The organism is Niveibacterium microcysteis (genome assembly GCF_017161445.1).
GTDB lineage: Bacteria > Pseudomonadota > Gammaproteobacteria > Burkholderiales > Rhodocyclaceae > Niveibacterium > Niveibacterium microcysteis.
In genome coordinates this window covers 4,746,052-4,802,282 of the sequence record NZ_CP071060.1, presented here as the reverse complement: position 1 = coordinate 4,802,282, position 56,231 = coordinate 4,746,052, and the positions used below count along the sequence as shown (strand labels likewise).

At 67.0% G+C, this 56,231-nt stretch carries 52 protein-coding genes (2 of these 52 only partly in view); 16 read left to right on the top strand and 36 right to left on the bottom strand.

Translation table 11 applies throughout. The annotated features are described in order from the left end of the window. The 7 genes from JY500_RS21790 to JY500_RS21760 form a co-directional block, all read right to left on the bottom strand. A protein-coding gene (locus tag JY500_RS21790; RefSeq protein WP_206254605.1) for a Spy/CpxP family protein refolding chaperone crosses the window boundary here: on the bottom strand, positions 1-187 show its beginning. The gene continues 335 nt to the left of window position 1, outside the view; 187 of the gene's 522 nt are visible here — the first part of the coding sequence; the start codon lies at positions 185-187; its stop codon lies off the left edge, out of view. A gap of 144 nt (positions 188-331) precedes the next feature. Then, positions 332-1,891: a phospholipase D family protein gene (locus JY500_RS21785; protein WP_206254604.1), complete on the bottom strand. Its 1,560-nt coding sequence runs from the start codon at positions 1,889-1,891 to the stop codon at positions 332-334. Further along, entirely contained in the window at positions 1,879-2,592 is a 714-nt protein-coding gene (locus JY500_RS21780; RefSeq protein ID WP_206254603.1) for a DUF3047 domain-containing protein, read from the bottom strand. The genes JY500_RS21785 and JY500_RS21780 overlap by 13 nt, the downstream gene beginning before the upstream one ends. Before the next feature lie 65 nt (positions 2,593-2,657). Continuing rightward, positions 2,658-3,803, bottom strand: a complete 1,146-nt coding sequence (locus JY500_RS21775; RefSeq protein ID WP_206254602.1) for a glycoside hydrolase family 5 protein — start codon at positions 3,801-3,803, stop codon at positions 2,658-2,660. An 86-nt stretch (positions 3,804-3,889) separates the two neighbouring features. Next, positions 3,890-5,158 carry an Nramp family divalent metal transporter gene (locus JY500_RS21770; RefSeq protein WP_206254601.1) on the bottom strand — a complete coding sequence of 423 codons (1,269 nt, stop codon included), beginning with the start codon at positions 5,156-5,158 and terminating at the stop codon, positions 3,890-3,892. Positions 5,159-5,324: 166 nt separating this feature from the next. After that, a complete protein-coding gene (locus JY500_RS21765; protein ID WP_206254600.1) occupies positions 5,325-5,615 on the bottom strand; it encodes a hypothetical protein in 291 nt (96 codons plus the stop codon). A 133-nt stretch (positions 5,616-5,748) separates the two neighbouring features. Beyond that, entirely contained in the window at positions 5,749-6,108 is a 360-nt protein-coding gene (locus JY500_RS21760; RefSeq protein WP_172202186.1) for a 50S ribosome-binding protein YggL, read from the bottom strand. A gap of 386 nt (positions 6,109-6,494) precedes the next feature. Here JY500_RS21760 and JY500_RS21755 point away from each other — a divergent pair, with 386 nt between their 5' ends. Beyond that, positions 6,495-6,929, top strand: a complete 435-nt coding sequence (locus JY500_RS21755) for a hypothetical protein (protein ID WP_206254599.1) — start codon at positions 6,495-6,497, stop codon at positions 6,927-6,929. 33 nt (positions 6,930-6,962) lie between these two features. Here the strand turns inward: JY500_RS21755 and JY500_RS21750 are convergent, their stop codons facing one another. Beyond that, complete coding sequence (locus tag JY500_RS21750) at positions 6,963-8,876, bottom strand: ATP-binding cassette domain-containing protein (RefSeq protein WP_206254598.1); 1,914 nt, start codon at positions 8,874-8,876, stop codon at positions 6,963-6,965. Between the two features lie 92 nt (positions 8,877-8,968). On the opposite strand from JY500_RS21750, the gene JY500_RS21745 reads away from it, so the two are divergent. Then, entirely contained in the window at positions 8,969-9,658 is a 690-nt protein-coding gene (locus JY500_RS21745; protein ID WP_206254597.1) for a hypothetical protein, read from the top strand. On the opposite strand, the gene JY500_RS21740 is transcribed toward JY500_RS21745, so the two are convergent. Both JY500_RS21740 and JY500_RS21735 read right to left on the bottom strand, forming a co-directional pair. Then, positions 9,655-10,983 (bottom strand): ATP-binding protein, encoded by a 1,329-nt coding sequence (locus tag JY500_RS21740; protein WP_206254596.1) that lies wholly within the window; start codon positions 10,981-10,983, stop codon positions 9,655-9,657. The two genes, JY500_RS21745 and JY500_RS21740, sit on opposite strands and share 4 nt — an antisense overlap. Further along, the gene (locus tag JY500_RS21735) at positions 10,983-11,711 is read right to left on the bottom strand and encodes a response regulator (protein ID WP_172202200.1); all 729 of its coding nucleotides are present in this window, start codon (positions 11,709-11,711) and stop codon (positions 10,983-10,985) included. The genes JY500_RS21740 and JY500_RS21735 overlap by 1 nt, the downstream gene beginning before the upstream one ends. 221 nt (positions 11,712-11,932) lie before the next feature. Between JY500_RS21735 and JY500_RS21730 the strand changes: the two genes are divergently transcribed. After that, positions 11,933-12,172 carry a hypothetical protein gene (locus tag JY500_RS21730; protein ID WP_206254595.1) on the top strand — a complete coding sequence of 80 codons (240 nt, stop codon included), beginning with the start codon at positions 11,933-11,935 and terminating at the stop codon, positions 12,170-12,172. 72 nt (positions 12,173-12,244) lie between these two features. Here JY500_RS21730 and can read toward each other — a convergent pair whose 3' ends face one another. Beyond that, positions 12,245-12,886, bottom strand: coding sequence for a carbonate dehydratase (gene can / locus JY500_RS21725; RefSeq protein ID WP_172202204.1), 642 nt, complete (start codon positions 12,884-12,886; stop codon positions 12,245-12,247). A gap of 89 nt (positions 12,887-12,975) precedes the next feature. Here can and JY500_RS21720 point away from each other — a divergent pair, with 89 nt between their 5' ends. Together JY500_RS21720 and JY500_RS21715 are read left to right on the top strand one after the other, a co-directional pair. Further along, positions 12,976-13,302: a DUF1840 domain-containing protein gene (locus tag JY500_RS21720; RefSeq protein WP_206254594.1), complete on the top strand. Its 327-nt coding sequence runs from the start codon at positions 12,976-12,978 to the stop codon at positions 13,300-13,302. Then, positions 13,299-14,027 (top strand): substrate-binding periplasmic protein, encoded by a 729-nt coding sequence (locus tag JY500_RS21715; RefSeq protein ID WP_172202208.1) that lies wholly within the window; start codon positions 13,299-13,301, stop codon positions 14,025-14,027. The genes JY500_RS21720 and JY500_RS21715 overlap by 4 nt, the downstream gene beginning before the upstream one ends. A 6-nt stretch (positions 14,028-14,033) precedes the next feature. Here the strand turns inward: JY500_RS21715 and JY500_RS21710 are convergent, their stop codons facing one another. After that, the gene (locus tag JY500_RS21710) at positions 14,034-15,032 is read right to left on the bottom strand and encodes a 2-hydroxyacid dehydrogenase (RefSeq protein WP_172202210.1); all 999 of its coding nucleotides are present in this window, start codon (positions 15,030-15,032) and stop codon (positions 14,034-14,036) included. 30 nt (positions 15,033-15,062) lie between these two features. Then, positions 15,063-15,431, bottom strand: coding sequence for a cupin domain-containing protein (locus JY500_RS21705; RefSeq protein ID WP_206254593.1), 369 nt, complete (start codon positions 15,429-15,431; stop codon positions 15,063-15,065). 100 nt (positions 15,432-15,531) lie between these two features. On the opposite strand from JY500_RS21705, the gene JY500_RS21700 reads away from it, so the two are divergent. Next, positions 15,532-15,723, top strand: coding sequence for an oxidoreductase-like domain-containing protein (locus JY500_RS21700; RefSeq protein WP_206254592.1), 192 nt, complete (start codon positions 15,532-15,534; stop codon positions 15,721-15,723). Positions 15,724-15,729: 6 nt separating this feature from the next. Here JY500_RS21700 and JY500_RS21695 read toward each other — a convergent pair whose 3' ends face one another. Beyond that, positions 15,730-16,335: an HD-GYP domain-containing protein gene (locus JY500_RS21695; protein WP_172202216.1), complete on the bottom strand. Its 606-nt coding sequence runs from the start codon at positions 16,333-16,335 to the stop codon at positions 15,730-15,732. 156 nt (positions 16,336-16,491) lie between these two features. Between JY500_RS21695 and JY500_RS21690 the strand changes: the two genes are divergently transcribed. Next, positions 16,492-17,718 carry an HD-GYP domain-containing protein gene (locus tag JY500_RS21690; protein WP_206254591.1) on the top strand — a complete coding sequence of 409 codons (1,227 nt, stop codon included), beginning with the start codon at positions 16,492-16,494 and terminating at the stop codon, positions 17,716-17,718. Here JY500_RS21690 and JY500_RS21685 read toward each other — a convergent pair. From JY500_RS21685 to JY500_RS21650, 8 genes are all read right to left on the bottom strand, one after another. Continuing rightward, positions 17,715-18,398: a hypothetical protein gene (locus tag JY500_RS21685; RefSeq protein ID WP_206254590.1), complete on the bottom strand. Its 684-nt coding sequence runs from the start codon at positions 18,396-18,398 to the stop codon at positions 17,715-17,717. The two genes, JY500_RS21690 and JY500_RS21685, sit on opposite strands and share 4 nt — an antisense overlap. Next, entirely contained in the window at positions 18,395-19,156 is a 762-nt protein-coding gene (locus tag JY500_RS21680) for a hypothetical protein (RefSeq protein WP_206254589.1), read from the bottom strand. The genes JY500_RS21685 and JY500_RS21680 overlap by 4 nt, the downstream gene beginning before the upstream one ends. A gap of 16 nt (positions 19,157-19,172) precedes the next feature. After that, entirely contained in the window at positions 19,173-19,781 is a 609-nt protein-coding gene (locus JY500_RS21675; RefSeq protein ID WP_206254588.1) for a glutathione S-transferase, read from the bottom strand. Positions 19,782-19,836: 55 nt separating this feature from the next. Further along, entirely contained in the window at positions 19,837-20,784 is a 948-nt protein-coding gene (locus tag JY500_RS21670; RefSeq protein WP_206254587.1) for an FUSC family protein, read from the bottom strand. 105 nt (positions 20,785-20,889) lie between these two features. Continuing rightward, positions 20,890-21,534, bottom strand: coding sequence for an alpha/beta hydrolase (locus JY500_RS21665; protein WP_206254586.1), 645 nt, complete (start codon positions 21,532-21,534; stop codon positions 20,890-20,892). Positions 21,535-21,619: 85 nt separating this feature from the next. Next, positions 21,620-21,931 carry a (2Fe-2S) ferredoxin domain-containing protein gene (locus JY500_RS21660; protein ID WP_172202225.1) on the bottom strand — a complete coding sequence of 104 codons (312 nt, stop codon included), beginning with the start codon at positions 21,929-21,931 and terminating at the stop codon, positions 21,620-21,622. Positions 21,932-22,224: 293 nt separating this feature from the next. Next, entirely contained in the window at positions 22,225-23,382 is a 1,158-nt protein-coding gene (locus JY500_RS21655) for a GNAT family N-acetyltransferase (RefSeq protein WP_206254585.1), read from the bottom strand. A gap of 223 nt (positions 23,383-23,605) precedes the next feature. Continuing rightward, positions 23,606-24,049, bottom strand: a complete 444-nt coding sequence (locus JY500_RS21650) for a hypothetical protein (RefSeq protein WP_206254584.1) — start codon at positions 24,047-24,049, stop codon at positions 23,606-23,608. A 317-nt stretch (positions 24,050-24,366) separates the two neighbouring features. Here JY500_RS21650 and uvrA point away from each other — a divergent pair, with 317 nt between their 5' ends. Further along, on the top strand, positions 24,367-30,063 hold the full coding sequence (gene uvrA / locus JY500_RS21645; RefSeq protein WP_206254583.1) for an excinuclease ABC subunit UvrA: 5,697 nt from the start codon (positions 24,367-24,369) through the stop codon (positions 30,061-30,063). A gap of 146 nt (positions 30,064-30,209) precedes the next feature. On the opposite strand, the gene JY500_RS21640 is transcribed toward uvrA, so the two are convergent. Beyond that, positions 30,210-30,746, bottom strand: a complete 537-nt coding sequence (locus JY500_RS21640) for a GGDEF domain-containing protein (protein ID WP_206254582.1) — start codon at positions 30,744-30,746, stop codon at positions 30,210-30,212. A gap of 418 nt (positions 30,747-31,164) precedes the next feature. On the opposite strand from JY500_RS21640, the gene JY500_RS21635 reads away from it, so the two are divergent. Continuing rightward, positions 31,165-31,611, top strand: a complete 447-nt coding sequence (locus tag JY500_RS21635) for an SRPBCC family protein (RefSeq protein ID WP_206254581.1) — start codon at positions 31,165-31,167, stop codon at positions 31,609-31,611. A 148-nt stretch (positions 31,612-31,759) separates the two neighbouring features. Further along, positions 31,760-32,068, top strand: a complete 309-nt coding sequence (locus tag JY500_RS21630; protein ID WP_206254580.1) for a hypothetical protein — start codon at positions 31,760-31,762, stop codon at positions 32,066-32,068. Between the two features lie 9 nt (positions 32,069-32,077). Here JY500_RS21630 and JY500_RS21625 read toward each other — a convergent pair whose 3' ends face one another. Next, positions 32,078-34,321 (bottom strand): putative bifunctional diguanylate cyclase/phosphodiesterase, encoded by a 2,244-nt coding sequence (locus JY500_RS21625; RefSeq protein WP_206254579.1) that lies wholly within the window; start codon positions 34,319-34,321, stop codon positions 32,078-32,080. A gap of 448 nt (positions 34,322-34,769) precedes the next feature. Between JY500_RS21625 and JY500_RS21620 the strand changes: the two genes are divergently transcribed. After that, the gene (locus JY500_RS21620; RefSeq protein ID WP_206254578.1) at positions 34,770-35,567 is read left to right on the top strand and encodes an EAL domain-containing protein; all 798 of its coding nucleotides are present in this window, start codon (positions 34,770-34,772) and stop codon (positions 35,565-35,567) included. Positions 35,568-35,606: 39 nt separating this feature from the next. Here JY500_RS21620 and JY500_RS21615 read toward each other — a convergent pair whose 3' ends face one another. Then, positions 35,607-36,374, bottom strand: a complete 768-nt coding sequence (locus JY500_RS21615; protein WP_206254577.1) for an alpha/beta hydrolase — start codon at positions 36,372-36,374, stop codon at positions 35,607-35,609. A 226-nt stretch (positions 36,375-36,600) separates the two neighbouring features. Between JY500_RS21615 and JY500_RS21610 the strand changes: the two genes are divergently transcribed. Both JY500_RS21610 and JY500_RS21605 read left to right on the top strand, forming a co-directional pair. Then, positions 36,601-37,449: a DUF1349 domain-containing protein gene (locus JY500_RS21610; protein ID WP_206254576.1), complete on the top strand. Its 849-nt coding sequence runs from the start codon at positions 36,601-36,603 to the stop codon at positions 37,447-37,449. Positions 37,450-37,527: 78 nt separating this feature from the next. Next, positions 37,528-39,666, top strand: coding sequence for a putative bifunctional diguanylate cyclase/phosphodiesterase (locus tag JY500_RS21605; protein WP_206254575.1), 2,139 nt, complete (start codon positions 37,528-37,530; stop codon positions 39,664-39,666). Between the two features lie 19 nt (positions 39,667-39,685). Here the strand turns inward: JY500_RS21605 and JY500_RS21600 are convergent, their stop codons facing one another. From JY500_RS21600 to JY500_RS21560, 9 genes are all read right to left on the bottom strand, one after another. Next, positions 39,686-40,627 carry a GGDEF domain-containing protein gene (locus JY500_RS21600; RefSeq protein ID WP_206254574.1) on the bottom strand — a complete coding sequence of 314 codons (942 nt, stop codon included), beginning with the start codon at positions 40,625-40,627 and terminating at the stop codon, positions 39,686-39,688. A gap of 253 nt (positions 40,628-40,880) precedes the next feature. Continuing rightward, complete coding sequence (locus tag JY500_RS21595) at positions 40,881-43,097, bottom strand: TonB C-terminal domain-containing protein (RefSeq protein WP_206254573.1); 2,217 nt, start codon at positions 43,095-43,097, stop codon at positions 40,881-40,883. Positions 43,098-43,288: 191 nt separating this feature from the next. Next, entirely contained in the window at positions 43,289-44,290 is a 1,002-nt protein-coding gene (locus JY500_RS21590) for an extracellular catalytic domain type 1 short-chain-length polyhydroxyalkanoate depolymerase (protein WP_206254572.1), read from the bottom strand. Positions 44,291-44,410: 120 nt separating this feature from the next. Next, on the bottom strand, positions 44,411-45,466 hold the full coding sequence (locus JY500_RS21585) for an alpha/beta hydrolase (RefSeq protein ID WP_206254571.1): 1,056 nt from the start codon (positions 45,464-45,466) through the stop codon (positions 44,411-44,413). Between the two features lie 327 nt (positions 45,467-45,793). Continuing rightward, the gene (locus tag JY500_RS21580; RefSeq protein ID WP_206254570.1) at positions 45,794-47,992 is read right to left on the bottom strand and encodes a S8 family serine peptidase; all 2,199 of its coding nucleotides are present in this window, start codon (positions 47,990-47,992) and stop codon (positions 45,794-45,796) included. A gap of 168 nt (positions 47,993-48,160) precedes the next feature. Then, a complete protein-coding gene (locus JY500_RS21575) occupies positions 48,161-50,827 on the bottom strand; it encodes a TIM-barrel domain-containing protein (protein ID WP_206254569.1) in 2,667 nt (888 codons plus the stop codon). Positions 50,828-50,935: 108 nt separating this feature from the next. Beyond that, positions 50,936-51,235, bottom strand: a complete 300-nt coding sequence (locus JY500_RS21570; RefSeq protein ID WP_206254568.1) for a YciI family protein — start codon at positions 51,233-51,235, stop codon at positions 50,936-50,938. A gap of 4 nt (positions 51,236-51,239) precedes the next feature. Further along, a complete protein-coding gene (locus JY500_RS21565; RefSeq protein WP_206254567.1) occupies positions 51,240-51,548 on the bottom strand; it encodes a putative quinol monooxygenase in 309 nt (102 codons plus the stop codon). Positions 51,549-51,589: 41 nt separating this feature from the next. Beyond that, positions 51,590-52,426, bottom strand: coding sequence for an AraC family transcriptional regulator (locus JY500_RS21560; RefSeq protein ID WP_206254566.1), 837 nt, complete (start codon positions 52,424-52,426; stop codon positions 51,590-51,592). Positions 52,427-52,675: 249 nt separating this feature from the next. Here JY500_RS21560 and JY500_RS21555 point away from each other — a divergent pair, with 249 nt between their 5' ends. Next, a complete protein-coding gene (locus JY500_RS21555) occupies positions 52,676-53,818 on the top strand; it encodes an ABC transporter substrate-binding protein (RefSeq protein ID WP_206254565.1) in 1,143 nt (380 codons plus the stop codon). A gap of 92 nt (positions 53,819-53,910) precedes the next feature. Beyond that, on the top strand, positions 53,911-54,258 hold the full coding sequence (locus JY500_RS21550; RefSeq protein ID WP_172202247.1) for a hypothetical protein: 348 nt from the start codon (positions 53,911-53,913) through the stop codon (positions 54,256-54,258). Positions 54,259-54,299: 41 nt separating this feature from the next. Here JY500_RS21550 and pssA read toward each other — a convergent pair whose 3' ends face one another. Both pssA and ppgK read right to left on the bottom strand, forming a co-directional pair. Continuing rightward, the gene (gene pssA / locus JY500_RS21545; protein ID WP_172202248.1) at positions 54,300-54,917 is read right to left on the bottom strand and encodes a CDP-diacylglycerol--serine O-phosphatidyltransferase; all 618 of its coding nucleotides are present in this window, start codon (positions 54,915-54,917) and stop codon (positions 54,300-54,302) included. A gap of 18 nt (positions 54,918-54,935) precedes the next feature. Continuing rightward, positions 54,936-55,682, bottom strand: a complete 747-nt coding sequence (ppgK, locus tag JY500_RS21540; RefSeq protein ID WP_246479721.1) for a polyphosphate--glucose phosphotransferase — start codon at positions 55,680-55,682, stop codon at positions 54,936-54,938. 168 nt (positions 55,683-55,850) lie between these two features. On the opposite strand from ppgK, the gene JY500_RS21535 reads away from it, so the two are divergent. Beyond that, positions 55,851-56,231, top strand: partial view of an SLC13 family permease gene (locus tag JY500_RS21535; protein WP_206254563.1) — the start only. The gene runs 759 nt beyond the window's last position; only the first 381 of its 1,140 coding nucleotides appear in the window; its start codon is at positions 55,851-55,853; the stop codon falls past the right edge of the window.

The following is a 56,231-nucleotide window of genomic DNA, read 5'->3' as shown; positions in this document are numbered from 1 at the left end:
GCCGGTTCATCTCGTCCGGGCTGTGCTGTGTCGAGGACGCATGGCCGTGCATGCCGTCGGCGAGGCCGTGCCCGGCCGCGATCGCGCCGACACCCAGGGCGACGGCAATGCCGCCAAGGAAGGCAGCGATGGTTTTACGCGCCGGCAGGATACGGCGTGCGGTGCGGAAGAATTCGGTGGCAGGCATGGTGAGACCTTTCATCAGAGTGTGGGAGAGCCCGATGAAGAGTCTGCGAGCGCTGCGTTGGCGCGATTTGTAGGCTGGGTAAAGTTATGTGAAGCAGGTTATGTGAAGCGACGCCGGGCCCGGCTGTGCGCCGGCGCGCTTCGATCAGAGCTGCGATTCGATCGGCAGCAGGCCAAGGAACCACACGCCGATACGGCGCATCAGGCCAACATCCGGCTCTTCGGTGCGCGTCAGTGCGCCGTCCGGCGTTTGTTCGATCCAGACCAGTTGCTTCTGGCCGTTCGCATCGGGTGCCAGCGCGAGCCGCCACGCGACGGCATCGAGATTGTTTTCCAGCCCCTCGGCCATGCGGCGCGTCATGTCCGCGCTGTCGCAGAGCAGGCCGATCTCGGTGTTGAGTTCGATCGATCGCGCGTCGAGGTTCAAGGATCCGATGAACACGGCGTGCCGGTCGAACAGGAAGGTCTTGGCGTGCAGCGATGCGCGCGACGCGCCGAAAAGCTTCTTCTTCTTGTCCTTCGCTGCTTCGATGGCGGTGGGCTTGAGTTCGTAGAGACGCACGTCAGCCTCAAGCAGCGCCTCGCGATAGCGCTTGTAGCCCGAGTGCACGGCGCCGACGTCGCTGGCTGCGAGCGAGTTGGTTAGGATGGTGACCTTCACGCCGCGATCGGTGAGCTTGCGAAACCAGGCAACGCCAGCGTCACCAGGGATGAAGTAGGGCGACACCACGAACAGGTCGGTGCGCACCTCGTCGCCGATGTTGCCGAACTGGGTCAGCAGGGTGCCTTGTGCCTGCCCGGGTGCATGCTGGATCTTGTCCGGGTCGTCGTGCAGCAACCGCGCTTTGCCCCAGAACCACTGGCCGTCGCGCTCGTCCGTCACGCGTGCAACCTCTGCCGCAAGACCCTGGACATACGGGCTTTCGTTTTCTGCCGCTACGAAGGCATCGAGTGCCGCGCGGGTACTTGCAAGCGCCGCTGCGTCGCCAGCGCGCCCGGCGAGCGCTGCGATCGGCAACGAGGCCGCGGCGTTCCAGAAACTGTCGAAGCTGGCCGAGACCTCCGGCACCACCGGGCCGAGCGTCAGCACGTCGAGGTCACCAAAGGCGACATCGCTGCCGGCATCGAAGTACTCGTCCCCGATATTGCGGCCACCGAGAATGGCGGCCTGGTTGTCGGCGATGAAGGCCTTGTTGTGCATGCGCCGGTTCGTGCGCGAAAAGTCCGACGCCATGCCCAACATGCGGAAACTGCGGTTGGCGACCGGGTTGAAGAGCCGGATCTCGATGTTGGGATGGGTGTCGAGCGCCAGCAGCACGTCGTCGTCGGCGCCGGTGCCTACATCGTCGAGCAACACCCGCACCCTCACGCCACGGTCCGCGGCGTCGATCAGCGCATGGGCGAGATGGCGGCCGGTGAGGTCGTCACGCCAGATGTAGTACTGCAGGTCGAGCGTGCGCTCCGCCGCCTTGGCAAGCGCGAGCCGTGCGAGCAGCGCGTCGACGCCGTCTGGCAAGGGGCGGAAGGCATTGCTGCCGGCGTGGGCGCCGGTCAGCGTTGCCGACGCTCGGCCCAGCCGCGTCGTGGCGGTGTCGGTCGCTGCATGGGATTCGTTGCGCGCGATGTCGGTCGGCAGGCTGGCGCAGCCACCCAGCGCCAGCGCGATGGCGAGCAGGGCGGCGCGCAGTCCGGTCAGCGGCCGCATTCGAAGGCGAGGTCCGCGTAGTCGCCGGCCGCCTTGGCGCCGGTGTTGTCGGTGTCGCTCATCACGGCCACGCCGAGCACCGGCCCCGGTTCGCTGCCCCAGGCGCGGTGGTAGTCGGCCGCCACATCGCGCGACAGGGTTTGCCATTGGCCCAGCGTGCCCGGTGCGATCGCGATCATCTTGACCTGGCTGCTGTGTGCCGAGGGCACCACCGTGTCATTCGCGATCTTGTCGCTCCAGGTGTACATCAGCACCGCGTAGGGCACGCTCTTGCCAAGCAGGGTTTTGGCACGCTTGAAGCGCTTCTGCTCCTCCTCGGGCAGTGTGCTGACGTCGCCGTCGAACGCCACGATCACACGCAGCGGGGCGTCTTCCTTCTTCTTGTCACGGTTGTCGGCGCCGGGTACCGCGGCGTCCGTCTGCCAGCGCCATCGAAGCACCGGTGGCGCGGCGACCGGGCGCGCGAAGGCGTTGACGAAGTACGAGGCCGAACCATCGGCATCGGCATGCAGCACCTTGGTGCCGCCGTCGTCCGCCACGCTGTACTTGGTGTCGCGTTTGGTCTTCGACAGCGGCCGGTGTGCCCAGCCGGGCTGGTCGAAGCCCAGCTTGCGCGGGGCGCAGGGTGCGTCGGCGAGCGCGGCGCCCGCGAAGCATCCAAGGATCAGGACAAGCAGCGACTTGCGAAGGGCAGCGGGCATGCGGAACTCCGATCGTTGGCGGAACGCCGGCATCTTGCACCGGATCGCTCGCCCATGCATCCCGCTCAGCGGGCCAGCTTGTCCCGCAACAAATCGATCAGAGCCTGGTTGGCCTTATCCGGATTGATCGGCGTGCCATAGCCGTAGTACAGCGCAAAGTGGTCCTCGTGGTAGCTGTGCCAGGTCCAGGGCAGGTTCGCGGCCTCGGCAAGGTCGATCATGTCCGCCGCCCAGCCCAGGCCGTTGCGATTGGCTTCAAAGGCAGCACGGATCAGCCCGAACTCGCCGAGATAGAGCGGCACACCCTTGCGCGCGCCCCAGTCGAGGTAGCGCTTGAAGCCGCTGGTGATCTCCGCGTGTCGTTGCGGCCCCCACTGCCCGCCCTCCACACGGGCCATGCCGGCCCAGGGCGCATGGGTGTGGGTGAAGGCGAAGGGTTCGTAGAAGTGGAAGGTGTAGACGACGTTGGGGTCGCTGATGGTGACGAAGTTCATCTCGGCATCGTTGTCCCACTTGCCGGCGACGGCATTCACGCGCTCGACGATCACGCTGTGGCGGCGATCGACTTCGCGGATCGCGTTGGCGGTGCGCTGCGCGAGTTGCTGCCATTGCTGCTTGCCGCGCGGCACGACGGGTTCGTTGAGCAAGTCATAGCCGGCGATGACCGGTTCGTCGGCATAGCGCGCGGCGATCGCCCGCCACAGCGCAACGAAGCGGTCCTGGTTGGCCGGCTGCGACCACAGCGCGCCGCCTTCGCCGAGCGACTGGAAGCCGCCCTGCGGCACGTGGAGATTCAGGATCAGGTAGATGCCGTGCGCGCGCGCCCAGGCCACGTTGCGATCCAGCCAGTCCCAGCCGCTTTGCTTGTATCGGAACGGCGCGGTGTCGTCTTCCAGCGTGCCGTAGTAAAGGTAGAAGCGCACCAGGTTCATGCCCATGTCGCGCAGCCGCGCGTAGTCGGCCTCGCCGTGGTGGGTCGTCGGAAGCGGGTTCTTCGAGTACACCTCGTTGCCGAAGGCCACGCCGCGCAGCCGCACCGGGCCGCCTGCTTCATCTACCCATTGCGTGCCGGCCGCGTGCAGGAAGCGGTGCGGCCCCGTCGTTTCGGGTAGGGCATGTTTGCGCGAGGGCGCAGCAGGCGGCGGGTAGTCCGGTGTGCTGGCGCACGCTGACAAGGCAAGCAGCAGAAGGGCAGCGAAGAGGCGGGGCATCGGTGGGGTCTCGGCTCACGAGGCGCCCATCTTCCCGCCCCGCCACGGCGATGCATAGCGGCCCGCTGCGGCTTTGCTGACCCAGCTCAGAAGCAGGCGGCAACGAGGTTGAGGTCGAGCAGCACGATCAGCGTGGTCGCCGCGATCAGGGCTGCCTTCGCGAAGCCGCTGAGCGCCAAGCGCCCCATCAGCGTGCCGCGGCACGCCAGCCAGGTGAGCGGCACCAGCGCGAAGGGCAGGGCAAGCCCGAGTACGACCTGGCTCAGCACCAGGAGGCCGTCGGGGTCGCCCACGCCGCGCCGGGCCATGAAGGCGAGTGCGATGCTCACGGCTGCCAGGCGCGTCATGATGCCGCGAAGGCGCTCAGAGCCGGCGTCGCCGCGGAAGCCCCGCGTCAGCGCGCTGCCCGCCATCACACCGGTGATCGCCGAACTCTGCCCCGCCGCGTAGAGCGCCACGCCGAAGGCGATCGCAGCGAGCGGGCCGAGCTGGTCGCGCATCGCGCTGTAGGCCCCATCGAGGCTGCTGACGTTGGCACCGCCGGCGAACGACGCGGCCGCCACGATCATGATGGCGCCGTTGATCGCCATGGCCAGCGTCAGCGAAACCAGCGTGTCGTTGCGTGTCACGCGCAGTGCGTCGATTCGCGCTGCGTCGTCGAGGCCCTGCGCACGGCGCGCGATCTCGCTGCCGTGGAGGTAGAGGTTGTGCGGCATCAGCGTCGCCCCGACGATGCCGAGCGCGATCATCAGACCCTTGGGGTCGGCCAATGCAGTACCGGTCTGCGCCACACCCTGCGCCGCCGCGCCCCAGTCCGGCCCGATCTCCACCAGCAGCAGCAGGAAGGCCAGCGCGACGACGGCCACCAGCGCGCTGACGAGCTGCTCATGTGCGCCACTGCGCAGGCGTGACACCGCCAGCACGCTGATCGTGCCGATCGCGGTGAGCACCACCCCCAGCGGCAAGGGCAAGCCCAGCAACAGCTTGAGTGCGATGCCGCCACCCACCAGTTCCGCCAGCGCGGTTGCGAGAATCGCGGCTTCTCCGGCAAGCCAGGCCACTTTGGCGAGTGGCGTGGGCAAATGCCGGCGTGTGAGGCTTGCAAGGTCTTCACCGGTGGCCAGCGCAAGCCGCGCCACGAGCACCTGAAAGCCCATCGCGAGCACGCTGGCGAATACCACGACGGCGAGTAGCCGATAGCCGAAGCCCGCACCGCCGGCGATGTCGGTCGCCCAATTGCCCGGATCCATGTAGCCAACCGCGACCATCAGCCCGGGGCCGACCATGCGGCGCAGCGTCGCGGGCGGCAAGTTCGCTTGGCGGCTGCCCGATATGGCAAGAATCAGCTGGGTCATGCAATGGCTCCGGACGCTTTGGTCTAGGCGACAGTGTCGCGTGCCGCCCGAGGCCCGGTCGAATTGCATCTTGCTGTTGTGGCGATTGATCAGTGCTATCGATACAAATAGAAACGAGCCGGACTCGCTATTGAGTCCGGCTCGTCCTGGCAGCTTGTTCAGGTGACTACTTCTTCGGCGTGTCGGTGCTGGCCGGCGTTGCAGGTGCCTTGGTGGCCTTCACCTTGTGCGTCTTGGCCTTCTTCGTCGGCGCGGTCGTCTTGGCCGGGGTGGTCGCGGCGGTCGCTTCACTTTGCTTGGCGGGCGCGGCTGCTTCGGTCTTCGTCGTCTTCGCCGGTTCGGCGGTCTTCACCACCGGTGTTGCAGTCGGCGCGGTCTTCGCGGCGGGCGCCGCATCGGCAGCAAACACGCCGGCAGCGAAGGTCAGGGCGGACACTGCAAGGATCAGCTTCTTCATGGTCATTCTCCGGTTGTTGGCTTGGTTCGGCGACTCGTCATCGAGTGCACGACTGCATTCTGCAAACCGCCGGCTTAAGACCTGATTAGGCTGAGTTAAGCCCGGCTTAAGAGCCGGGCGTTCTCGGTACGACTCAGCGCCAGGCGTCGAACATCGGGCCGACTTCGATGGTGGCCACTTCAGCGCGCGCGCTGAACCAACCCTCCACCGCTGCGCGGTTGGCTTCGCTCGGCGAGCCGCGGTCGCGAGAGGCGACGCTGCCAAAGATTGCGCCATCTTCCTCAAGGCGCGCCATACCGCCGACGATCGGGCCGGTGTCGCCGACAAAGCGGCCGAAGGCCTCGGAGAAATGGGCGAACTCGCTGGCGGACAGCGGCGCATGCGTCGCCAGCCGGAACGCGAAGACGAATTCCTGGAATTCGCCGACGCGGATTTTCTTGCGTTGGCGGCGGTTCATTCCACGGATGCGGGTTCGGGTATTGGCGTGGGGCATGGCAGATCCTTCGCGTTGACGCGGCAAAGCCCGGGCACACCGGTGGGTGTGCCGGGCGGGTGGTGCGGGATGGCGCATCGGCGGGCCGGGTAGGCCGCGCCAGAGGGCAATCGGTGTCCGAGCGGGAACCGAACTGAGGAGGGCCGGTGACCGGCGGGGCGCGGGGCCCGACGATCAGCGAACGGCCTCTGAGCGATCGTTGCTGCGGGCGCCATTATCGCCCGGATTCGTGCCCGTAACGGGAGCCATCGCAACTTGCCGGCATCCGCCCGACTGAACCGCCCTGCATGGACCGGTCGCCGCCGATGACGTGGGCATCGGGTAGACTCTGCCTCAGGCGGCGCGCAGGCGTATGCGTGGCCCGCCCGATGAACGGAATCGCACACATGCATGCAGCCAGATTGACCTTGCTCGCGCTGACCGCAGCGCTCACCAGCCCGATCGCACAATCCGCCACACCCAATACGGTGTGGCAGAACGGTGGCATCACGATGTCGCTCTACGGCCCGGATTCGGCCAACGAAGCGCAACAGAACTGCATCAACAACCGGCTTCAGCCCTTGGTTCGCCAGATGCGCGATGAACGCCTCAAACCGGTTGGCGAGGCGTTGAACTTCAACCACCCGACCGTGCTCGCGTTGATGGACGGTGCCAGTGTGAAGGTGGTGCCGGTGGTCGGCGGCCGCACCGAATACTGGTTTCCGATCAAGCCCGACGCGAAGTCGGTGATCGTGCGTCGTAACGGCATCAACTACGAGGGCGTGGCGAGCGCCGAACGCACGCCGCTGCCGGATCTGCAGGGCTGCCTGGCCGGCCGCTGACGAAGCATCCGGCGACCGCCGCGAGCGTGCCGCCTACACCTCGCCGATCTCTTCCAGCTCGGTGTGGATTTCCAGCCAGCGTAGTTCGCCGTCGTCGATCAGCGTTGTCAGTTCGCCCTGGCGTTTGAGCAGGGTCTGGATCTTCGCGTTGTCGGTGCTGCCGTTGTAGAGCGCGGGGTCTGAGAGGCGCGCGTCGAGCAGCTTCTTCTCGCCGTTCCAGCCTTCCATCTTGCGTTCGAGTTGCTCGAGCTCCTTCACCAACGGGCGGCGGCGGGCGATCTTGGCTTGCCGCTCCGCCTTCTCGTCGGCGCGTGCCTGCAGGCGTTCAGCCTTGTCCTGCGCGGCGACCTGGCAGGCGTTGGCCGCGGCGGTGCGGGCGCGGCGCGCCTCAAGCCAGGTGAGGTAGTCGTCGAGATCACCGTCGAAGGGCTCGACCTTGCCATCGGCGACCAGCAGGAAGGCGTCGCACACCGTGCGCAGCAGCGCGCGGTCGTGCGACACCAGCACCATGCTGCCCTCGTATTCGGCCAGCGCCTTGGTCAGCGCGTGGCGCATTTCAAGGTCGAGGTGGTTGGTCGGTTCGTCCAGCAGCATCAGGTTGGGCTGGCCTCGCACCAGCAGCGCCAGTGCGAGTCGCGCCTTCTCGCCACCCGAGAAAGGCCCGATCGGCGTGTCGGCCATCGTGCCGCGGAAGTCGAAACCGCCAAGGTAATTGCGCAAGTCCTGCTCGCGCGTCTGCGGCTCTCGGCGAATGAAGTGGGCGAGCGGCGATTCGTCCTCGCGCAGCTGTTCGAGCTGGTGCTGCGCGAAGTAGCCGACCGCGAGGCCGCGCGCTTCGGTGCGGGTGCCGCCGAGCGGCGAGGTGTCGCCGGCGAGCAGCCGGATCAGGGTGGATTTGCCGGCGCCGTTCGGCCCCAGCAGGCCAATGCGCATGCCGGGCCGCAGCGTGAGTTTCACATGTTCCAGCACGCGCTTGTCGCCGTAACCGGCGGCGATGTCCTCAAGTACCAGCATCGGGTCCGGCGCCCGCTCGGGTGCCGGGATCGTGAAATCGAAGGGTGTGTCGACATGCGCGGCGGCAATGCGCTCCATCCGATCGAGCGCCTTGATCCGGCTTTGCGCCTGGCGGGCCTTGGTGGCCTTTGCACGGAAGCGGTTGATGTAGCTTTCCAGATGCGCCACTTCGCGTTGCTGGCGCTCGAACATCGATTGCTGCTGCGCCAGCTGCGCCGCCTTCTGGCCCTCGAAGTCGCTGTAGTTGCCGGTGTAGAGCGTCAGTCGCTGGTCGGCCAGACACAGCACATGGTCCACCGTGCCGTCGAGGAAGTCGCGGTCGTGCGAGATCAGCACCAGCGTGCCGCGATAACCGGCCAGCCATTTTTCCAGCCACACCACGGCATCCAGGTCGAGGTGGTTGGTCGGCTCGTCGAGCAGCAGCAGGTCGGAGCGGCACATCAGCGCCTGCGCCAGATTCAGCCGCATGCGCCAGCCACCTGAAAAGCTCGCCACCGGGCGTTCGATCTCGTTCGGCAGGAAGCCGAGGCCATCGAGCAGTGCGGCGGCGCGGGCGCGCGCGCCGTAGGCGTCGATTTCGAGCAGCCGCGCATGGATCTCGCCGATGCGGTGGCCGTCGTGCTTTTCCTCCGCGACCTTGAGCTCGGCTTCAAGCCGGCGCAGCTCGGCGTCGCCGTCGAGGGCGTACTCGATCGCCGGCTGGTCCAGCGCCGGCGTTTCCTGCGCCACATGCGCGATGGTCCAGGTTGCCGGCATCTCGAGGTCGCCCGACTCGGCATGCAGCAGCCCGCGCAGGGCCGCAAACAGCGTCGATTTGCCGCTACCGTTGGCGCCGACCAGGCCGATTCGCCAGCCGGGGTGGATCTGCAGGCTGGCGCCGTCGATTAGGCGCTTGGCACCGCGGGCGATGACGAGGTTGCGGAAGAGGATCATGGGAAGGCCGGGCAGCGAAAACCCACAATTGTAACGGCGCGCTGCGCTGCAAAATCGGCTATCGTTCTGCCTCCCCGATTCCGTCTCTTCGCATGTCGCGTTCCGTCACGCCCCTTCTGCTCGCCCTATGCCTGTTTGCCACGCCGGCCTTGGCCGAAGACGAGGGCTCGGCACGCGACAAGGCCGATCGCCAGCAGGCCGAAAAATTGCGCGCCGAGGCCGCGGCCGAGTTCGCGACCATCGAGCGTGATCGCCTTAGCGGCGAGGCCGAGTGCGCAAAGAAGATCCTCGTCAATCGCTGCCGAGATCAGCTGCATGAAGCCTTGGTCGAACGCCGCAAGGCTGTCCGGGAAAAGGAAATCGCCGCGAGCCGGCTCGAGCGTGCGGTTAAGGCGCGAGAAGTTGCCGCACGCGAAGCGGAGCGCGAAGCCGGGCGGCCAGCGCGGGCTGAGGAACAGCGGCGTCAAGCGCGTGAATCCGAGACTTCGCGCACCGTACAGCAGCAAGACAGCGCACGTCGGCAGGCCGAACACAATCGCCGCCTTTTGGAAGCGCCCGAACGCGCCAAGGCGGAACAGGCCAACCGCGCGAAACGCGACGCTGAACTGGCAAACAGGCGAAAGCAGGACGCGGAAGAGGCGTCAGCACGCGCAGCACAGGCGAAGCGCGACAAAGAACACTACGAGGCAAAACGCCGCGAGTACGAAGCCAAGCGCGCAGCTAAAGAGTCGGGCCAAGCCAGACCGGAGAAAGCCGGCCCGCAGTCCGCCCCGACGCCTTAGCCCGCGATCTTCACTTCCGCTTCGAGTCCGCCATCCGGATGGTTGCGCAGCTTCAGGCGCCCGCCCTGGGCGTTGACGAGGTTGGCGGCGATCGCGAGTCCGAGACCGGTGCCGCCGGTTTCGCGTGAGCGCGAGCCTTCGAGCCGGAAGTAAGGTTTCAGCACGTTTTCCAGCTGGTCGGGCGGAATGCCGGGGCCGTGATCGCGCACCCGCACCGCGATCTCGCCGCCCTGGCGGCTGACGCTGACCTCGGCGTCGCCGCCGTACTTCACGGCGTTGTCCATCAGGTTCAGGAACACCCGCCGCAGGGCGTTGGCCCGTGCGGGGATGATGATGCCGGCCTCGCCCTTGAATGCCACCGCTTGCCCGGTGTCGCGGGCGTCTTCGCACAAGCTGTCGAGCAGGGCCGAAAGGTCAATCCGTTGTGCCTGTTCCTGTGCATCCACACTGCGAGCGAAGTCGAGGCCTTCGTCGATCAGCGACTGCATGGCGCCCAGATCCTCGCTGAACTTGTTGCGCAGCGCGTCCTCGTCGATCAACTCCAGCCGCAAGCGCATGCGCGTGAGCGGTGTCTTCAGGTCGTGTGCGATCGCGGCCAGCATCTGCGTGCGCTCATCGATCTGGCGGCGGATCTGCGCCTGCATCGTGTTGAAGGCATGTGCGGCGTCGCGCACTTCGGTGGGGCCGTTCTCGTCCAGCGGCTTGCGCCGCAGGTCGCGCCCGAGCCCGGTGGCGTGCTCGGCCAGGGCACGCAGCGGCCGGGTGGCGATGCGTACCGACAGCCACGCAAGCACCACCAGCATCGCGATGCCGATCACCCAGGGTACCCAGTCCGCGTCGCCGATCTTGATCCAGCGCGTCGTGTATTCGACCCGCACCGGTTGCCCGTCCGCGAGCGCCAGTTCGGCCGCGAAACGTTTGGCGAGATCCTTGCAGTCCGGCATCACGTCGGGCGTGCAGGGCGGCGGCGGCAGCGCCTCGAGGCTGACCTTGCCCGGCGCGCGGCGAATCCCGCGCGCGAGTTTGTCGCTCAACGCCGGCTCGACCTCGGCGCCGTTGCCGATCTGTGCCGGAAAGCTGACTGCCAGGCGCTCGAAGGAAATGCCGGCGGCCGCCTGTGGGCGCGCTTCGCGCGGTATTGCGTCGAGCACCCGCACGACATCGCTGATGCGTTCGATCGCCGAGGTGCGGCCGAGCTGCTCCAGTTCGTTGATGTAGAGCTTCTCGATCACCCAGCGCGACAGGAAGGTCGCCGCCACGATGCCACCCGCCATCAGGAAGAAGATGCGGACCGCAAGTGACTTCGGAATCAGGCGAAGCTGCATCAGGCGGCCTCGGTTTCGACCGGCACTGCGAAAACATAGCCCTCGCTGCGCACCGTCTTGATCAGTCGCGGGCTGCGGGCATCTTCGCCAAGCCGCGTACGCAGCCGACTGACCTGAAGGTCGATCGAACGGTCGAAGGGGTCGGCGTCGCGCCCCTTGGTCAGATCCATCAGTTGGTCGCGATTGAGTACGCGGCCGGGGTGAGTCAGGAAGGCGTTGAGCAGGCGGAACTCGGCGCCGGAGAGCGGCACCAGCACACCATCGGGGGACGTCAGCTGGCGCGTCTCGACCGCCAGGTGCCAGCCCTCGAAGCGGAAGTTGCGCGCGCCCGGGGTGCTCAGGTTGGTCGGCAGGGCTTGCGCGCGGCGCAGCACACTGCGGATGCGCGCGAGCAGTTCGCGTGGCTCGAAGGGCTTGGGCAGATAGTCGTCCGCGCCCATTTCGAGGCCCAGGATGCGGTCCACCGGCTCGCCACGCGCGGTCAGCATGATCACGGGCGTGCGATCGCCGGTGCCTCGCAGCGTGCGGCAGAGTGAGAGGCCGTCCTCGCCGGGCATCATCAGGTCCAGCACGACAAGGTCGATGCGCGAGGCTTCCATCACTTCGCGCATCTGGCGGCCTTCGCCAGCGAGGCTCACACGGCAACCGTTGCGGCCCAGATAGGCGGCGAGCAGGGCACGGATCTCGCGATCGTCGTCGACGATCAGGATGTGGGGAATCTGTTCCATGCTGCGTTTATACCGCCAAGCGCGGTGCTCCGACAGCCGCGCGGTAACACCAGTTGTCGCTCGGCGAGCGCGACACAGAACGATACACGGCGCGCGCTCACCGACATGGTGCCGACATGTGGCCGGGTTCAGATGCCGACCTGCGCGGTACCGCTCTACCCCGAGTCCTCCCGCCGCGCGGCCGAAGCCCGTCCGGCGGTACGGGCAGAAACGAGGAAGCCATGAAATCCACAGTCTTGCTGCTGGCCGCCCTGCTGGCGGCTGGCGCCGCGCATGCCGCGGAGCAACGCCCGCGCCCGGGCAAAGCGCCGATCACCTTGCCCCTTCAAGCCGATGCGCCGGTGCCGCGCATCGTGGTGGTCGGGCATCGCAGCCCCGCTGCGCAAGCGCGCCTGAGTGCGGAGAAACCTGTCGCGGTGGCGCAGGCGAAGGCGCGTCGCGATGCGAACTGCCGGGGGTGACGCGGCGCGCCCACCCCTTCTGAAGCGTGCCCTTGGCCGAGCCGCCGCCCACGAGGCGGGCTCGGCTTCTTTTTATGCGCTGCCGACCGCCGCGAGGTAGGCGTCGCGCAGGTCGCGTTCGCGTCCGATGCTCATGTCCAGATCGCGCACCAGACCATCCTGCAGGCCATAGCACCAGCCGTGCACCGTGACCGGCTGGCCGCGTTGCCACGCATCCTTCATGACCGTCGTCTGCGCAATGTTGACGACTTGCTCGACGACGTTCAGCTCGCACAGCCGGTCGACCTTGGCTTTGTCGTCGTCGATCGTGGCGAGTTGGTCGCGATGTTTGTCGCGCACGTCCTGCACATGGCGCAGCCAGTTATCCACCAGCCCAAGGCGCAGATCGTTCAGTGAAGCCTTGATGCCGCCGCAGCCATAGTGACCGACGACCAAAATGTGCTTCACACGCAGCACGTCGACGGCATACTGCAGCACTGACAGGCAGTTCAGATCGGTGTGCACCACCAGATTGGCGACGTTACGGTGAACAAACACTTCACCCGGCGCGAGGTCTACGATCTGGTTGGCGGGCACGCGGCTGTCGGAACAGCCGATCCACAGGTATTCGGGGTTTTGCTGGGCGACCAGACGCGAGAAGTATTCAGCGTCCTCCGCGACCATCTCGCGGGCCCATTCCTGATTTCGTTCAAGCAGTTGGTCAAGTCGTTTCATGTTGGCGGCCAGAGCGGGGGGATGCGCGATTTTACCCGGCTGCGGCCGCCCTGCCTGCACCGCAACAAACAGCGCAACAGGAGGGCAGCATGTCCATCGTTACATTCAAGTCCCGCGCGGCGGGCGACGTCATCATGTTCGGCAAGGTTGCGCGCGTTCTGCTGGAAGTCATTGGCAAGGATCCGGACGACGCCCGAGGCATCGTCACCGTTGCACAGTTGCCGGGCGCGATTGCTGCACTGCGTGATGCGGTGGCCGCGGACAAGGCGCGTACGCCGGCACCCATGGACGAGGCCGACGACGAGGAAGCGCCGCGCGGCATGGATGGCCCGGTTGCGCTGTGGCAGCGCGCGGCGCCGCTGATCGAGCTGATGCAATACTCGCTGGCCGAGGAACAGCCCGTTATCTGGGAATGATGCGCAGGCTACTGCTTGCACTGCTGCTGCTCTTCGGCGCCTTGCGCGCCGTGGCGGCCGATGACGTGCCAACCCTCACCGTGGTTGGCGACGCGGCGCCGCCCTTTCGCATCTTTGCCGGCGCGGAGCCCCGCGGCATCTATTTCGACCTGATCAAGCGCCTTGCGCAGCGCGTCGGTTGCCGTTTGCGTTTTGTCGAAGTGCCGCCGGCGCGGGCACTCGCGATGATGCGGCAAGGTGAGGCCGATCTGATGATCGGCCTGCTGCTGACGCCCGAGCGCGCCACTTTTCTGCACTACCTGCAGCCGAACCTGCCTCCGGTGGACAAGCGCTTCCTCGTGCGCCCTGACGGCCCGCGGATCGAGCGCTACGAGGATCTGGCCAAGCTGCAGATTGGTGTCGAGATGGGCAAGTCCTACTCGCCCACCTTCGACCACGATGCAAAACTCAGCAAGGATGTCTCCGACAACTACGCCGCGGCCCTGCGCAAGTTGCGGGCCGGCCGTATCGATACCGTCGTGATCCCCGAGGCCGAGGCGGACTGGATGATGCGCGAAATGCAGTTGCATTTCGACAAGGCGCCCTATCGCATTGTCGGCCAGCCCACCTACCTCACGCTGTCGCGCGCATCACCGCACCAACGCCTGCTGGCACCGCTTGAGCAGGCACTGAGCGAACTGGCCGCCGCCGGCGAGTTCGCTGCCCTGATGCAGCGTTACCGCTGATATCGCTCAGCTGCTGCGCACCTCGTTCGCGAGCGCCTCGCCGCGTGCGAAGGCACTGGCGTTGCCGAGCGCGGTGCTGGCAATCGCGGCGAGCGCTTCCCGCGTCAGGAAACCCTGATGCGATGTGATCAGCACATTGGGGAAGGTCATCAGGCGGGCCAGCGTGTCGTCCTGCAGCGGTTGGTCGGACAGGTCGTGGAAGAACACGCCTTCTTCCTGCTCATACACATCGAGGCCGACGCCGCCGATCTGCCCGGTCTTCAGGCCGTCGATCAGGGCCTGGGTGTCGATCAGGCCGCCGCGGCTGGTGTTGGCGATCACCACACCGCGCTTCATCTGGGCGATCGCGGCTGCGTCGATGATGTGATGGCTTTGCTCGCTCAGCGGCAGATGCAGCGAGATCACGTCCGCTTCCGCCAGCAGCCGGGCCAGCGACACATACTCGAAGCCGATGTCGGCCGCCACCGCGGGGTTCTCGTACGGGTCATAGGCCAGCAGCTTGCAGCCGAAGCCCTTGGCGATACGCAATGCGCACTGGCCGATGCGGCCCGCGCCCAGCGCCGCGTAGGTCTTGCCGTGCAGGTTGAAGCCTTCGAGGCCGTCGAGCGAGAAATTCTGTTCGCGCACCCGGTTGTAGGCGCGGTGCGTCTTGCGGATCAGCGTCAGCAGCAGTGCGAAGTTGTGTTCTGCCACCGCTTCGGGCGAATACGCCGGCACGCGCGTGACCTTGATGCCCAGGCGTTCAGCCGCGGCGATGTCGATGCCGTTGTAGCCGGCGGCGCGCAGCGTGACCAGCTTGACGCCGAAGCCCGCGAGCTTGGTCAGCACGCGCTCGCCAAGGCGGCAATTGACGAAGGGGCATACGGCATCGAAGCCCTGCGCGAGGTCGGCAGTCTTGCTGTGCAGGCGCTCCTCGAAGAACTCCAGCTCATGTTCGCCGGCCGCATTGGCTTCGTTGAGCGCGCGCTCGTCGTAAGGGTGGGTATCGAAAACGGCAATTCGCATCGGGGCCTCCGGGGGGGTGAGGAATCTGACTTATTTGCGGGCGTCGCGGTCGACCACGACGAAGTGTTTGCGTACTGCTTCGAGTACCTCGAAGCTGCCTTCGAAGCCGGCCGGGATCACGCCTGCATCGCCTGGTCCGAATTCGCGTGCGGCACCGGCGGTATCCGCGATCCGGATCCGCCCCTCCAGCACATGGAAATACTCCTCCTTGCCGGCCGGGAACGCGATCCGCCATGCGCCGGGTTCGCACGCCCAGATGCCGGCGCTGGTCTGGCCGTCGGCGCTTTCGTGCAGCGTCCAGGTCAGGCGGGCCGGGTTGCCGCGGATCAGGCGGTCCGGCCGTGGCCGGTCGGGCGTCGGGGTGGGGAGTGGGTCGGCGAAGTGGGTCAGGGTAGGCATGGCGGAGAGGGCAGGGCGGCGTTGTACTCAGGTTCGGGCAAGGGCGGATGGCAGTGCAGGGCTGTTACATTGCTCGGCATCGATTTCCAGATTCTGTTCCATGCGCACGCACGACGACGACCCCTTCGACCCGATGCCCGAGCCGCCTGAACCGCCGCACGACGGCGAGTGCTGCGAAAGCGGCTGCGGCGATCAGTGTGTGTGGAACCGCTACAACGAGTCGCGTGCCGAGTTCGAACGGGCGATCACCGCCTGGCGCGCGCGGCATCCTGCCGACGCGCACTTTCGGTAAAACGCCCTACATCGCCCGCAGCGGGCTGTGTTCGATCAGTGCTGCGAAGCGGTCGAACAGCCACGGGTCAAGCTTGCGGCCGCGCTCGGCCTCCAGGGTTTCCATCGTGTGGTGATGCGGGCGCGCATCGCGATACACGCGTCGTGTCGCAATCGCATCGTAGCTGTCGGCCATCGCGATGATGCGCGACACCACCGGGATCGACTCGCCTGCGATGCGGTCCGGGTAGCCCTCGCCGTTGAACTGTTCGTGGTGATGGCGGATTGCGAGCCCCACCGCATCCGCGTGATCGAGCCCGAGCGTCGAGAGAATCCGCTGACCGCGCTCCGGATGCGTGCGCATCACCGCCCAGCCCGCGGCATCGAGTGGACCCGGGTTGTGCAGCACCTCATCGGGCACCCCCAGCTTGCCGATGTCGTGCAGGCAGGCCGCCACATGCAGCACGCGCAGTTCAGTGCGGCTCAGCTTGCAGGCGGTGCCGAGCATGTCAGCGAGCGCCACGACGCGTTCGCAATGCGCACGGGTGCCTTCGTCACGTTCGCCCAGCGCAGTGGCCAGGGTGCGCGCAACACGCAGGGTAATCGGTACATGAGAACGGCGGTCAGGGGGCATGGGTGGCGCGGGGGAGTGAGGCCAGCAGCGAGATTACACCGGCTTTGCGCCCGCGCGAATGCTAGCCCGACACAGCACCGCGGGAGGATAATGCCGGCGTGCTGAAAAGCACGCGCCGGACCACGATAGCCTTCATTGCAGCGAGTGGGAGGGGACATGGAAGTCATGCTTGCCGATATGGTGTTTGCGCTGTCCGACGCGGTGGATCTGGTCGGCGTGGACGACGATCTGCACGGCAAGCGGGTCGCCGTGATGGCCGCCGAATGCGGGCGCGAACTGGGTTACGACGACGACCGCTGTGCGCGCTTGCTGCACGCCGGCATGCTGCACGACTGCGGCGTCTCTTCCACCCGCGTGCATCAGCACCTGGTGGGCGAGTTCGACTGGGTCGGCTCGCAGGCGCACTGCGTGCTGGGCGCCCGCTTGCTGGCCGATGTGCCGGCGCTTGCGCGGCTCGCGCCCGTGGTGCGCTGGCACCACACGCACTGGTCGGCGATGCCGGCTGAGCTCGACCCGGAGCTGGCGCACGATGCCAACCTGATCTTCCTGGTCGACCGTGTCGATGCGCTGACCGCGCCCTTCTATGGCGCGCCGGATTACCTGATGCGCAAGGAAGAAGGGCGCCGCACGATCGCCGCCAACGCCGGCGGTCTGTTCTGCCCCGATCTGGTCGACGCCTTCATGGCCGCATCGCGGCGCGAAGCCTTCTGGCTATACCTGGAACGCCGCTATCTGTGGCGCTACCTGCACGATGTGGCCAAACGCGGCCTCGCCACCGACATCGACCTCGCCGGCCTGCGACAGTTCGCGCTGATGTTTGCGCAGATCATCGACGCGAAGAGCCCCTTCACGACCGAGCATTCCCTCGGGGTCGCGCGCCTCGCGCTTTATCTGGCGCGCCGACTGGGGCTCGACGACGCGACCTGCGCGCGGATCGAGATCGCCGCGCTGCTGCACGATGTGGGCAAGCTTCGCGTGCCGGATTCGGTACTCGAGAAACCGGCGCCGCTAGAGCCGGGCGAGCGCGCGGCGATGCTGCGGCACTCCTTCGAGACCTACCAGATCCTGCACTGGATCGGTGGCATGGAAGAAATCGCGCTGTGGGCCGCAAGCCACCACGAGAAGCTCGATGGTTCGGGATATCCCTTCCACCTGGCGGCAGGCGAATTGCCGCTTCCGGCGCGCATCATCGCGGTGGCCGACGTGTGTCAGGCCTTGGTGCAGAACCGCCCCTACCGCGCGCCGATGGCTGATGCGGCGGTGCTGGCCGAACTGCATCGCCTGATCGTGGCAGGATTGCTCGACCGAGCGGTGGTCGAATGCGTTGAAGCGGACCTCGCGCCGTGTATGGCGGTGGCGCGTGGTGAGGGTTTGCCGGCCTAGTCGTTGCGCGCGTGGGCGGCGGCCATCGCCTGGCCGAGCGTATGCGCGCCCGGGTGCAAGGTCTGCACCGCAAAACCGAGCAGGGCAAGCATGAGGGCGGTTACCGCGAAGGGGGTTCGGGTTCGCCGCCAGGCGGTCTCGAGCCAGTGATTCGCGTCGCCGTGGCGCATCCGATGGTAGAGGCTGGCACTCAGCGCACTGTCGACCAGCAGCTCGGCGAACAGCGTGGGCGCGCCGGTCACGATCCACAACGCCGCGAGCAGCAGCGTCACGACAAATACGATCGCGATCAAAGGCAGCGCGAATTCGTCGGCCGCGGCGAGGCCATCGAATAGATCGCCGGTGCCGGCGTCCGATGCGGCGTTGCCAGCACGGGCGGGTGCGCCGCCGCTCTCCGGCAGCAAGTCGAGCGCATCGCCGGCATCGGCGACGTCTTCACTTTCGCGTGCCTTCAGCCACACCCACAGCAGCGCCAGAAAGGCGCCCCACGCGACCAGCACTGCGAGCGGATAGCGCAGCGCCATCTTGCCGAAGCCCGCGTGCAGCAGACCCCAGTTGCCGAGAAACCCCGCAGCCCCCGCGAGCGCGACCAGCAGACTCATCTGCAGGCGTGGCCAGCCCTGTGTTTCGAGCCGCTGCCGCATGGCGCGGACACGTTCGTTGCGCGATGGCCACTTCATGACCGGCGGCGACCCAACCCGGCGCGCAGGCCGTGTGTGGCAAGTGCGGCGGCGGTGGCAAGGCCAAAAGCCGGAACGGCCGCCATTGTCGGCAGCAGGGCGGCGAGCACGCCGCAGAAGGCGACCACCGAGATCATGCCGCGCACCATGCCTTGCAGCAGCCGCGCGGCAAAGCCTGCGCCGTCGTGGCGCTGCGTGGCGATCGCCATCACGCTCATCATCACGGGAAACAGCGACAGCAAGCCGCTGATGCGCGCATCCAGCACTGCGGCGGATAGGGTTACAGCCAAGGTCAGCAACGCGCCGGCGAGCATGCGCCCAGCCAGCGGCGGTGCGTGGCCAAATGCGAGCGTGGCATCCTGACCCGAGGGGAAACAGGAGGGCAGTGCCAGCACCCCCGCCAGTGCGAGCAGCGTTGCGAGCGGCAACTCGGGCTGCCACGCCAGCACCAGCGTGCCGAGCAAGGCCCACGCTACCAGCGCGACCAGCTCGGCCTGCGCCCAGCGTGTCCGTTGCGCAGCCCATGCGTAGGCAAACGCAAAGCCGATCGATGCAGGCACCGCTGCGAGCGCCCCCAGCGCGGCGTGAGCGGCGTAATCAGCGCCTTGTTCCCAGGCGACCAGCGCCAGAATCGGCCCAACGATGATCGGCAGGCCGGCGAGGAAGCCGGCCATGCCCGCGCCCCAGCGACGGCCCGCTGCCGTGACCGCCGCGATCAGCAGCGGTACCAGCCCCAGCTTGAGCAGCAGCACGGTCATGCGGGGGCTTGGGCGATCAGGCCGGCGGGTGGGTCTGGGCGAACGAGGGCCGCTGCATCAGCCGTTCCACCCAGGCGGCGAGCGCCGGGTACTGGGCAGGCAGACCGGCGTGTGGGAAGCGCAGCAACAGCCAGCCCCACATGCAGCCGATCGCAATGTCCGCAAGGCTCATCGCATCGCCGACCGCCCAGGTACGCCCGGCGACGAGCGATTGCAGTGCGTTGAGCCCGCTTTCCACCTTGCCCCACTGGCGCGCGCGCCAGGCCTCGCTTTGCTGTTCGGCGGCGCGGCGGCTTTCCATCAGCACCAGAATGCCGGCGTCGGTCACGCCGTCGGCGAGTGCTTCCACCTGCCGCACTTCGAGCGCCGCGAGGCGGTCTGCCGGCAGGAAGAAGGGGGCTGCGGAGAGGGTTTCGATGTACTCGGCGATGACCGGCGAATCGAACCAGGTTCGGCCGTCGTCCGCCACCAGCGCGGGCACCTTGCCGAGCGGATTGAAGCGGCCGATCGGGCTCGCCGGATCGTGCGGGTTCTCCGGCACGAGAACGAAGGGCAGGCCTTTTTCGGCCAGTTGCACGCGGATCTTGCGCGCGAACGGGCTGGTCAATGACGCGATCAGTTGCATGACGGCTCCTTGTACGGCGAGGGGCGCAGCATACGCCGCGCGGCGGATCGGCGCGTCAGCGGCGCGGTCTTCTTTGGCGGGCTTCGATATGCGGCAAGGCGCGCAGGTAGATCTGCGCACCGATGCCGCATACGAGGCAGCCGATCACGGAATCGGCCAGCCGCGCGAGCGCGAAGGCATGCGCCGACGGAATCTCGTAAGGCTGGCCCATGTCCAGCACCACCATCACCAGGCCGGTGATCGTGATCGTCGCGACCCAGTAGTTGCGCGCCTGTGCGACCGGCGTGAGTGCCGCCATCAGCGTGACGATCGCGGCCAGCATCCAGTCGGTGTGCACATACTGAACCACGGCCCAGCCGAACAAGGCACCGAAGAGTGAGCCGGCCAGCCGCTGTATCAGGCGCTGCACGCTATGGCGCGGGTCGTAGACGGTGACGATGACGATCGTCAGCGGCACCCAGTACGGCCGTGCCAGGCCCAGCGTGTGGCCCAGCACATAGCCGATCACCACGAGGCTGGCGAAGTAGAACGAGAACGCACCGTTGTTGTGGCGCCGGCGCAGCAGGTTGCGGGCGGCATCCGCCAGCATTGGCGCGCTTTGCGGTTCGGGCGAGCGCCACAGCACGCGGTCGATCAGCACCGACAGTACGCCGGCGAGCCCGCCGAGGATCACGTAGGTGCCGCACAGCGGAGGCAGATCCCCGCCGCCATCACCGAACAGGAAGGCGAGCAGCCAGTACTTGCCGATGAACTCCACCGAGGTGCCGGCGCCCTGCAACCAGCCGGCCAGTGCGGCGAAGCCGAGCAGCAGGATCAGCGGCGCGCCCGGCACGAAGTGGCCCACCACGCCGGCAATGCCGGCCAGCAGCATGCCGACCGTCATGTAAAGGATCGCGGTGATGCGCTCGTAGGTGGAGCCGCCATAGTCCACGAAGATCGTGTAGAAACCGGCGATGGCGCCATACACGGCGGGGAGCAGCTCGTGGCGGATCAGCGCGATCACCAGTGGCAGGCCGACTGCGATGATTGCGCGCAGTACCTTGCGGCGATTGACCGGCTGGGCGTCGAGCGATAGTGCTGGGTGAAACAGGGGGGCGTCTCCGCGGGGCTACTCGCGCCAGGCGCGCACGATGATGTCGCGCAGGATGTGCAGGCGGGTGTGGAAGAAATGGTCCGCGCCCGGCACCACCACCACCGGCACCTGAAGGGGCTCTGCCCACGCCAGCACATTCTCGAGCGGCACCGTCTCGTCGCGGTTGCCGTGGATCACGATCGTGTCCGGCGTCACCGCCTCGGTGTCGTAGGTGCGCGCGCCTTCGATGAAGCCCGATGCGGTACCGACCAGCACCAGCCGCTTGGCCGGCCTGCCGGCGGCAGCCAAGCGCTTGGCCACCCGCGTCTGCACGAAGGCGCCGAACGAGAAACCGGCCAGCACCAACGGGCCGTCGCCGTACTGCGCCTGCGCCCAGTCGATCACCGCCAGCAGGTCTTCCGATTCGCCGTCGCCGTGGTCGTGCGTGCCAGCGGTGCCACCGACGCCACGGAAATTCGGCCGCAGCGCGCAGTAACCCAAGCCGCACAGCGTGCGTGCCAGCGTGTGTGCCACCTTGTTGGTGTTGGTACCGCCGAACAGCGGATGCGGGTGCGCGATGATCGCCAGCCCGTGGGCACCTTCCGGCGTGTCGCGCAGGATCTCGATCGGCCCCACGGGGCCATCGATGAAGAACTTCTCGGTCGGCAGGACTTTTCTCATGCGTCGTTCTCCGGCGTGCGCCGGGCAGCCCCAAGCGCGCCGCGGCCCTCGTCGGGGGCCGGGAACCGTGTGATCGTGGAGGCCGTCATTTGAGCTTCAGGCGCTCCACGACCTTGCCGCCGACGATGTGCGAATCGATGATCTCGTCGATGTCGGTCTTGTCGACGTAGGTGTACCAGGTCCCTTCCGGGTACACCACCAGTACCGGCCCTTCGTCACAGCGATCGAGGCAGCCCGCCTTGTTCATGCGGACCTTGCCCTCGCCGTTGAGCTTCAGTGCCTTGATGCGGTCCTTCGCATAGGCCTGCATCTCCGCCGCCCCATGGTCGGCACAGCAGCTCTCGCCCGCCGGGCGCTGGTTGCAACAAAAGAACACGTGATGCTTGAAATAACTCATTACCGGACTCCGTGGTGGAGCCGGAACTATAGCGCCGGGAAGCATTTTTGCGGGCCGGGTGCGTGAGCGAGGTCCGGCTGTGTGCCACTAGCTCTCGTGGATTGTGCCAACGGTCTGCATGGCACGGCGAACCACTGCGGCAAGCGGCGATGACGACATTGCCGTGGCGCGATACTCGCAGATGGATGCTTGCTTTTGATGCCGCCCGCTTGATCGCATACGTCTCTCAAGGACGAATGCGGAACTCGCCGCTTGCCGCAATGCAATTGCGACAAGCCGAGACTAGCGCGGCGTCAGCCAGCGTTGTCGGCCGTCGTGGGCGTCTTGCGGCGCGCCTTCTTGATCGCGGTCTCGGCGTACGTGAGCAGGGCGCGAGCGTGCTTCTCCAGCGTGACAATGCCGCGGTGTAGCGCTATGCCGATCTGGTTCGCCAGCGTGCGACGAAACAACATCACACGAGCCCGTTGCACGATGCGGTTCGACGAGCTGTAAGTGCGGCCGGGTTCGCCGAAACCGAAATCCACCACCTTGAAACGCCCGTCCGCGATGATCCACTCGTTGAACAGATGCAGCGTCGATGTTCCCGGCGAGTAGGGTGCCAGGCTGTGGGCGTACAGCACGCGGTTGATCCGATAGACCGAGCCTGACGGAATGCCCAGCACCACTGCGATGGGCGACCCACCGGCCTGCACGATAAAGTTGAGGAGCAGGCCCTGCCGCGCTAGTGAGGCGTATTCGGCTCGCGACAGTATTGCCCCGGCGCCACCCCCGATTTGCGCTACGGCGTCGAATAGCGTGTCCAGGGTTGCGATGGTGGTGAGCGGAACAACCTCTGGCGGACCACCAAGGTTCTCGCCGATCTGGCGCAACTGACGCGACAGGTTGTAGCGCTTCTTGCGCGGATACTGGGCGAGATAGGCTTCAACAGTCTCAGGAAGCGGGGTCTGATGACAGTTGCGGATTCCGTTCGGCAGGTAGGGGAAGAACCGAGACCGCACTGCTTCCGACTCAAAGACCGCCTGCCAGGTCGGGCTACCGACTTCGAGCGACTGCAACTCAAGCGCGTCAAAATTCCCCGGCGCGTCATCCAGCGCGGCAATCAACCTGGCGATGGACTCAGGCCCACTATGTGTCGCCTGAGTCAGGGGCTCGCTGCCGAGCAGGCCCCACACAGACAGTCGCTTGCGTAGCAGGCGCCCGGCCAACCCGTGTGGATCAATCTGCAAAGCCTTCTTGCGCAGCGCCGCAACGCCCTGCACCTCACCGTCGGCGTCGCGGGTTGATGCGATCACCAGATGATCCGGCGACTCGGTGTCCGACAGTGCATCAAAAAAGGCTGGCGTGGCATAGACCCACTCGTGCCCGTCGCGTTTGTCGGCGAACGCTTGCCATGTCGTCCGGGCGGCCGAGGACAAGGCTGCGAAGCGCTCAAACGTGACGGAAGGGGCCACGGAGGATCCGTGGGCTTGGGAATCGGGCACAGTGTCCAGTCTTTGTGACGCGAACAAAGCCGGAAACCCTGCGCACAGAGAATCCGGCAAACACAAAGGCCCGAGCCTAAGGCCGTCGGGGCTACCGGCCAGCCAACTTTCGCACACGCACCAGATTTTTACAGTTTATGCAATAGGCATTGACCCGAGCAGTTGATCAAGAGACCTGTCGGGTGGCCGGCACTCAGTCGTTCCCATGCCCCTTGCCGTGTCCTTTGCCGTGGCCCTTGTCTTTGCCCTTGCCGTGCCCCTGGTCGTCATCGTCGTAGCGGTCGCGGTCGCCTTCGCCGTAGCGGGCCCGGTAGGCGGGCACGTATTCGCGCTCGTACCAGTCGTCACGCACGAAATACACCGGCCGCCCGCATGCGTTGTACTTGGCGCAGTGCTTGCCCCAATGCTTCTCGTGACCGGGCGGCACGCGGAGGTAGACCGGTCCGCCGTAGCTTCGCCCGGGTTCGATGATCACCGGTTGCCTGTAGATCACCTGCGGTCGCGGGAAGCTGCCGATGTCGATCTGGCCGTAGAAGCCGGGTTGGCCGATGCTGATCGATACGCCGACATCGGCCGCCAGTGTGGGCGCGGCCGACAGCGCCAGCGCGATGGCGCACAGTGAGTGTTTGACGGACATGCTCTGGTTCCCCCGTTGGCTTTTGCTATTTGATTGTGTTTCGGGCGCGAAGGTTGCAACGACGCCAAGCCATTGTCGGCATCCTGGCCAACACCTGTAGCCATAACCAATGCGCGGGGCCGGGTTTTCGATGACCGTCGTGGCTTGGCCGCAAGTTCTGGCGCGCCGAACCAGGCATTTCGAAACCTTGAAGCAATTGCCTTGTCGGACAGCTTTGCCGCGCCGCCCCGGTTCCGGAGTGCACCGCATGCGCGTGCAGGCTGGCAATTTATACAGTTAAAATGTCCGATCCCCGCTTCCGAAAGCCCAGGCCAGCCATGACGACCCCCGGTCCCGACACGATCCAGATCCGCGGCGCCCGCCAGAACAACCTGAAGAACCTCGACCTCGACATTCCCACCGGCGAGTTGGTCGTGGTGACCGGCCCTTCCGGTTCGGGCAAGAGTTCGCTGGTGTTCGACACGCTCTACGCCGAGGGCCAGCGCCGCTACGTCGAGACCTTCTCGCCCTACGCGCGGCAGTTTCTCGACCGCATGGACAAGCCGCAGGTGGACCGCATCGACGGCGTGCCGCCCGCCATCGCCATCGACCAGACCAACCCGGTGCGCACCTCGCGCTCCACGGTCGGCACGATGACCGAGCTCAACGACCACTTGAAGCTGCTGTTCGCGCGCTGCGGCCACCTGCACTGCAAGCGCTGCGGCGCGGCGGTGAAGCGCGACAGCTCGGAGAGCATCGCGGCGGCGCTGGCCGAGCGTACCCAAGCCGAGGACCCGCGTCTCGCGCTGGTTGCGCCGGTGGCGATTCCGGCCAACTTCAGCGAGGCCGAGATCCGCGCCGCGCTCGAAGCGCAGGGCTACGCGCGGATGCAGCCGGTGGGCGAGCGCACGATGGCGGTGGTGGTGGACCGCTTCCGCTTCTCCAATGCCGAACCGGCGCGTCTGGCCGAGGCGCTGGAGGCGGCGCTGCGGCTCGCGAACGGACGTGTCGAGGTGCATGTCGGCGGCGAGGTCGTGGCCGATGCGAGCAAGCCGGTCTGGAAGTTCTCCAGCGATCTGCACTGCGCCGACTGCGACATCCACTACGCCGACCCCACACCCGCGCACTTCTCGTTCAACAGCGCAGTCGGCGCCTGCGAAGCCTGCCGTGGTTTCGGCCGCGTCATCGGCATCGACCCCGGCCTGATCATCCCCGACGAATCCAAGTCCCTGAAGGACGGCGCGATCAAGCCCTGGCAGACCGAGAGCTACAAGGAATGCCAGACCGACCTCGCGAAGTTCGCCAAGAAGCGCGGCGTGGCGATGGACATCCCCTGGCGCGACCTGCCCGAGGAGCACCGCCGCTGGGTCTTCGAGGGCGACGACGGTTGGGTGAACTGGGACAAGTCCTGGCCCGGCAAGTGGTACGGCGTGCGCCACTTCTTCGACTGGCTGGAGACCAAGGCCTACAAGATGCACATCCGGGTGCTGCTGTCGCGTTACCGTGCCTACACCCCCTGCACCGTGTGCGACGGCGCGCGGCTAAAGACCGAGCCGCTGCTGTGGCGCGTCGGCAGCCGCGAAGAAGCAGATCGCGCGCTGGCGCCGAACCTGCGTCGCTTCCGTCCGCACGGGGTGACGATGCGGGCCGAGATCCTCGACACGCTGCCCGGCCTCAACGTGCAGGACGTGATGCAACTGCCGATTGCGCGCGCCAAGCAGTTTTTCGACACCCTTGCGCTGCCCGGCAACTTGGACCAGGCCACCGAGCAGCTGATGGGCGAGATCCGCAGCCGCCTCGGCTTCCTCTGCGACGTGGGGCTGTCCTACCTCACGCTGGATCGCCAGAGCCGCACGCTCTCCGGCGGCGAGGTGCAGCGCATCAACCTCACCACCGCGCTGGGCACCTCGCTGGTGAACACGCTCTTCGTGCTGGATGAACCCTCGATCGGCCTGCACCCGCGCGACATGGACCGCATCAATGGCGTCATGCACCGCCTGCGCGACGCCGGCAATTCGCTGATCGTCGTCGAGCACGACCCGGCGGTGATGTTCGCCGCCGACCGCATCCTCGACATCGGCCCCGGCCCCGGCAAGCAGGGCGGCGAGATCGTGTTCTGGGGCTCGCCCGATGAGCTGCGCGCGCGCACCGACACGCTCACCGCGCAATACCTCGGCGGCCACCGTCGCGTCGATGCCGGCCTCACGCCGCGCGAAATCGCCGACTGGACGCCGCGCCTCACGCTGCGCGGTGCAAGCGCCAACAACCTGCGTGGCGTCGACCTCGCGCTGCCACTGCACCGCTTCGTTGCGGTCACCGGCGTGTCGGGCTCGGGCAAATCCACGCTGATCCAGGACGTGCTCTACCCCGCGCTGCAGAAGCATTTCGGCGAAGCCACCGAAGCGCCCGGCGCCTTCGACGCGATCGACGGGCTGGACGAAATCACCGGCGTCGTCATGGTTGACCAGACGCAGATCGGCAAGACCACGCGCTCCAACCCCGCCAGCTACGTCGGCGCCTTCGACAGCATCCGCAAGCGCTACGCCGCGCTGCCCGAAGCCGCCCAGCGCGGCTACACCGCGGGCACCTTCTCCTTCAACGCCGGCGACGGCCGCTGCCCCACCTGCGGCGGCAACGGCTTCGAGCACGTCGAGATGCAGTTCCTCTCCGACGTGTACATCCGCTGCCCGGACTGCGACGGCCGCCGCTTCCGCGCCGAGGTCATGGAGGTGAAGCTCGAAGGTAGGTCGATCGCTGACGTGCTCGACATGACCGTGGCCGAGGCGCTGGACTTCTTCTCGAAGGACGGCGAACTTGCGCGCGCGCTGCAACCGCTGGTCGACGTGGGGCTGGATTACCTCACGCTCGGCCAGCCGGTGCCCACGCTCTCCGGCGGCGAGGCGCAGCGCCTCAAGCTCGCCGGCCACCTCGCGCAGACCGCCGAGGCGCTGCACCGCAAGGGCAGCAAGGCGAAGAAGGCGGCGCCCAAGGAACACCTGCTGTTCCTGTTCGACGAACCCACCACCGGCCTGCACTTCGACGACGTCGCCAAGCTGCTGCGTGCGCTCTCCAAGCTGGTCGATGCCGGCCACTCGGTGCTGGTGATCGAGCACAACCTCGACGTGATCGCCGCCGCCGACTGGGTGGTGGACCTTGGCCCCGAGGGCGGCGACGGCGGCGGTGCCATCGTGTTCGAAGGCACGCCGGCGGCGCTGCTCGATGCCGACACCCACACCGGCCGCGCGCTGGCCGATTACGTGATGCGCCTCACCGCGCCCGCGCAGCTCGCCAAGGCCGCCGGCAAGACCAAACGCGTGGTGGCCGCTGCGGCGGCCAACGACACCAGCGCCCGCCTCGTCGCGGAACTGCAGCACCGCTACCTGCCCGCGCGCCGCGACGCCATCGGTGTGGTGCGCGCACGTGAGCACAACCTGAAGAACGTTTCGGTCGAGATTCCGCACCGCCGCTTCACCGTGGTCACCGGCGTGTCGGGCTCGGGCAAGTCCACGCTCGCTTTCGACATCGTCTTCGCCGAAGGCCAGCGCCGCTACCTCGAATCGCTCAACGCCTACGCGCGGCAGTTCGTGCAGCCGGCCGCCAAGCCGGATGTCGACGCCATCCACGGCATTCCGCCCACGGTGGCGATCGAGCAACGCACCAGCCGCGGCGGGCGCAAGAGCACGGTGGGCACGCTCACCGAAATCCACCACTTCCTGCGCCTGATGTTCGTGAAGCTGGGCACCCAGCACTGCCCGGACTGCGACTGCGCGATCGAGCCGCAATCGCCCGACGCCATCGCCGCGCGCCTGCTGCGCGATTACAAGGGCCGCGAGGTCACGCTCGCCGCGCCACTGGTCATCAACCGCAAGGGCCTCTACACCGACCTCGCGAAGTGGGCCGCCGGCAAGGGCTACGCCCAGCTGCGGGTGGATGGCGAACTGCTGCCGACGAAACCCTGGCCGCGGCTGGACCGCTTCAAGGAACACATCATCGAGTTGCCGGTCGCCACGCTGAAAGTCGGCGCCCGCAACGAGGCCGAGCTGCGCGATGCGCTCGCCAAGGCGCTGGAGTTCGGCAAGGGCGTGCTGCACCTCATCGACGGCGAACAGGTCGTCGTGTTCTCCACCAAGCGTGCGTGTCCGAGCTGCGGCACCAGCTTCCCGGAACTCGACCCGCGCCTGTTCTCGTACAACTCCAAGCACGGCTGGTGCCCTGACTGCATGGGCACCGGCAACACCCTGCCCAAGTGGCTGCGCGACGCGATGCGCGACCCCGAGGGCGACGCCACCGCCGCCGAATTCACCGGCCTGCGCTACGAAGGTGAAGCCGGCGAGGATGAAGAGGTCGAGCCCGAAACCGAATGCGCCGCCTGCGAAGGCGCGCGCCTCAACCCCACCGCGCTGGCGGTGCGCTACCGCGACAACAGCATCGCGGACTATGCGCACCTGTCGGTCGAAGGGCTGGCCCACTGGGTCGGCACACTCAAGCTCGCTGGCCGCGAGGCCGAGATCGGCCGCGACATCGTCGCCGAACTCAAGTCACGCCTCGCCTTCCTCAAGGACGTAGGCCTCGGCTACCTCGCGCTCGATCGCGCCGCGCCCACGCTCTCCGGCGGCGAGGCGCAGCGTATCCGCCTCGCCTCGCAGCTGGGCACCAACCTGCGCGGCGTCTGCTATGTGCTCGACGAACCCTCCATCGGCCTGCACCCGCGCGACAACGCCATGCTGCTCGATACGCTGCACGCGCTTGAAGCCAAGGGCAACACTGTGGTCGTCGTCGAGCACGACGAGGAGACCATCCGCCGCGCCCACCACGTCATCGACATGGGCCCCGGCGCCGGCACGCGCGGCGGCAACATCGTCGCGGAGGGCGATGCCGCGGCGCTGATGGCGGTGCCGGAATCGGTCACCGGCCGCACGCTGCGCGCGCCGCTGGCACACCCGCTGCAACCGGCGCGCAAGGTAGATGCCGAGACGCCCATGGTCACCGTCGAAGGCGCGGCGCTGCACAACCTGAAGAACGTCACCGCGCAGATCCCGCTCGGCCGCCTCATCGTCGTCACCGGCGTGTCCGGCTCGGGCAAGTCCACGCTCGCGCGCGACGTGCTGCACAAGAACCTGCGCCGCCTCGTCGCCACGCAGGCCTTCAACAGCCGCACCAAGGGCGCCAAGGTGGTGCTGGAAGGCTGCGAGGCGATCACTGGCTGGCAGCCTGTGGGCCGTGTGCTCGAAGTCGACCAGACCCCGATCGGCAAGACGCCGCGCTCCTGCCCGGCCACCTACATCGGCTTCTGGGACGCCATCCGCAAGCTCTACGCCGACTCCGAAACCGCGCGTCTGCGCGGCTGGGCGCCGGGCCGCTTCTCCTTCAACACCGCAGGCGGCCGCTGCGACGCCTGCGACGGCCAGGGCCAGCGCACCGTCGAGATGAGTTTCCTGCCGGATGTGAAAGTGCCGTGCGACGTCTGCAACGGCGCGCGTTTCAACACCGACACCCTCAGCGCCACCTGGCGCGGCAAGAGCATCGCCGACGTGCTCGCCATGGAGATCGACGAAGCCGTCGACTTCTTCGCCGCCCACCCGGTCATCCAGCACCCGCTGAAGCTCTTGCAGGACGTCGGCCTCGGCTACCTCACCCTCGGCCAGCCCTCACCCACCCTCTCCGGCGGCGAAGCACAGCGCATCAAGCTCGTCACCGAGCTGGTCAAGGTCAAGACCGACCCCGCCGCGCGCGCCCGTGCCAGAACGCCGCACACGCTCTACGTGCTGGATGAACCGACGGTGGGCCTGCACATGGCCGACGTCGAAAAACTCATCCACGTCCTCCACCGCCTCGTCGACGCCGGCAACACCGTGCTCGTCATCGAACACGACCTCGACGTCATGGCCGAAGCGGACTGGATCGTGGATCTGGGGCCGGAAGGCGGCGACGGCGGCGGCGAAATCGTCTTCGCCGGGCCGGTGGCGAAGTGCGTCAAGGCGAAGACGCATACGGGGAGGGCGTTGAAGGGGTTTCTGGCAAGTCGAGCGCGCTGACGCTCAGGCAGTCGTTCGACCGGGTCGCTCGCGGAACAAGCTGCGATGTCCTGCGTGATGGCTCTTGTGTCTCTCGTCGGTAAGGCGTCGAACGGAAATCCTTCGGCGCGGGATTCCGGGGGCTCGTCACGCAGCTGAGCGTCGTGTCATGGCTCTGCCCGTTCGGGTTCGTTTTTTTCGCCGATGCCGCTCCCACATTTCCTCGCCTCGTACATGTGCGTATCGGCAAGGCGCATCAGCGTTTCGGCATCGTGCTCCGGCGATGCTAGGGCAAAGCCACACGCGACACTGATGGTTACCGGGCCAGAGCAGTCGTGGTGCCCACAGTGGACCGCTTGCGGAGGCGCAATTCTGTTGTGCGCTGCGCGCTCGATCTCCGTGCAGACGGCGATGGCCTCCGCCTCGCCAGCGCCTTGGAGAATCACCGCGAACACATCACCACCCACCCGATAGATCGGGCCTCGATTCGCTACGACGTTTCTCAGGCAATCAGCCAGCCGAACGAGAGCGACATCGCCAAGCGCGGATGGATTGTGTGTGTTGAAGCGTTTGAAGTTGGTGATGTCGGCAAGGATGAGCGCAAAGCTTGTCGCTTCGGCCCGTGCGGACTGAAGCGCACGATTGAGTTCAGCGGAGAACGCCGAACGGCTCCCCGTCTTTGTCAGGGTATCTAGGCTGGACATCTGGTCAAACTTCGTCGGTTTCTATCCAGCGTATCAAAACAGGCGTCGAGGACTTCGTCCAATCCGGGCTGAGCGGGATGGTGGGGCCGCCATACGGTTGTTCGCGCCAGCGCAAATCGGAATGTTCTCAGGCTCAATAGGTTCTGTGGCTCGTTGTGACCGAGCGTGAATCAGCGCGGTCCTATACGCCTGCGTCTGCAGCCCTGTAGGGCTGGTCTTGGCGACCGTAGGGGGCGTGGCTGCCCCCTGGCAGCCAGCCTTGCGCGCCAAGTCGTCTCGATTAGCAGCAGGCCCTTTGTGGTCCAAGTTTAAGCAATACTTGGCGGCGCCCGTTGTCGCGCGCGCCGGCGCGACGACGCGCCTTGGGTACCCAGACACCGACTTCTATCCCAACGCAGAATCGAAAGGCGAACCGATCATGCCCACAGGCACCATCCGACTTCACCGTGTGCTGCGTGTGACGCCCGAGCGCGTCTACCGCGCGTTTCTGGACGCCGATGCGATGGCGAAGTGGCTGCCGCCGTATGGTTTCACCTGCAAGGTTCACCAGCTCGACGCTAAGGTGGGCGGCGCTTACCGGATGACGTTCACGAACTTCTCGACCGGCCACGGGCATTCCTTCGGCGGCGAGTATCTGGAGCTGGTGCCGTTCGAGAAACTTCGCTACACCGACAAGTTTGACGACCCGAACCTGCCGGGCGAGATGCAGACGACGGTGACGCTGAAGCCCGTGTCCTGCGGCACCGAGATCAGCGTGGTGCAGGAAGGCGTGCCGGAAGCGATTCCGGTCGAGATGTGCTACCTCGGCTGGCAGGAGTCGCTCGCGCAACTGGCGACGCTCGTCGAGCCCGATATCCCGGGCTGACCCGTGATCGAACCCTTACCGAAGAGTCGCCCACCCGCTCCACCTGCGACCCAGTAGGGCGGGTCGTTTTGACCCGCGCTGGTCGAGCCCGCTAGCTGTGTGCGCCAGGCGATGACCCGGCGCAGCCGACGCCGCGCCGGGTGCGCTTATGATTCGTCCCTCGCCCAGCGCAATGCCATTGCGCGCGCCAAAGAAGGGACATCTCTTGCTGGATTATTTCCTGCCGGCCCTCATCTCGCTCGTTTGCCTCTTTGCCGTAACCGGCCTGGCGAGGCACTTCACCAAATCGGCGGCCTTACGAAGCACCCTCTCGGTTGTCCTGGTGATCCTCGGCCTGCTGATCTCATTTTTCTTCTTTTTCGGTCTTGGCACCCTGCGGCGCGGCCATCAGCAGCCGGCCCCGACGCACGGCAGCATTGAAGCGCCGGCGCTGCATTCGCCTGTGCGCCTGAGCTGATCGGGCGCGCTACGCGGCGGATACGTTGGGGATGAGCTTCTCGGCGGGTACCGGCGGCGAGAAGAGGTAGCCCTGGAGGTATTCGCAGCCCAGCTCGGCGAGGATGCCGGCCTGGTTTTCGGTCTCGACGCCCTCGGCGACGATGCTCATGCCGAGGCTGTGGCCCATGGCGATGATGGCGCGCACCAGCGCGAGGCTGCGTTCGTCCTGGTCGATGCCGTTGACGAAAGCGCGGTCGATCTTGAGCGTGCGCAGGTGGAAACGGGTGAGGTAGCTGAGCGAGGAGTAGCCGGTGCCGAAGTCGTCCAGCGAGGTGCTGAGCCCCTTCTCGTGAAGTGTGTCGATGACGCGCACGACCGTGTCCGCCTCGTTGATCAGCACCCGTTCGGTCATTTCGATTTCGAGTTCCGTCGGCGCGGCGCCGGCGTCGGCGATAGCACGGTCGACCACGTCGATGAAGTCCGGGTCGACAAGCTGCGCGGCGGACACGTTCACCGCGATGCGGATCGGCCCTTCCGGCCGCGAGTGCCATGCGCGGGCTTGTCGCGCAGCTTCCTGCACGACCCAGGTGCCGATGCTGATGATCTGCCCGTTGTCTTCGGCGATCGGGATGAAACGGTCTGGCCCGACGAAGCCCAGCGTCGGGGTGCGCCAGCGCAACAGGGCTTCGACTTTCACCAGCCGACGGCTGCGGGCATCGACGATGGGCTGGTAGACGAGTTGGAACTCGTTGTTGGCAATCGCCTGTTGCAGGGCTTCTTCGATCAGCAGCGCGTCGCGCGACTTCGCGCCCATCTGCTCGTCGAAGAACTCGTGACGATTGCGGCCCCTGTCCTTGGCGGCGTACACGGCGGCGTCGGCTGCACTGAGCACGCTCTCGGGGTCGAGCCCGTGGGCGGGTGCGAAGGCAATGCCGATGCTGGCCTTGATCGAAATGCGGAACGAGGAGAGCGGGATCGGCTCGTGCAGCGCGAGCAGGATCGCGCGCGCGAAGCGCTCCGCGGCATCGTGGGCGGTGGCCGGGTCTGCTTCGGTGAACATCAGCGCGAACTCGTCACCGCCGAATCGCGCCAGCGCCAGTTGGGGGAGCTGCAGCTGTTGCAGCCGCGTCGCCACCCGCTTGATCAGGGTATCGCCGACGGTATGCCCCAGGGTGTCGTTGACGCGCTTGAAATGGTCGATGTCGATCAACAGCACGATCGTCACTTCGTCTTGCCCGCGGTTGGCCGCCAGCCGATCCCCTAGCATCTGCCTGAAGGCGAAGCGATTGAGCAAGCCGGTGGAATCGTCGAGCATCGCCGCGCGCTGGCGTGTGGCCTCAAGCGCCTTGCGTTCGCTGATGTCGATGACCTGGCTCAGCACATGCATCTCGCCGCGATCCTCGAAGGGGACGCTGATGATCTCGAGCGGTACCTCGCGCCCATCCCGGTGCTGATGCACGACTTCGTCGATGCATGGCCGCGGCGCATCCGGCGCGATAACACGGCGGAACCACGCGGCGCCTTCTTCCTTTGTCCGACCGTAAGCAAGCGAGTTGATGTGCTGGCCGACCATCTCCTTGGCGCTTCCCCGGGCGATGGAGGCCGCGAGCTTCTCACTTGCGAAACGGACGATGCCTTCGGCGTCCCGGATCAGGAAGCCGTGCCCGAGCCCGTTGAGCACATCGAAGATCCGCCGCTGGTTCTCGGCAAGGATGGCGTGGATCAGGCCGAAGGAGGCGACGATCTTCAGCAAGAAGCCGATTGCGAAGAGCCCTTCGAGATTGCTGCCGGTAAACATGTTCACCGAGAAGCCAAGGTTCGTCAGCGCCCGCAGCCAGAGCGTGGTGCTGAGCACCAAATACGGGTGGCGGCGGCGCGATAGCTGCCAGCCGCACCACGCCAGCACCACGCCCAGCATCGCGATGCTCAGGCTGTGGCTCAGTCGCGGCGAGGCTGCGGCGACGCAGGTCTGAACGATTGCGTAGGTAAGCCAGCCCAGTGCATGGTGGCGCCAGACGATCGGTTTGCCGCAGAAATGAAGCGTGCCCGCTACATAGCCGCCGAGGCCGAGCGTGCCCACGGCGATGATGAGGGCCGAAACCCAGAGGTCTAGCGCCCCCAGTCCCCAGATGCCCGCCGCGACTGCCAGCAGGATCTGGGCGCCACCCCAGTAGAGCCCATGCCGGTCGCTGCGGCGAATGATCCACAGGAAGATCAGCATGGTGCCGAGGATGAAGTCGGCGAGCATTGAAAGGTGGATGTTGGCGACCATCGGCAGCCCTCAGTGACCGCATGCGGTGCATCCGCACCACAAGACTCATGCATATCGGCATCGCCGGGCGTAACTTGACCTGCGCGGGTCGCCTGTCCTGCTGAGCGCGCTGTTCGCTCCTTCGGCGCCCTGATTCAGGCGCCGATTACGCCGACGGCCTTGCGTTCGACCCCGATGAGCCCGTGCCAGTGCAGCGCTTTGCAGGCTTTGCCGCGGGGTACCCGGTGGCGATCTGGTCGTTGCGCCGTATTCCGCTGAATGGGCCGCATGGCGGTCGATTGGCCAGCTTCCAGGCGGTTCACGCCCGCCGTCCCCGCGAGCACAGCTTTGCCAAGCGACTTGCGCTGCCGCGGCGAGCGGCAGAAACTGAATCGGCCGGCGGCGCTGGTGACGGCGACCCGCGGACTCACTCACGCTGAAGGACGCCATGAAAACAATACAGAAAGCGATGAGCAACCCATCTTTTCCCGAGGGTTTTGTGCCGCTGGCGGGCACGCAACGGGATTGTGAGGACTGCGGGAAAGCCGAGCGTGTCGGCTTTCAGTTCGAGTTCGCGTACCAACCCATTGTCGATGTGAATCAGAAGCTCGTCTTCGCGCATGAAGCTCTGGTTCGCGGGCCGAACGGCGAGGGCGCGTTGAGCGTGCTTTCCCAGGTCAATGACCAGAACCGCTACCGTTTTGATCAAGCCTGTCGCGTCAAGGCGATCAAGGGGGCGAAGGAACTCGGGATTCGCGAACACATCTCGATCAACTTCCTTCCGAATGCGATCTACAAACCGGAACTGTGCATTCGGACCACCCTCGAAGCGGCGCGGGTGCATGGTTTCCCGCTGGATCGCATCATCTTCGAGGTGACCGAGGGCGAACGCATTGAAGATGGCCCCTGGTTTGCCAAGATCCTGCGCGAGTACAAGCGCTGCGGGTTCAAGACCGCGATCGACGATTTCGGTGCGGGTTATGCAGGCATGAAGCTGCTTGCGGATTTCCAGCCCGACATCGTCAAGATCGACATGGACCTGATCCGCGGAATCGAGGGCCATCGGCCGCGGCAGGCGATCGTGCGTAGCCTCGTCCGGCTTTGCGAAGAGCTGGCCATCACGGTCGTGGCAGAAGGCATCGAAACCCCGGCGGAACGAGACTTTCTGCGTGACGCCGGCATCGCGCTGATGCAGGGCTATCTGTTTGCCAAACCGGCGTTCCGGGCGGTCGCGGAAATTCCGGATACCGCCTTCCCTGGTGGTTGAAAACCGCGGCGGGCGAGCTGCCGCAGAGGTGCTGGTCGCTCAGTCCGCCGGCGCCCTGATCCACGCTGCAATCACCTCTACCGCCTCCCGTTCCATCCCGATGTATCCGTGCCAGTGCAGCGCCTCGCAGACGTTGCCGCTGGGATTGTCGCCGCCGCTGACCATCTGCAGCTTCTTCACCGGTGCGTTCTTCAGACCGCGCAGGATGGCGGGCACGCCTTGCGGATCGCAGACCGGGCAGGCGTCCTTGCTGTGATGGAGGACGAGCGTCGGCACCGTGATGGCGGCGAGGTCCTGCGTGGGGACGGCGCCGGGCTTCTTGGCGCTGACAACGCTGGAACTGAGCACCAGCCCGGCGATCTGGTCGGGCATGCGGATTGCGGCTGCCGTGGCTGACACAGTGCCGCGGCTGGTGCCGACCAACCAGATCGGTACGTCGGCCTTCTCGCGCACGACGGCCATCACCTTGGCAATGTCGGCGAGGTGGCGTTCGGCGATGCGGTCAGCGTAGTCGAGATCTTGCGAGTCGCTCGGTCGCCCGAAGACTGCAACATTGAAGCCTTGGGCAATGAAATACCCCTCCGAACGCACGAGGAAGTTCTGGCCCGTGGGCTTGCCGTCCTCCACCCGCCCAAAGCCCCCGCCACCGCCGGGGAAGAGCAGCACGGTGGCCCTGGCGTTCGGCGCGGCTTCCCAGAAGACGGTGGTGGTGACGCCGCCGCGTGTCGGCACGCTCAGCAGGCTGCCCTCGGCGTGCGCCGCGCAGGCGCAGAGCGCGATCAGCGTAGCGAGAAGGTGGCGCGCCATGACGTGAGCCCTACGAAGCGTCGGGAAGCGGGAGTGTTGCACGCCGTGCCGGAGCACAACAACGCGCAGGGGAGGCGGCGCCCAGCTTCTCGCGGTCACGCGATGCCGGTAGCATGCGGCGCTCCAAAACCAAAAAGTATAAGGCCCCCCAATGAGCGTTGCCGGCAGGATCTCGCAGTGTCTGTTTCTCCTCGGTTTGTCTCTTGGTGTCGCGCACGCGGCCACCATGATTGATGAAGGTTTCGACTCACCCGATGCGCTCAAGGACTGGCGCTGGCTGAGCGATGTCGAAGGCTGGGCGGACCAGGTGGCAAAGGTCTCGGTGGCGGGCGGCGAACTGCTGATCGAGCCCTACACCAGCTACTGGCTCGCCGGCTTCCATGCCCCTTTCCTGATGCAGGAGTTCGAGGGCGATTTCGTCATGACGGCGCGGGTGAAGGCGGAGGGTCTGAAACCCGGCTCGGCGCCGCGCAGCTATTCGGACACCTATATCGGCATCATGGCCCGCCAGGCAGCGCCCAAGGCGGCCGACTGGAAGCCGAGCGACGAGAACCACGTGTGGCTGGCGATGGGCGCGGACGGCACCGAAAGCCCGTCGATCTCGGTGATGCGCAGCGTGAGTGGCAATTCGCAACAGCTGGTCTATGCGACGCGGCAGGCTTGGCACGAGCTGCGGCTGGTGCGGATCGGCAGTACCTTCGTCGCGCTGCATCGGGTTGAGGGCAAACCGTGGCGAGTCACGCAGCGCGACACCCAGAGCCTGCGCTTCACATGGCAGAAGATGAGCGAGCGCGACATGACCCATCCGGGCTTGCCAAGCCGGTTGCAGGTCGGGATCACCGCCACCACCGATTTCCTGCCGACGATGCAGCAGCGCTTCGCGGGCCTGTCCGACGAACCCGCGGCGCGCGAATTCAACTTGCTCACCGTCCGCGACGGCAAGCGCGACCTGCGCGCCCACATCGACTACTTCAGGCTTGCCCGCTTCCAGGCGCCCGAGCGCTGGGTCGGGAAAGACACCAACAGCTTGTCGGAGGCCGAGTTGCTGTCCGCGCTGGGGGAATCGCTACGCTAGGCGTCGACGCAGGCGCAAGCAATCATGCTCGCTGGGCCGCCTCCTTAAGCGCGCCGCAGGCCGGCCGATAACAGGGGGATGGCTTCTGCTCTGTTCCTGATAACCCGCCACGACCCGCTGCTCGTTGTTGCCTCGCTGGTCGTTGCGGTGTTCGCTTCCTACGTTGCGCTGGATCTGGCGCGCCGGGTGCGCGTGGCAGAGACCGGGCTGCGGCGGTGGTGGCTGGCGGGTGGTTCGGTTTCACTGGGTACCGGCATTTGGGCGATGCACTTTGTCGGCATGCTCGGTTTCGATGCCGGGGTGCCGCTGGGCTATGCCGGCGGCCCGACCCTGCTGAGTTGGCTGGCTGCCATTGGCGCCGCCGCGGTGGCGCTGCGGATCGCGACGCACGACAGGCTGACACCGTGGGTGCTGCTGGGTGGCAGCAGCAGCATGGCGGTGGGCATCTGCGCGATGCATTACCTGGGCATGGCCGCGCTCGAGCTGGTACCGCCGATCGTGTGGCGCTGGCCGGTGGTGCTTGCCTCGGTGGCGATCGCATGGCTCGCGTCAGCCGCCGCCCTGAGGCTGTTCTTCGCGCTGCGTGAACAGCACGGTGCCCTGCGCCTGCGTTTGCAGGGGCTGGCCGCGGTAGTGATGGGCCTGGCGATCGGCGGCATGCACTACACCGGCATGGCCGCGGCGCAACTGCCGCAGGGCACGATCTGTCGCAGCGTCGACGGCCTTTCCGGTCAGCCGCTCGCCGCGGTGGTGGTGACGGCGGCGCTGTTCCTGCTTGCCGGCGCACTGGTGCTTTCAATCAACGATGCCATGGCGCGGGCGCGCGAAGCGCAGCTGGCCCGCTCGCTGCATCGTGCGACCGAGGATCTGCAGGAGGCCAACGAAACCCTGCAGCGTCGCGCCTTTGAAGATGCGCTGACCGGCTTGCCGAACCGTGCCCTGTTCAACGACCGCCTGCAGCACGCAGCGGCACGCATCGCGCGACGTGGCCCAACGCCGACGGCTGTTGAGCGGCTGGGGGTGCTGTTCCTCGATCTCGACGGTTTCAAGCCGATCAACGACTCCTTCGGCCACGAGGCGGGCGACGAAGTGCTGCGCGAACTCGCGCGCCGGCTGCAGCTCACGCTGCGCGAGAGCGACACCGTGGCGCGGCTCGGCGGCGACGAATTCGTTGCAATGGTCGAGTCGCGCGATGCCGAGGCGGCGGCGGTGACACTGGCGCAACGCATTCTTGACGCGATGCGCCAGCCGATTCGCGTGGCGGGGCAGGACGTTTCGCTGTCGTGCTCGATTGGCGTGGCGGTGTTCCCGGATCACGAAGACCACGCCCCGCGCCTGCTCGCGCGTGCCGAGGCTGCGAAGGGCGCGGCCAAGCGCGCTGGCGGCGGTTGCTGCGTGGTCTACGAGGCCAGCATGGCGGGCGATGCGGCCGAGCAGGTGCTGCTGCAACAGGCCCTGCGTCACGCCGTCGCGCGCGGTGAGCTGCTGCTGTACTACCAGCCGAAGGTCGACGCGCGCAGCGGCCAGGTGCACGGGCTTGAGGCCCTGCTGCGCTGGCGCCACCCGGAACGCGGTCTCGTCAGCCCCGCAGTATTCGTACCGCTCGCCGAACGTTTCGGGTTGATCGGCGAGATCGGCAACTGGGTCATCGACGAAGCCTGTGCGCAACTGGCGCGCTGGCATGAGCAAGGCCTGCGCTGCCGCGTCGCGATCAATCTGTCGCCTTACCAGCTGCGCAACGCCGCGCTGCCGGAGCGGATAGCCGCTGCGCTGGAACAGCATCGCCTGCAGCCTTCGCAACTGGTGTGCGAGATCACCGAGACGGCGATGATGGAGAACCTCGATGCCGAACGCAGCGTGCTCGACCAGATTGCGGCGCTCGGTGTGCGGCTGTCGATCGACGATTTCGGCACCGGCTATTCCAGCCTCGCGCACTTGCGCAACATCCCCGCGCGGCAGTTGAAGATCGACCGCAGCTTCGTCATCGACCTCACCGCCAATGCCGACGCGCAGGCGGTGCTGGAAGCAGTGGTGGGGCTGGCCCACGCGCTGCGCATGGAGGTGGTGGCCGAGGGGGTCGAAACCGCCGATCAGCATGCCGCGCTGGTGCGCCTTGGTTGCGACATCCTGCAGGGCTATCTGATTGCGCGGCCGATGCCCGCCGAGGCCGTGCCGCAGTGGCTCGAAGCGCTCAAGGCGGGCGCCGGCGGCTCCTGACGCGGCCACCTGCCTGCGTTCAGACGAGCAGGGCCTCGATGCGGTTGCGCCCGCCCTGCTTGGCTGCGTAGAGCTGTTTGTCGACCGCCTCGATGAAGCGCGTCGGCGTCAGGTCGGCGCTCGGCGTCACGGTGCCGACACCGATGCTCACGGTGATGCGCTCGCCGTGCGGGTTCTGCCTGTGCTCGATGGCGAGCTTGTCGATCAGGCGCTGGCAGCGTTGGGCGACGATGTGGGCGCCGGCGGCATCGGTTTCCGGCAGCAAGAGCACGAACTCCTCACCACCGTAGCGGGCGACCAGATCGCGTTGGCCGACCAGCGCAAGGTTCAGCGACTGCGCGACGTCGATCAGGCACTTGTCGCCAGCGGTGTGGCCGTAGAGGTCGTTGAACTGCTTGAAGAGGTCGACATCGAGCATGATCAAGGACAGGGGTTTGCCGCTGCTGAGCGCGCTTTGCCACTCGAGTTCGAGGGTGTAATCGAAGCGGCGGCGATTGGCGATGCCCGTCAGGCCGTCCTTGAATGACAGGGCTTCGAGTTCCTTCTGCAGCGCGAGCAGCTTTTCTTCGGTCTTCTTGCGTTCGCTGATGTCGAACATGAAGCCGATCAGCGATTCCACCTCGCCCTGCGCGTTGCGCACCACGTGCACCACATCGCGAATCCACACATAGCCGTTCTGTTTGGTCAGCGCGCGGTAGTCGGCTTCGTGGTCGACGCCGGCCTTTGATTGCGAGATGCAGAAGTTGACGACGTACTCGCGGTCTTCCGGGTGGATGCGCTCGGCCCAGTCGTTGGCCGAGACCCAGCTCTGCCTGCTCCAGCCAAGCAGGGGTTCGATCTGCGGGCCGATGTAGGCGAACTGCATCGTCGCCCAGTCGATCTTCCAAGGGATTGCCTTGGTTGATTCCAGCAGGGTCTTGTAGACCGCGCTGTCATTGCTGAGGTCGCTGAGGTCAGACATGCGTGAGCGTCTCTCTGATGGTTCTTATGGTGTTGGAGCGGGCATGTAGCTTAAGGCCAAGCGCATTACATCAAGCGCTGAGCTGTGCCGGCGCGCGGCGTTCAACCGATTTGACCAGCGGCTTACGAGGCGAATCCGCGTATGCCGGCGAGCGGCGATGCTGCGTCGTAGTCCAGGCTTGCTGTGTGGCAGGCGCTCGATGGGTGCTTCAGGCCGGGGCTTTGGGCAGCCGCATCACGACGCAGGCATCGGCTCAATACAAGCGCACAGCCGTATCGAACTGCCAGGTGCGCCGGATCTCGACCACGTCGTACTGCCGCGCCAGGATCGGCGAGAAGGCGGGGTAGGGCGCGTGGCTCTGCACGATACGGCGGATCGCTTCGTCCACTTCCGCGACGCCGCTGGAGAGCGCGAAGGTGATCGCCTCGATGCTGCCATCGCTGCGGATCGCGACCGTGACCATCGGTTGCGTGTGCGGCCGTTTTGCGATGTCGCGCACGGCTTCGACCGGCGTGTTGAGCTGGATGCGGCGTGCCCAGGCCTCGGCGTACTGCACCAGCTCGGCGTTGGGGTCGGCACGCCCCCAGAGCCTTACCCGCCGCGCAGTGCTCAGCGAAAGTGGCAGGTTGTTGGGCGCGCGAGCCGGGTTGGCGGCGTCGCGTCGCGCAGCCTCTTCATCGAGCTGGCGCCCCATGGCGCGGCGCCGTGCTTCGCGCCGCTCGTTCTCTTCCTGCTCCGCCTTGGCGGCGGCAACACGGGCTGCGTCGCGTCGCGCGGCTTCCTGGCGGTCGTCCTCCGCCTTCGCGGCAGCGACGCGCGCCGCCTCACGACGCTCACCCTCCAGCCGATCGGCTTCGGCGCGCGCAGCGGCCTGGCGGGCGTCTTCGATGCGCTTGGCTTCAGCCTGAGCGGCCGCAACGCGGGCGGCTTCGCGACGCTCTGCTTCAAGCCGCGCCGCCTCGGTGCGAGCTGCTGCCTGGCGGGCTTCCTCAACCCGCAGGGCTTCGGCTTTGGCCGCGGCAACGCGAGCGGCTTCCCGACGTTCCGCTTCCAGCCGTTCGGCCTCGGCGCGCGCGGCAGCCTGGCGCGCTTCTTCAAGGCGCTGGGCCTCGAGCTTCGCGGCGGCGAGTCGGGCGGCTTCCTGGCGCTGCGCTTCGGCGCGGGCGGCGGCTTGCCGTGCCTCTTCCTGACGTTGGGCCTCTGCCTTGGTGGCGGCCAGTCGCGCCGCTTCGCGACGTTCCGCCTCCAGTCGATCGGCTTCCGCGCGTGCGGCCGCCAGGCGGGCTTCCTCTTGCCGCTGGGTTTCCAGCTTCGCCGCCGCGATCCGCTCGGCTTCCCGGCGTTCTGCTTCCTTCTGCGCCGCCGCCTTGGCTGCCGCCTCGCGGGCTTGTTCCAGGCGTTGCGCTTCAACCTTGGCGGCGGCCAGGCGGGTGGCTTCGCGGCCCTCGGCTTCCAGGCGATCGGCTTCGGTGCGCACTGCGGCCTCGCGCGCTTCCTGTTGCCGCAGTGCCTCGAGCTTTGCGGTGGCCAGCCTTTCCGCTTCGCGTCGCGTGGCTTCGGCGCGTTGGGCTTCGGCCAGGCGGGCTTCCTCCTGGCGCTGCGCTTCCAGTTTTGCGGCGGCCACGCGTGCGGCCTCGCGCTGCTCGGCCTCTTTCCGCGCAGCCTCAAGGCTGGCGGCCGCCAGGCGTTCGGCTTCTGCACGCGCCGCGGCTTGCCGCGCGTCCTCCAGGCGCTGGGCTTCCAGCTTCGCGGCGGCGAGCCGTTCTGCCTCACGACGTTCGGCGTCCAGCCTTGCGGCCTCGGCGCGCATCGCTTGCTGCTCGTCGGCAAGGCGCTGCGCTTCACGCGCTGCGGTGTCGGCCTCCGGCGGCTGGGCGGGGGGTTCCGTTGGCGCCGCGTCGGCTTCCGGCGTTGCGGCATCGCTGCCGCGCTGGCGTGGCGATGGGTTGGCGACGGTGTTGAGCGACTGCGCCCCGAGCACCCCGCCGGGGCTCGACACGGCCGGCGGTGGCGGGACGAAGAAGGCCGGGTCATCCGAGCGCTCCACCGCGATCAGCGCAACGGTGGATGCTGGCGCCGCCGCATCGGCGGGTGGCGGCGTGTCGGCCGTTGGCTGGCTGCCGGAGTCCGGTGTGGCGCTGGCCGGTGCACGCGGGATGACGGCCTGCCGCGCGAGGTTCAGGGCGGCGAGCGCACCCTCGGGCGCAGGCTGGTCGGCGTTGCCTGTCCGCTCGAGCGAGTCGGGCCATTGCGGCGCGGTGATTGGCGGTAGCGCGGTCTGCCCGTTCTCGATCGGGGCTGGCCGTAGCACCACGCGCAGTTCGGGCGCAATGGCCCAGCGCTTCTGCCACGCGAAGACCAGGCCCGGCAGGCCGAAACCCTGGCCGCCGAAACTCAGGCTCAGCAGCAGCGCATGCGCGAGCAGCGAGATCAACAGCGATAGGCTTAGCCGCCGGCGTTCAGCGTTCATGCGTCCGTTCGGCGGCTTGGGTGGCGGAAGACATCGAGTCCGTAAAGGTCGACCAGAGGGGGGATTGTGCCAACTGCGCTCCCCCGCGTGATGCGGGTGTTGCACCGGCGCCTAAGGCGGGTGCCACGGCCCACCGCAGCCTGGCTATCGGAGTGTGCCACCGAGGGGGCGGGCCAACCATGTGCATCCAGCTAGCGCCGGGTCGTCACTGACTGGAAGAAGTCCCAGATCACGTCGTTGGCGTTGATCGCCTGGCTCGGCTGCTGACGCGACAGCGTGGTGACCCCGCCGCCGGGCCAGCTGTGCTTCCCGTCTTCGGTCACGCACAGCTCGACCGTGGCGCCACCGCGGCAGCCCTCGTGCGCTTCGCAGCGCGCACCGGGCACTGCCAGCACTTCCCGCGCGGCGCTGCTGCAAGCATTGCGGGTGACCCAGTTCGAGATCGTCTGCGGCACGGAGACAAACTGCGTGACCTTGCTTTCGTCGCGGAACGCACCCGGCCCGGCGCCGCCGTCGAACAGCACATGGTCGTCGTTGCGTGCGTGGATATGCAGCACCGGAATCGGCCTCGCGGGCGCGCAGACGAGCGTGTTGTCGGTGCCCGCAACCGAGGCGATGCCGGCAAACAGATCCGCCGCATCGCAGGCCAGGCGATGGCTCATCATGCCGCCGTTGGACATGCCCATCGCGAAGATGCGCCCCGCGTCGATCGCGTAGCGCCCTTGCAGGTCGGCCACCACTGCGCGCAGGAAGGCGACGTCGTCGACCCGCGTGTCGCGCGCCTTGCCGCAGCACGCGCCGGCATTCCAGGTGGCGAACTTGTCGCCCATCGCGCCGGTGCCATTTGGGAAGGCCACGATGAAGCCGGCACGATCGCTCTTGCTGACGATGCCGTAGTGCTCATCCTTCGCCATGTGCTGCATGTCCCCGCCGCCGCCATGGAGTGCGAGGACCAAGGGGGCGGGCCGCGTCGCGTCATAGCTGGCCGGGATGTGCACCAGATATCGCCGCGTCGCGCCGCCGACGTCGACGCTGAACTCCGCGTTCGCTCCGGCGGGGGCTGACTGGTTTCGGCGTTGCTTCAGAAGCTCGCGCAAGGGGCCGTCAGCGTGGGCGTCGGCGCAGACGAGTCCGGCGACGGCGATCAAGCCGATTGCAAGGCGACGGGCATGGTGGATCAGCGGTCGCGGCATCGCGGTGCTCCTCGGTGAGATGTCGTTCCCCAGCGGACGTGAGCGCCAGCGGAGATCGCGTTGAATGCTATCGGCGCGGCTGGCGGATGTCATGCGACATGAATGAGCCTGCTCGCGGCGTTACAACGGGTCGGCCGGGAAACGGTCGCAGGCATGTGCATCGGGCAGCGTCGCGGAGGGCTCGTCGAGCAGGGCAGCCAGAAAGGCCGCGCGCCATTGCACGGGTGCGTGGGTGTGGGGCCACCAGCGCAGCTTCACAGTGCCGCCTTTGGCGTGCAGGCGCTGCGCGAAACACGCCGTGGCGAGTGCGAACGGTGGCTCGAGCGCGCCGCCGCTGAGCTCGAAACGAGTGCTTGGCGCATCCGGAATCGCATACTCCACCACCATGATCGGCGACATGACGATGGCGCGCCCGAACAGACCGGGGTGCCGCAAGGCCATCGCTGCGGCCCAGTCGGCGCCATTCGAAAAGCCGGCGACGCTGCGCGAGCCGGGCTCGTTGGCAGCGCCGAACTTCGATTCGGCCCATGGCAGAACTTCATCCACGAAGAAGCGTTCATGCGCCGCAAAGCGTGCCGGGTCGCTCGGAATGCCCTCGCGCTTCGGAAAGTCCACGTACTCGGCAAAGCGCGCCGCCTGATCGGCCTCGATCCCGACGACCACCATGGCAGGCAAGCGGCCCGCCTGCATCGCGGCGAGCAATTCGTTGCCGAATTCCGCGGCGCCGTCGGCGATGTAGACCACCGGGTAACGCTGGCTTGCCGAGTGTCCCGGCGGTAGCCAGACGTTCACCTGGCGGCTTTGCGAAAGGTGCCGGCTCTCAAGCGTAAACGCCTCAATCGCCCCTCGTTCGGGCGTCGGCGGACTGGCCGCCGGGCCGTTGAAGTGCATCGTTTCGCGGACGACTTTGCCGTCTGCGTTGGTGGCGACGAAGGCGAAGCGTTCAACGAGTGCGGCGAGATTCGGGACGCGCACGCTCGCAGCCCACTCGTTCGCCCCGATTCGGTTCAACGCGAAGCCGTAGTTGCCATACGCGCCCTCAACACGCACCGCGCTGGCGGCGCCGCGCCAGCGGAAGTCGAGCGTGTCGCCACGGCGGCCAATTCGCCCGCCACGCTCGTAAGCCGGCGACTCGGCCTTGGTTGTGGGGGTGGCCAGACAGGCGAGGTAAGGCATGGCAGCGCTTGCCGAACAATCAGGCAAGCCGTCCGGCGCTGCCTGGGCGTTGGCGAAACAGAGTCCCGAAAGCAGGGATAGGCAAGTCAGTGTGCGTAGAGGGAGCATCGCGCGATTATGGTGCCGTGAAGCGTGTCGACTCTAAAGCCGAACGAGGGCGCATGTACTGCCTGGCGCGCGGTGCTGCGTTGCACCTGTCACAACGTTTATCCCTGACACCACGATGGCGTCTGAGAGCTGCGTCGCCGTGCACGGCGATGATGGCCGTTCGGCGCGGCCGCAATCCCAAGGAAGAACGGGGCGCCCGCTGAGGGCGCCCCGTGAGGCTTACTTCACCAGGGTGTAGAGCACTGCATGGGCAACCGGCGCGCCGCCGCTGCTGATCCACAGCACCGCCTGTTTGCCGCCAGCCGTTGCGCCTTGTGCGGCGTTGGCGCTGACGCTGACAGTGGTGCTCGCGCCAGCGGCCAGGGTCACGCTTGGTGTCGAGACGCTGAAACCGACGCCGCTGCCACTGACCGGGCCGACGGCGAGCGAGTAGGTCTGCGCCGCGCCGCTGAGGTTGGTGAGGGTGACGGTGGCGGAACGCGTCTGGCCGCTGCCCGAGGGCACTGCACCGAATGAGACGCTGACCGGATCAAGTGCGACCTTGGCGTTGACCGCCGCGGCGAGGTTCTCGCGGCCGGCGCCGGCGGTATTGCCGTCGTAGACGATCGTGCTGCCGTTGCTTGCGGCCTTCAGCACACCCCAGTCGGCGGTGTTCACGATGGCCGAACGCACGTTTGCGGCAGACCAGTCCGGATGCTGCTGGCGCACGATCGCCGCCGAGCCGGCGAGGTGCGGCGTGGCCATCGAGGTGCCCTGGAAGAAGGCGAAGCAGGGCGGGGCGCTGCAGAACTGATGCGGGATCGAACTGAGCACGTTGACGCCGGGCGCGACGACATCCGGCTTGACGCGGACATCCACATCGGTTGGCCCCTGGCTGCTGAAGCCGGCCATGATGTCCGCGTTGGCGCTGCTGGTGAGGAAGTAGGCGGCGGTGTTGCTGATTGTCGTGGCGGCACCGGCAGCGGCCTTCAGCGACATGCCGTCCTCCAGCGCGACCATGTAGGCGGGGATCGTCGGCTGCCCCGCGGTGCCGTCGGTGCCCATCGCGATCGGCGTGCCGGCAACGTTGTTCGACACCACCACGGCGGCAGCGCCCGCGCCCTGCACATTGCGGATCTTGGTCGAGAAGCTGCAGGTGCCACGTGTGATCAGTGCGATCTGGCCACTCAGGCTGCCGGCGGGCAGCGCCGAGCACGCGGTGTTGAGGCCGTTGACGCTGCCGGTGACGACGGCGAGCGGGGCCGTCAGCGGCGCGGTAACGGTGCCGAAGTCGCCGGTCGCGCCGCCGTAGCTGCCGCCCGCGGCGCTGATCGGTACGCCAACGAAGTGCGGCACCGTGCTGGCGCCAGCGGAGAGCGCGCGGGCCGCCATGCCCGGTGATTCGACGGTGGAGAAGCCGGGGCCCGAATTGCCGTTGGCCACCGCGACCACCATGTTCGCCTGGTCGAGGTTGTCCACCGCCACGGTCAGCAGATCCTGCGCGCCATGCGAGCCGCCGCCCAGGCTCATGTTCGCCACGTCAAAGCCGTCGGCGTAGGCCGCTTCGAGCGCGTTGAGGATGTCTTCCGAGCGCGCGTTGGCGAGGTCGCCCGGGAACACGTTGTAGTTGCCCAGCAGTGCGCGCGGTGCGACACCCGAGATGCCGTACGGGATCGTCACGTTGCCAACCTTGGCCGGCGTGGCGAAGTTGCACGCCACCGTGCCGGCCACATGGGTGCCATGTTCGCCCACCGCTTCGGCGGTATAGCCGCGCTGCGGCGTGCGGTTGCTGAAGACCTTGGCGGCGATCACCTTGTTGTTGGTGAAGCTGCGGTCGCCGACCTGGGTTTGCGCCGGGTAGCCGGTATCGGCAAAACACGGGTGGGTGGTGTCGATGCCGCTGTCGACGATCGCGACGCGGATGCCATCACCTGCCGTGGCGCTGCCGCCCGCCGTGGCCCATGCGGCTGGCGCCGAGATCAGCGCGAGATCGGGGTCTGCCGCGCTCGGGTAGTAGAGCGCCTGATACTGCGCGGACTTCACCATGCTGGTGCCGGACACCTGCGCCAGGCTGGCGCCATTGAGCTGTACCGCCACCGCATTCAGGGCAATATCGAATTCGCCGGTGACCTTGGCGCCGGGCACGTTCGCGCGCAGCCAGGCCTTGTAGTCGTTGCGCAGCGCGGAGAGTTGGGCACGGTACGCCTTCACGTTGGTGTTGCCGAAGTCGATCTTCTTGCCCTTGGCGGGCTTGGTCTTCACGTAGGTCGAGAGCGGATCGCCGTTGAGCACCACCAGCGCGACGCTGGTGTCCTGCGTGGGGCGCGCGGCGGTGTTGTCGCTGTTCTGCCCGGCCACCGCTGGTACGCTCAGCGCACCCAGGCCAAGGGCGGCGATTGCGGCAGCCATCGCCGCCATGCGGAAGGCGTTTCTTGTCATCGTGAGGATCCTCTCTGTGGACGTGAAGCGGTGTGCCGGCACCGGATGGGCACCAGCCCGGTGAAAGGACCCAGCCTAGTGATCGCTGCGCTGCGTCGTCCATGGGCGATCCCGAGAAAATGTGAAAAATTCCCGGGGTTGTCTGGGCAGCAGACTGCTCTGACCCATTTACCGCAGCGTCACGGCTCCCGCACCGTTGGCATCGAGCGGCAGCGTTTCGGTGTGCAGCCGGCCCGCGAGCCGCACCCCGATCGTCGCCGAGGGGCCTTGCAGGCCCTGGTGCGGCGTGTGGATCGATAGCGTGCGGGTGGCGTCAGACCAACGGATGGCGCGAGTGGTGTAGGCGCCGCGCTCGTACGCGTAGCCGTCGCCATCGTCTTCGTACAGCGCGAACGCGGCGTCGGCGCCGGGATAGACCAGCAACTCGATTGGCGCGCCGCGTTGCGCGTCGCTCTGCGTGACGACCGGCCCCAAAGGCAGGACGCTGCCGGCGCGCACGAACAGCGGGATGTGCGAGATCGGCGTCGGCACCGTCAGCGTCTGGCCACCGGTGTGGCGCTCGCCGCTGTGGAAGTCGTACCAGTCGCAGCCGGCAGGCAGGTAGACGCGGCGCTCGGCCGGCACCAGCTCGGATTTGGGCGCATGGCCGGGGCGGCGCCACGACAGACTCATCTGCGCGGCGCCGTGGCGGTGCAGGTGCTCGACGCGCAGGCGGATTTTCGTGCCGGCAGCGAGCGTGCGGCGCAGCGTGGTGGTCTGCATGCCCTGCGCCTGCCATGCGTCGATCACTGGTTCGTCGTCGAACCACATGCGGCGGCCGTCGTTGCCGTAGAGCAGGAATTCGTAGTCGCCGCTGTCGCGCACGGTCAGTTCGGCATCCCAACGCAGGCGGTAGCCGGCGAAGGGCAAGCCCGGCGGCGGGCCGCCGGCCCAGCTGCCGTTGAGTTCCCCGACCGGCTTGGCGAACACGGCATCGTCGGATGCTTCATCGGCATAGCCGCGCCAGATCAGGCCCGGTTCGCCCGCGGGCGTGCGCAGGAAGTCGGCCGCGACGATCTCCGCTTCGCGGCGCGGCTCATGGAACATCGGCGCGAGCACCGGGCAGACCATGATCGCCGGGCCGAACATGAACTGGTCGGCGATGCCGTAGGTGACCGGATCGTCGCGGAAGTCCATCGCCAGCGGGCGCATGATCGTGCCCCCTTGCGAGGTGACGTCCCACGCCAGCGAATAGATATACGGCAGCAGCCGGTAGCGCAGCTGTGCGGCGGCGAGTAGCGCGTCGTAGGCCCAGCTGCCGGGCTCGCCGAAGTGCCAGGGCTCGCGTGCAGTATTGGTGCCGTGCGAGCGGAACAGCGGGCAGAACGCGCCGTACTGGAACCAGCGCACATAGAGCTCGCGGTAGGCCGGGTCGCGATTGCCGTCGGGGAAGCGCGCCCCCAGGCCAGTCGTGAAGAAGCCGCCGATGTCGGTGGTCCAGTACGGCATGCCGGCTGCCGCGAAGTTCAGCCCCGCCGCCACCTGCTCGCGCAGCACATTCCAGGTCGCGGCGATGTCGCCCGACCAGCTCGCCGCCGCATAGCGCTGCTGCCCGGCAAAGCCGGAGCGCGACAGCGTGAACACCCGTTTGCCGTTGTTCAGTGTGCGCTGGCCTTCATAGACGCCGCGTGCGGTGAACATCGAGTAGCCGTTGAGCACCCGGCGCCAGCTGCCCAACGCGGTGTCGCGCTGCGCGTAGCAGGCGCGCACGCCGTCCATCGGGTCGTGGGTGGAGACGAATTCCGGCTCGGTGCCGTCCATCCACAAGGCGTCGACCCCCTTGTCGATGAGCCCGCGCTGGACATGCTTCCAGTAGATTGCGCGGCCCCGCTCGCTGAAGGCGTCATAGATGTGGCCCTGGGCCCAGTGCGGATACTCGAACAGCTCGCCGGCAGCTTTGAGTTCCTCGAACAGCGCGCAGCCCTCGCCGACCACCGGCCACAGCGTCGTCATCAGGCGCAGGTGGTGCGGCTCATGCAGTTCGCGGATCATGCCCTCGGGGTCGGGGAAGACCTTGTCGTCCCATTCCATGCAGCTCCAGGGCTTGTCGCCCCAGTACTTCCAGTCCTGGATCAGCGCGTCGATCGGGAACCCCAACTCGCGGAAGCGGCATGCGGTGTCGAGCAACTCGGCGCGGTCGACATAGCGTTCCTTCGATTGCCAGAAGCCGTAGGCCCAGCGCGGGAACAAGGGGGCGGCGCCGGTGAGCTGGCGGAAGCCGGCGACGATGCGGTCGAAGTCCGGCCCCCACACGACGTAGTAGCGGATGCCGTCGGCGCAGTCGGTTTCGAAACGGAAGCCCTGGCCCTTGCTCGCGAAGCGCGTCAGCGCCATTGAATCCCACAGGATGCCGTAGCCGGCGGTGGAGACCAGGCAGGGCACGGCGACGCCCTGGTTTGACTGCGCCAGCAGCACCTCGCGCCCGCGCCAGTCCCATGCGCCGCCGGGGTACTGACCGAGGCCGTAGAGCGCGTGTGCGGGGTCTGCGCGAAAGTGCTGCACGACCTGCAGGGCTTCGTCGGCGGGCGACCAACTGCTTGCCGCCTGCGTCAGAAACACGGCGCCGCCAGCGTCGGCGAACTGTAGACCACCACCGACGCGTGCGATGCGTAGCGCGGCGGTGCGCAGGCCTGCGGCGTCAACGTTGGCCTCTCGGGCATCGGCTTGCGGCAGCACGAACAGCGACTCTGCGAGCGCATGGCCATCGGGTGCGATGCTGACGCACACGATGTTTGCGGCCACCGCGCGAACGCTGATGCGCCCACCGATGATCGAGTAGTTGAACGGCGCGGGCATACCGGTACCTCCAAGACGCGTTGGCGGCCAGCATAACGCCGCGTCGCACGGGCGAGGCCGGGCAGATCAAATCGGCGCCTGGCTGCCGCGCAGCCGTGGGGGTGTGGATCAGGCCGCGACCGGTTCCGCGAAGGCCGCCAGGGCTGGGTGGGTGGCGCGTGCGACGAACTCGATCACGCGGTAGCGCACCACGCCGGCCAGCACGAAGGGGTCGCGCTCCATCATCACATCCACCTCGGCGTGGGTTCGCACGCAGGCGACGATGACACCGCCCTCGCGCGGCACTTGCGGGCCGGACAACAACAGCCGCCCGGCGGCGTACTGTTCCGCCAGATGCGTGCGGTGCGCGTCGACATGGCGGTCGATCTCTGCGGCCGGTGCGATGTAGTCGAGCAGGATCAGGAACATCGCCTCAGGTCCTCAGCTGATTGATCGAGACCAGTGGCTCGAAGAAGTCGACCTCGGGCGCCACGGCGCAGAGTTCCGGCACGCGTTCGAGCAGGCGCTTCAGGTACGGCGTGGCCATGTGTGCGTCAACGGCGCCCTGATCCGCATAGCGCTCGTAGAAGTAGAAGCGTCCGGGTGACGTAGGGCTGCGGTGCAGCGTGTATTCGATCGCGCTGGTTTCCTGCGCGACCTGGCTGACGAGTTCGCGCAGCGCGGTTTCAAGTTCGGCCTCGCGGCCGGGGCGTGCTTCGAACAGGGCGGTGACGACGGTCATGCGTGCTCCTCGATGCCGGCGCAGGAGCGGGGCGCTCCGTCTCAACGCGGCAGGGGCACCTTATCGGGCGCGAAGATCGGCGGATTGTAAAAATGCGCCGCCGGTGTCGCCGTTTGCAGGAAGCGCGCCGGTGCACGGCCGACGAAGCCCTGGAAATCGTGGATGAAGTGCGCCTGGTCGTAGTAGCCGTGGTCGAGCGCCGCGGCGAGGTAATCGCCGTCGCCGCCTAGCAGCAGATCGCGCACCGTAAGATGGAAGCGCGCGGTGCGATGGAAGGCCTTGGGCGTCAGTCCGATCTGCTCGCGGAACACGCGCTCGAAGTGACGCCGGCTCATGCCCAGCTGCTCGGCGAGCGCGTCGATGCGGACCTCGCGGTGGCGGTAGTACAGCGCACGCACCGCCAGTTCGATCGCCGGCTGCCGCTTGCCGTAGCGGGTCAGGCAGGTGAGCAGCCAATCCTGCAGCAGCGCGATGCGTGTGCCGGTATCCGGCGCCAGCGCCACGCGCTCGGCGATTGCGGCGCCCTCGGCGCCCCAGATGTCGGCGGCCGGGATCGCGTCGTCGCCAAGCGCCAGTGCCGGCAGCGGGCAGAAATGCCGCAGCGCGCCGGAGCGCAGGCGTACCGATACAAAACCCACTTCGCCTTGCGCCACCGGCTGATGCGGCGCACGCCGCGCACACAGCAGGTAGGCTGCGCCGAGATCGCGCCGGCCGCGCACGCCGTCGATCGCCATCGGCGCGCGGTAATGGAACATCAGCTCTGCCCCGGTGCCCGGCAACAGCAGCGGCATCGTCGGCGCGCACGCGCTCTCCCAGCCCCACAGTCGGTCAACGTAGGGCTGCAAGGCGGGGCGGGGGATGACGAAGTAGCGATGCACGCGGGCGCCTCCGAAGTCAGCCCGATTCTATCGCTGCAGTGTTGAAAGCCCGCGACGTGACGGGGGCCGGGCGGGGGATCTTGCACTTCGCGGCGCGAGGCGAGCATTAGTGCGATTGCTAAACAAATGACGTCCGCATCGACGACCTGCGCTGGCTCAATTGCAGGTGACCTGGCGACCGGTACGGTGGCGACTATCACACGTTTTGTGCTGCGCCAATGCGGCACCCACCCTACGAGGAGCCCCCCAATGCTGCCCCCCGTTCGACATCTGCTGTTCGCCACCTCGTTCAGCCTTGCCGTGCTCGCCGGCACCGTGCAGGCCGCCGAAGCCCCCGGCATCACCGACAAGGAAATCGTGATCGGTCAGACCGCTGCACAGACCGGCCCCGCCGCAGATCTGGGTCACGACGTGCGTCTTGGCATCGAGGCCTACTTCAAGGAGGTCAATGCGAAGGGTGGCGTGCACGGGCGGCAGTTGCGCCTTGTGTCGCTGGACGACGGTTACGACCCGGAACGCGCCGCCAACAACGCGAAGCAGCTGATCGAAAAGGACAAGGTCTTTGCGATGCTCGGCAACGTTGGTACCGCCACCGGGCTGGCGGTGCTGCCGGTGATGAACGAAGCCAAGGTGCCGCTGGTTGGCCCCTACTCGGGTGCCGAATCACTGCGCGGCCCGGACAGCGGGCTGATCTTCCATGTGCGTGCCAGCTATTCGGATGAAGCGCAGGCGATCATCAAGTCGATTGCGAATCCGGCTGGGCGGCGCCTTGCAGTGCTGTACCAGAACGATGCCTTCGGAAAATCCGGTCTCGCCGATGTGGAGCGCGAGCTCAAGCGGCTCAATGTGGCGCTGGTTGCCAAGGCACCGGTGGAGCGTAACTCGACCGACGTCGCCGCGGCGGTGGACGCGATCAACAAGGCCAACGCCGACGGCGTGATCATGATGAGCGCCTACAAATCCAGTGCTGCCTTCGTGCGCGAACTGCGCCGCCGCGATCCGCAATCCTTCACGCAGTTCTGGGCGGTCTCCTTCGTCGGCGGCAAGGCGCTCGCGAGCGAGCTGGGCGCGGATGGCCGTGGCGTGGCGGTGTCGCAAGTCGTGCCCTTCCCGTGGGGCGATGTGCTGCCGGTGGTGCGCGAGCACGCCAAGGCGCTACCGGCCGATGCAGTTTCGTTCGCGACGCTGGAGGGCTACATCGACGCCAAGGTGCTGGTCGAAGGCCTCAAACGCGCCGGCAAGAATCCGACTCGCGACGGCCTGGTGCAAGCACTCGCCAGCGCCGGTAAGCTGGACGTTGGCGGCTTCGCGGTGCAGTTCTCGCCGACGGACCACAAGGGCTCGCGCTATGTGGATCTGACCATGATCGGGAAGGGCGGCTTCATCCATTGAGCGTTGCCAACGCGGGCGCCGGGCTTTGGCGGATAATCCGGCGCCACAAGGCGGTCGCAAAAGGCCGCCGCCACTTTCTCCAGGATGCACCGATGCCGCGCCGCCTTTGTCCGATACCTGCCTTGCTCTTCGCCTGCGTGACCGCCGCGGCGGACGCTGCGCCGCTCAAGATCCTGGGCTTCGACGATATGAGTTGCGCTGCATGGAATGCCGCCAAGGGCGACGCCGACGTCCGCGCCCAGCAGCTGGCCTGGGTGCGCGGTTTCCTGAGCGGCCACAACTACGCGCGGCAGAGCCAGCAGGTGTCTGAAGTCTCGAATGGCACGGTGGAGACCTTCGTGAATCGCTACTGCAGCGAGAAGGCGCGCGGCAACTTCGCCGAGGCCGCCCAGCGCATGAGCGATCAGTATTCGGGTCGCAACACAGCGATCACCAAATGAGAAAGGCCGCGTGAGCGGCCTTTCTCTTCTGCGTGGTTGGTTCAGAGCTTCGGAATCCGGATCCGGCTGATCATCAGCGAACCGGAGATCGCGAACATCAGCACCAGCGGATGCAACTGAAAGCCGGCGATCTTGACCACACCGCCCCACATTGCGTCGCCCAGCGCGTCGTTGGCGGCGGCAATGGCCAGCACTGCGACGAGAGCAAATGAAGTCGGGATCGGCGTGCCTTCGAAGTACTTCACCTTGCCCGAATCGTCGGCCAGCTCTTCCGCGGTGACGTTGTAGCGTGCGAGGCGCGACACGCCGCAGGCGACGAAGAAGACCAGGATGATCCGGTCGTAGAGCCCTTGCATGCCGGCGGCGTAGGCGATCGCGGCGGGCGCAACGCCGAACGAGATCACATCCGCCAGCGAATCGAGCTCGCGCCCCATTGCCGAACTCTTCTGGCGCCAGCGCGCGATGCGGCCGTCGAGCACGTCGAATACCAGCGCAAGCGGGATCAGCGCGCAGGCAAAGTAGAAGTGCTTCACGTCCTGCAACTGCAGGAAGCTCATCACCGCAAACAGCGCACCGACACCGCAGAAGGCGTTGCCGAGCGTGAACCAGTCCGCGAGGTGGAACTCGCGGATCATCGAGAACGGTTTGGGTTTGTTCATCGCAGAGCCTTGCGCCGCTCAGCGCGGCAGTTGGGATTCGGCATACAGCGCCGCGCCCACGATGCCCGCCTGGTTGAGAAAGCTCGCGGCCACCACTGGCGCCCGCACGGTGATCTGTGCGGCGTATTTTTCGAGCTTCGCACTCGCGCCGCCGCCGAGGATCACCAGATCAGGCCAGAACAGCGCTTCCATGGTCGTCAGGTAGCGGTTGAAGCGCTCGCCCCATTGCTTCCACTTCAGGCCCTCGGCGTCGCGCACCGCTTCGGACGCGTAGTGCTCGGCTTCCATGCCGTTCTTCAGGTAGATGTGGCCCAGCTCGGTGTTCGGAAGCAGTTGGCCGTTGGTGAAGAAGGCGGTGCCAAGGCCCGTGCCGATCGTCACGATCAGCACCACGCCGCGGTGGTCCTTGCCGGCGCCAAAGCGCATCTCGGCCATGCCGGCAACGTCGGCATCGTTGGCGACGAAGCAGGGGCAGCCGGTCTGCTCGGAGAAATAATCGGCGACCGACAGCCCGATGAAGGCCGTGTCGATGTTCGCGGCGGTGCGCGCGATGCCATGCTGGATCGCGGCCGGGAAGCCGATGCCGACCGGCCCGGCCCACCCATGCTGCTGGACCAGCTCGCGCAGCGTCAGGCCCACCGCTTCGGGCGTGGCCGGCTGCGGTGTCTGGATACGGATTCGTTCGGTCAGCAATTCACCGGTTTCGGTGTCGACGATGGCGCCCTTGATGCCGGATCCGCCGACATCCACTCCCAGGATCTTCAAGGTGGTTTCCCCAAGTCTTTTCGCGGCTGCTGCCGCACCGCTGGCGATTATCGCCGACACAGCCCCTTGCGCGTGCATCGTTCAGATCAAGGATTGCGGCTCGGGCGGAACGGCCGTGCCGTGCTGGCAGGCACGTAGAATCGCCCCATGTAACCCGCTGGCCCGTTTATGCACCGCCTGCTACTGATTCCCGCCCGTATCGCCGCACGCCTGCGCCAGGATGAGTTGTTGCTGATCCTGCTGCTCTTGTGTGTCGGTTTTACGCTGCTTCACCCTTCCGCGGTCACCAGCTATCCGCAGCTGGTGGATTGGCCGACCATTGCTGCCCTTGCGGGCCTGCTGCTGCTGACCACCGGACTGGAAGAGAGCGGCTTCCTACAGCATGCCGCGTTCCATGTGGTGACCCGCATGCACACCGAGCGCCACCTCGCGCTGCTGCTGGTGGGCGTGTCGGCGCTGCTCGCCACGGTGCTGACGAACGATATTGCGCTCTTCATTGTGGTGCCGCTGACCCTGGGCCTGCATGGCATGGCCCAGCTACCCACCGCA

Excerpts from the sequence above, each read along its gene's own strand:
- JY500_RS21590 (WP_206254572.1), bottom strand. The coding sequence starts at position 44,290 with ATGCCGCGACCGCTGATCCACCATGCCCGTCGCCTTGCAATCGGCTTG.
- JY500_RS21685 (WP_206254590.1), bottom strand. The coding sequence starts at position 18,398 with ATGAAGTGGCCATCGCGCAACGAACGTGTCCGCGCCATGCGGCAGCGG.
- JY500_RS21705 (WP_206254593.1), bottom strand. The coding sequence starts at position 15,431 with ATGCCTACCCTGACCCACTTCGCCGACCCACTCCCCACCCCGACGCCC.
- JY500_RS21555 (WP_206254565.1), top strand. The coding sequence starts at position 52,676 with ATGCTGCCCCCCGTTCGACATCTGCTGTTCGCCACCTCGTTCAGCCTT.
- JY500_RS21680 (WP_206254589.1), bottom strand. The coding sequence starts at position 19,156 with ATGACCGTGCTGCTGCTCAAGCTGGGGCTGGTACCGCTGCTGATCGCG.
- JY500_RS21570 (WP_206254568.1), bottom strand. The coding sequence starts at position 51,235 with ATGTTCCTGATCCTGCTCGACTACATCGCACCGGCCGCAGAGATCGAC.
- JY500_RS21550 (WP_172202247.1), top strand. The coding sequence starts at position 53,911 with ATGCCGCGCCGCCTTTGTCCGATACCTGCCTTGCTCTTCGCCTGCGTG.
- JY500_RS21605 (WP_206254575.1), top strand. The coding sequence starts at position 37,528 with ATGGCTTCTGCTCTGTTCCTGATAACCCGCCACGACCCGCTGCTCGTT.
- JY500_RS21630 (WP_206254580.1), top strand. The coding sequence starts at position 31,760 with ATGATTCGTCCCTCGCCCAGCGCAATGCCATTGCGCGCGCCAAAGAAG.
- JY500_RS21755 (WP_206254599.1), top strand. The coding sequence starts at position 6,495 with ATGCATGCAGCCAGATTGACCTTGCTCGCGCTGACCGCAGCGCTCACC.
- JY500_RS21760 (WP_172202186.1), bottom strand. The coding sequence starts at position 6,108 with ATGCCCCACGCCAATACCCGAACCCGCATCCGTGGAATGAACCGCCGC.
- JY500_RS21625 (WP_206254579.1), bottom strand. The coding sequence starts at position 34,321 with ATGGTCGCCAACATCCACCTTTCAATGCTCGCCGACTTCATCCTCGGC.
- JY500_RS21700 (WP_206254592.1), top strand. The coding sequence starts at position 15,532 with ATGCGCACGCACGACGACGACCCCTTCGACCCGATGCCCGAGCCGCCT.
- JY500_RS21695 (WP_172202216.1), bottom strand. The coding sequence starts at position 16,335 with ATGCCCCCTGACCGCCGTTCTCATGTACCGATTACCCTGCGTGTTGCG.
- JY500_RS21735 (WP_172202200.1), bottom strand. The coding sequence starts at position 11,711 with ATGGAACAGATTCCCCACATCCTGATCGTCGACGACGATCGCGAGATC.
- JY500_RS21730 (WP_206254595.1), top strand. The coding sequence starts at position 11,933 with ATGAAATCCACAGTCTTGCTGCTGGCCGCCCTGCTGGCGGCTGGCGCC.
- JY500_RS21770 (WP_206254601.1), bottom strand. The coding sequence starts at position 5,158 with ATGACCCAGCTGATTCTTGCCATATCGGGCAGCCGCCAAGCGAACTTG.
- JY500_RS21690 (WP_206254591.1), top strand. The coding sequence starts at position 16,492 with ATGGAAGTCATGCTTGCCGATATGGTGTTTGCGCTGTCCGACGCGGTG.
- JY500_RS21615 (WP_206254577.1), bottom strand. The coding sequence starts at position 36,374 with ATGGCGCGCCACCTTCTCGCTACGCTGATCGCGCTCTGCGCCTGCGCG.
- JY500_RS21765 (WP_206254600.1), bottom strand. The coding sequence starts at position 5,615 with ATGAAGAAGCTGATCCTTGCAGTGTCCGCCCTGACCTTCGCTGCCGGC.
- JY500_RS21675 (WP_206254588.1), bottom strand. The coding sequence starts at position 19,781 with ATGCAACTGATCGCGTCATTGACCAGCCCGTTCGCGCGCAAGATCCGC.
- JY500_RS21580 (WP_206254570.1), bottom strand. The coding sequence starts at position 47,992 with ATGACAAGAAACGCCTTCCGCATGGCGGCGATGGCTGCCGCAATCGCC.
- JY500_RS21720 (WP_206254594.1), top strand. The coding sequence starts at position 12,976 with ATGTCCATCGTTACATTCAAGTCCCGCGCGGCGGGCGACGTCATCATG.
- JY500_RS21620 (WP_206254578.1), top strand. The coding sequence starts at position 34,770 with ATGAGCAACCCATCTTTTCCCGAGGGTTTTGTGCCGCTGGCGGGCACG.
- JY500_RS21745 (WP_206254597.1), top strand. The coding sequence starts at position 8,969 with ATGTCGCGTTCCGTCACGCCCCTTCTGCTCGCCCTATGCCTGTTTGCC.
- JY500_RS21785 (WP_206254604.1), bottom strand. The coding sequence starts at position 1,891 with ATGCGGCCGCTGACCGGACTGCGCGCCGCCCTGCTCGCCATCGCGCTG.
- pssA (WP_172202248.1), bottom strand. The coding sequence starts at position 54,917 with ATGAACAAACCCAAACCGTTCTCGATGATCCGCGAGTTCCACCTCGCG.
- JY500_RS21575 (WP_206254569.1), bottom strand. The coding sequence starts at position 50,827 with ATGCCCGCGCCGTTCAACTACTCGATCATCGGTGGGCGCATCAGCGTT.
- JY500_RS21750 (WP_206254598.1), bottom strand. The coding sequence starts at position 8,876 with ATGATCCTCTTCCGCAACCTCGTCATCGCCCGCGGTGCCAAGCGCCTA.
- JY500_RS21600 (WP_206254574.1), bottom strand. The coding sequence starts at position 40,627 with ATGTCTGACCTCAGCGACCTCAGCAATGACAGCGCGGTCTACAAGACC.
- JY500_RS21740 (WP_206254596.1), bottom strand. The coding sequence starts at position 10,983 with ATGCAGCTTCGCCTGATTCCGAAGTCACTTGCGGTCCGCATCTTCTTC.
- JY500_RS21710 (WP_172202210.1), bottom strand. The coding sequence starts at position 15,032 with ATGCGAATTGCCGTTTTCGATACCCACCCTTACGACGAGCGCGCGCTC.
- JY500_RS21565 (WP_206254567.1), bottom strand. The coding sequence starts at position 51,548 with ATGACCGTCGTCACCGCCCTGTTCGAAGCACGCCCCGGCCGCGAGGCC.
- JY500_RS21585 (WP_206254571.1), bottom strand. The coding sequence starts at position 45,466 with ATGCCTTACCTCGCCTGTCTGGCCACCCCCACAACCAAGGCCGAGTCG.
- JY500_RS21775 (WP_206254602.1), bottom strand. The coding sequence starts at position 3,803 with ATGCCCCGCCTCTTCGCTGCCCTTCTGCTGCTTGCCTTGTCAGCGTGC.
- uvrA (WP_206254583.1), top strand. The coding sequence starts at position 24,367 with ATGACGACCCCCGGTCCCGACACGATCCAGATCCGCGGCGCCCGCCAG.
- JY500_RS21660 (WP_172202225.1), bottom strand. The coding sequence starts at position 21,931 with ATGAGTTATTTCAAGCATCACGTGTTCTTTTGTTGCAACCAGCGCCCG.
- JY500_RS21640 (WP_206254582.1), bottom strand. The coding sequence starts at position 30,746 with ATGTCCAGCCTAGATACCCTGACAAAGACGGGGAGCCGTTCGGCGTTC.
- JY500_RS21610 (WP_206254576.1), top strand. The coding sequence starts at position 36,601 with ATGATTGATGAAGGTTTCGACTCACCCGATGCGCTCAAGGACTGGCGC.
- JY500_RS21650 (WP_206254584.1), bottom strand. The coding sequence starts at position 24,049 with ATGTCCGTCAAACACTCACTGTGCGCCATCGCGCTGGCGCTGTCGGCC.
- JY500_RS21595 (WP_206254573.1), bottom strand. The coding sequence starts at position 43,097 with ATGAACGCTGAACGCCGGCGGCTAAGCCTATCGCTGTTGATCTCGCTG.
- JY500_RS21635 (WP_206254581.1), top strand. The coding sequence starts at position 31,165 with ATGCCCACAGGCACCATCCGACTTCACCGTGTGCTGCGTGTGACGCCC.
- JY500_RS21665 (WP_206254586.1), bottom strand. The coding sequence starts at position 21,534 with ATGAGAAAAGTCCTGCCGACCGAGAAGTTCTTCATCGATGGCCCCGTG.
- can (WP_172202204.1), bottom strand. The coding sequence starts at position 12,886 with ATGAAACGACTTGACCAACTGCTTGAACGAAATCAGGAATGGGCCCGC.
- JY500_RS21780 (WP_206254603.1), bottom strand. The coding sequence starts at position 2,592 with ATGCCCGCTGCCCTTCGCAAGTCGCTGCTTGTCCTGATCCTTGGATGC.
- JY500_RS21715 (WP_172202208.1), top strand. The coding sequence starts at position 13,299 with ATGATGCGCAGGCTACTGCTTGCACTGCTGCTGCTCTTCGGCGCCTTG.